The organism is Nocardioides sp. YIM 152588 (genome assembly GCF_040191335.1).
Lineage (GTDB): Bacteria > Actinomycetota > Actinomycetes > Propionibacteriales > Nocardioidaceae > Nocardioides.
Genome location: NZ_JBEGDJ010000024.1, coordinates 1 through 56,659, shown reverse-complemented (window position 1 = coordinate 56,659; position 56,659 = coordinate 1). Strand labels below are relative to the sequence as shown.

General features: G+C 69.8%; 54 protein-coding genes and 1 tRNA gene (1 of these 55 cut by a window edge). 23 read left to right on the top strand and 32 right to left on the bottom strand.

What is annotated here, in order from left to right; all coding sequences use genetic code 11:
* The 3 genes from ABLM29_RS13140 to ABLM29_RS13130 all read right to left on the bottom strand — a co-directional run.
* A protein-coding gene (locus ABLM29_RS13140; RefSeq protein ID WP_349714570.1) for a beta-ketoacyl-ACP synthase III crosses the window boundary here: on the bottom strand, positions 1–132 show its 5' end (the start). The gene continues 840 nt to the left of window position 1, outside the view; 132 of the gene's 972 nt are visible here — the first part of the coding sequence; the start codon lies at positions 130–132; its stop codon lies beyond the left edge, outside the window.
* The gene (locus ABLM29_RS13135) at positions 129–1,124 is read right to left on the bottom strand and encodes an ACP S-malonyltransferase (protein WP_349714569.1); all 996 of its coding nucleotides are present in this window, start codon (positions 1,122–1,124) and stop codon (positions 129–131) included. Before ABLM29_RS13135 ends, ABLM29_RS13140 begins: the two co-directional genes overlap by 4 nt.
* A 79-nt stretch (positions 1,125–1,203) precedes the next feature.
* On the bottom strand, positions 1,204–2,415 hold the full coding sequence (locus tag ABLM29_RS13130; protein WP_349714568.1) for a PucR family transcriptional regulator: 1,212 nt from the start codon (positions 2,413–2,415) through the stop codon (positions 1,204–1,206).
* Between the two features lie 165 nt (positions 2,416–2,580).
* Between ABLM29_RS13130 and ABLM29_RS13125 the strand changes: the two genes are divergently transcribed.
* The gene (locus ABLM29_RS13125) at positions 2,581–3,558 is read left to right on the top strand and encodes an alpha/beta fold hydrolase (RefSeq protein WP_349714567.1); all 978 of its coding nucleotides are present in this window, start codon (positions 2,581–2,583) and stop codon (positions 3,556–3,558) included.
* Positions 3,559–3,661: 103 nt separating this feature from the next.
* Here the strand turns inward: ABLM29_RS13125 and aceE are convergent, their stop codons facing one another.
* Entirely contained in the window at positions 3,662–6,463 is a 2,802-nt protein-coding gene (aceE, locus tag ABLM29_RS13120) for a pyruvate dehydrogenase (acetyl-transferring), homodimeric type (protein WP_502889233.1), read from the bottom strand.
* 219 nt (positions 6,464–6,682) lie between these two features.
* Between aceE and ABLM29_RS13115 the strand changes: the two genes are divergently transcribed.
* The 10 genes from ABLM29_RS13115 (at position 6,683) to ABLM29_RS13070 (ending at position 15,834) form a co-directional block, all read left to right on the top strand.
* Positions 6,683–7,111, top strand: coding sequence for a DUF3052 domain-containing protein (locus ABLM29_RS13115; RefSeq protein ID WP_349714566.1), 429 nt, complete (start codon positions 6,683–6,685; stop codon positions 7,109–7,111).
* Between the two features lie 3 nt (positions 7,112–7,114).
* Positions 7,115–8,740 carry an AMP-binding protein gene (locus ABLM29_RS13110; protein WP_349714565.1) on the top strand — a complete coding sequence of 542 codons (1,626 nt, stop codon included), beginning with the start codon at positions 7,115–7,117 and terminating at the stop codon, positions 8,738–8,740.
* The gene (locus ABLM29_RS13105; protein WP_349714564.1) at positions 8,737–9,237 is read left to right on the top strand and encodes a peroxiredoxin; all 501 of its coding nucleotides are present in this window, start codon (positions 8,737–8,739) and stop codon (positions 9,235–9,237) included. Before ABLM29_RS13110 ends, ABLM29_RS13105 begins: the two co-directional genes overlap by 4 nt.
* 543 nt (positions 9,238–9,780) lie before the next feature.
* Positions 9,781–9,852: transfer RNA gene (locus ABLM29_RS13100), tRNA-Val, on the top strand.
* 124 nt (positions 9,853–9,976) lie between these two features.
* On the top strand, positions 9,977–11,530 hold the full coding sequence (locus ABLM29_RS13095; RefSeq protein ID WP_349714563.1) for an AMP-binding protein: 1,554 nt from the start codon (positions 9,977–9,979) through the stop codon (positions 11,528–11,530).
* Between the two features lie 116 nt (positions 11,531–11,646).
* On the top strand, positions 11,647–12,087 hold the full coding sequence (locus ABLM29_RS13090) for an NUDIX hydrolase (protein WP_349714562.1): 441 nt from the start codon (positions 11,647–11,649) through the stop codon (positions 12,085–12,087).
* 127 nt (positions 12,088–12,214) lie between these two features.
* Positions 12,215–13,336: a Nif3-like dinuclear metal center hexameric protein gene (locus ABLM29_RS13085; RefSeq protein ID WP_349714561.1), complete on the top strand. Its 1,122-nt coding sequence runs from the start codon at positions 12,215–12,217 to the stop codon at positions 13,334–13,336.
* Positions 13,333–14,076 (top strand): zinc ribbon domain-containing protein, encoded by a 744-nt coding sequence (locus tag ABLM29_RS13080; RefSeq protein WP_349714560.1) that lies wholly within the window; start codon positions 13,333–13,335, stop codon positions 14,074–14,076. Before ABLM29_RS13085 ends, ABLM29_RS13080 begins: the two co-directional genes overlap by 4 nt.
* 5 nt (positions 14,077–14,081) lie before the next feature.
* Entirely contained in the window at positions 14,082–14,768 is a 687-nt protein-coding gene (locus ABLM29_RS13075; RefSeq protein ID WP_349714559.1) for a histidine phosphatase family protein, read from the top strand.
* Positions 14,769–14,922: 154 nt separating this feature from the next.
* On the top strand, positions 14,923–15,834 hold the full coding sequence (locus ABLM29_RS13070) for a TolB-like translocation protein (protein ID WP_349714558.1): 912 nt from the start codon (positions 14,923–14,925) through the stop codon (positions 15,832–15,834).
* A 25-nt stretch (positions 15,835–15,859) separates the two neighbouring features.
* Here ABLM29_RS13070 and ABLM29_RS13065 read toward each other — a convergent pair whose 3' ends face one another.
* Positions 15,860–17,176 (bottom strand): D-arabinono-1,4-lactone oxidase, encoded by a 1,317-nt coding sequence (locus tag ABLM29_RS13065; protein WP_349714557.1) that lies wholly within the window; start codon positions 17,174–17,176, stop codon positions 15,860–15,862.
* Positions 17,148–18,377, bottom strand: a complete 1,230-nt coding sequence (locus ABLM29_RS13060; RefSeq protein WP_349714556.1) for an MFS transporter — start codon at positions 18,375–18,377, stop codon at positions 17,148–17,150. Before ABLM29_RS13060 ends, ABLM29_RS13065 begins: the two co-directional genes overlap by 29 nt.
* 94 nt (positions 18,378–18,471) lie before the next feature.
* On the opposite strand from ABLM29_RS13060, the gene ABLM29_RS13055 reads away from it, so the two are divergent.
* The 3 genes from ABLM29_RS13055 (at position 18,472) to ABLM29_RS13045 (ending at position 20,833) form a co-directional block, all read left to right on the top strand.
* Positions 18,472–19,581 (top strand): ferrochelatase, encoded by a 1,110-nt coding sequence (locus tag ABLM29_RS13055; protein ID WP_349714554.1) that lies wholly within the window; start codon positions 18,472–18,474, stop codon positions 19,579–19,581.
* Positions 19,582–19,588: 7 nt separating this feature from the next.
* Positions 19,589–20,404, top strand: coding sequence for an inositol monophosphatase family protein (locus ABLM29_RS13050; RefSeq protein ID WP_349714553.1), 816 nt, complete (start codon positions 19,589–19,591; stop codon positions 20,402–20,404).
* A gap of 138 nt (positions 20,405–20,542) precedes the next feature.
* Entirely contained in the window at positions 20,543–20,833 is a 291-nt protein-coding gene (locus tag ABLM29_RS13045; protein ID WP_349714552.1) for a DUF4193 domain-containing protein, read from the top strand.
* A gap of 125 nt (positions 20,834–20,958) precedes the next feature.
* On the opposite strand, the gene ABLM29_RS13040 is transcribed toward ABLM29_RS13045, so the two are convergent.
* Both ABLM29_RS13040 and ABLM29_RS13035 read right to left on the bottom strand, forming a co-directional pair.
* Entirely contained in the window at positions 20,959–21,258 is a 300-nt protein-coding gene (locus ABLM29_RS13040) for a DUF4235 domain-containing protein (RefSeq protein ID WP_349714551.1), read from the bottom strand.
* 21 nt (positions 21,259–21,279) lie between these two features.
* Positions 21,280–21,759 carry a DUF3093 domain-containing protein gene (locus ABLM29_RS13035; RefSeq protein WP_349714550.1) on the bottom strand — a complete coding sequence of 160 codons (480 nt, stop codon included), beginning with the start codon at positions 21,757–21,759 and terminating at the stop codon, positions 21,280–21,282.
* 105 nt (positions 21,760–21,864) lie between these two features.
* On the opposite strand from ABLM29_RS13035, the gene dut reads away from it, so the two are divergent.
* From dut to ABLM29_RS13015, 4 genes are read left to right on the top strand one after another with little or no spacing between them, the layout of a single operon-like run.
* Entirely contained in the window at positions 21,865–22,305 is a 441-nt protein-coding gene (gene dut / locus ABLM29_RS13030) for a dUTP diphosphatase (protein WP_349714577.1), read from the top strand.
* A gap of 53 nt (positions 22,306–22,358) precedes the next feature.
* The gene (locus ABLM29_RS13025) at positions 22,359–23,048 is read left to right on the top strand and encodes a DUF3710 domain-containing protein (protein WP_349714549.1); all 690 of its coding nucleotides are present in this window, start codon (positions 22,359–22,361) and stop codon (positions 23,046–23,048) included.
* 8 nt (positions 23,049–23,056) lie between these two features.
* Complete coding sequence (locus ABLM29_RS13020; RefSeq protein ID WP_349714548.1) at positions 23,057–23,416, top strand: OB-fold nucleic acid binding domain-containing protein; 360 nt, start codon at positions 23,057–23,059, stop codon at positions 23,414–23,416.
* Complete coding sequence (locus ABLM29_RS13015) at positions 23,413–24,171, top strand: DUF3159 domain-containing protein (RefSeq protein WP_349714547.1); 759 nt, start codon at positions 23,413–23,415, stop codon at positions 24,169–24,171. The genes ABLM29_RS13020 and ABLM29_RS13015 overlap by 4 nt, the downstream gene beginning before the upstream one ends.
* A 118-nt stretch (positions 24,172–24,289) precedes the next feature.
* On the opposite strand, the gene ABLM29_RS13010 is transcribed toward ABLM29_RS13015, so the two are convergent.
* Together ABLM29_RS13010 and ABLM29_RS13005 are read right to left on the bottom strand one after the other, a co-directional pair.
* The gene (locus tag ABLM29_RS13010) at positions 24,290–24,961 is read right to left on the bottom strand and encodes a potassium channel family protein (protein WP_349714546.1); all 672 of its coding nucleotides are present in this window, start codon (positions 24,959–24,961) and stop codon (positions 24,290–24,292) included.
* A 15-nt stretch (positions 24,962–24,976) separates the two neighbouring features.
* Positions 24,977–25,627: a potassium channel family protein gene (locus tag ABLM29_RS13005; protein ID WP_349714576.1), complete on the bottom strand. Its 651-nt coding sequence runs from the start codon at positions 25,625–25,627 to the stop codon at positions 24,977–24,979.
* Between the two features lie 49 nt (positions 25,628–25,676).
* Between ABLM29_RS13005 and ABLM29_RS13000 the strand changes: the two genes are divergently transcribed.
* Entirely contained in the window at positions 25,677–27,734 is a 2,058-nt protein-coding gene (locus tag ABLM29_RS13000) for an APC family permease (RefSeq protein ID WP_349714545.1), read from the top strand.
* Entirely contained in the window at positions 27,731–28,864 is a 1,134-nt protein-coding gene (locus ABLM29_RS12995) for a class I SAM-dependent RNA methyltransferase (protein WP_349714544.1), read from the top strand. Before ABLM29_RS13000 ends, ABLM29_RS12995 begins: the two co-directional genes overlap by 4 nt.
* 311 nt (positions 28,865–29,175) lie before the next feature.
* On the opposite strand, the gene ABLM29_RS12990 is transcribed toward ABLM29_RS12995, so the two are convergent.
* From ABLM29_RS12990 to ABLM29_RS12945, 10 genes are all read right to left on the bottom strand, one after another.
* Positions 29,176–29,931: a PP2C family serine/threonine-protein phosphatase gene (locus ABLM29_RS12990; RefSeq protein ID WP_349714543.1), complete on the bottom strand. Its 756-nt coding sequence runs from the start codon at positions 29,929–29,931 to the stop codon at positions 29,176–29,178.
* The gene (locus tag ABLM29_RS12985) at positions 29,932–30,606 is read right to left on the bottom strand and encodes a vWA domain-containing protein (protein WP_349714542.1); all 675 of its coding nucleotides are present in this window, start codon (positions 30,604–30,606) and stop codon (positions 29,932–29,934) included.
* A 36-nt stretch (positions 30,607–30,642) separates the two neighbouring features.
* Positions 30,643–33,309, bottom strand: coding sequence for a protein kinase domain-containing protein (locus tag ABLM29_RS12980; RefSeq protein ID WP_349714541.1), 2,667 nt, complete (start codon positions 33,307–33,309; stop codon positions 30,643–30,645).
* Positions 33,310–33,406: 97 nt separating this feature from the next.
* Positions 33,407–33,799 carry a helix-turn-helix domain-containing protein gene (locus tag ABLM29_RS12975; protein ID WP_349714540.1) on the bottom strand — a complete coding sequence of 131 codons (393 nt, stop codon included), beginning with the start codon at positions 33,797–33,799 and terminating at the stop codon, positions 33,407–33,409.
* A gap of 484 nt (positions 33,800–34,283) precedes the next feature.
* Positions 34,284–35,525: a tyrosine-type recombinase/integrase gene (locus ABLM29_RS12970; RefSeq protein ID WP_349714539.1), complete on the bottom strand. Its 1,242-nt coding sequence runs from the start codon at positions 35,523–35,525 to the stop codon at positions 34,284–34,286.
* A 15-nt stretch (positions 35,526–35,540) separates the two neighbouring features.
* Entirely contained in the window at positions 35,541–35,888 is a 348-nt protein-coding gene (locus ABLM29_RS12965; RefSeq protein ID WP_349714538.1) for a helix-turn-helix transcriptional regulator, read from the bottom strand.
* 106 nt (positions 35,889–35,994) lie between these two features.
* The gene (locus ABLM29_RS12960) at positions 35,995–37,287 is read right to left on the bottom strand and encodes a hypothetical protein (protein WP_349714537.1); all 1,293 of its coding nucleotides are present in this window, start codon (positions 37,285–37,287) and stop codon (positions 35,995–35,997) included.
* A gap of 19 nt (positions 37,288–37,306) precedes the next feature.
* On the bottom strand, positions 37,307–37,609 hold the full coding sequence (locus tag ABLM29_RS12955) for a hypothetical protein (protein ID WP_349714536.1): 303 nt from the start codon (positions 37,607–37,609) through the stop codon (positions 37,307–37,309).
* Positions 37,610–37,706: 97 nt separating this feature from the next.
* Positions 37,707–38,201, bottom strand: a complete 495-nt coding sequence (locus ABLM29_RS12950; RefSeq protein WP_349714535.1) for a hypothetical protein — start codon at positions 38,199–38,201, stop codon at positions 37,707–37,709.
* Between the two features lie 3 nt (positions 38,202–38,204).
* Positions 38,205–38,630: a single-stranded DNA-binding protein gene (locus ABLM29_RS12945; protein WP_349714534.1), complete on the bottom strand. Its 426-nt coding sequence runs from the start codon at positions 38,628–38,630 to the stop codon at positions 38,205–38,207.
* 603 nt (positions 38,631–39,233) lie between these two features.
* On the opposite strand from ABLM29_RS12945, the gene ABLM29_RS22335 reads away from it, so the two are divergent.
* Positions 39,234–39,731: a matrixin family metalloprotease gene (locus ABLM29_RS22335; RefSeq protein ID WP_502889232.1), complete on the top strand. Its 498-nt coding sequence runs from the start codon at positions 39,234–39,236 to the stop codon at positions 39,729–39,731.
* A 604-nt stretch (positions 39,732–40,335) separates the two neighbouring features.
* Here ABLM29_RS22335 and ABLM29_RS12935 read toward each other — a convergent pair.
* From ABLM29_RS12935 to ABLM29_RS12920, 4 genes are all read right to left on the bottom strand, one after another.
* On the bottom strand, positions 40,336–41,844 hold the full coding sequence (locus ABLM29_RS12935) for an ATP-binding protein (protein ID WP_349714532.1): 1,509 nt from the start codon (positions 41,842–41,844) through the stop codon (positions 40,336–40,338).
* 387 nt (positions 41,845–42,231) lie between these two features.
* Positions 42,232–43,863: a type IV secretory system conjugative DNA transfer family protein gene (locus tag ABLM29_RS12930; RefSeq protein ID WP_349714531.1), complete on the bottom strand. Its 1,632-nt coding sequence runs from the start codon at positions 43,861–43,863 to the stop codon at positions 42,232–42,234.
* An 80-nt stretch (positions 43,864–43,943) separates the two neighbouring features.
* Positions 43,944–44,417 carry a cell wall protein gene (locus ABLM29_RS12925; protein ID WP_349714530.1) on the bottom strand — a complete coding sequence of 158 codons (474 nt, stop codon included), beginning with the start codon at positions 44,415–44,417 and terminating at the stop codon, positions 43,944–43,946.
* A complete protein-coding gene (locus ABLM29_RS12920) occupies positions 44,414–45,466 on the bottom strand; it encodes an ArdC-like ssDNA-binding domain-containing protein (RefSeq protein ID WP_349714529.1) in 1,053 nt (350 codons plus the stop codon). Before ABLM29_RS12920 ends, ABLM29_RS12925 begins: the two co-directional genes overlap by 4 nt.
* A 96-nt stretch (positions 45,467–45,562) precedes the next feature.
* Between ABLM29_RS12920 and ABLM29_RS12915 the strand changes: the two genes are divergently transcribed.
* Entirely contained in the window at positions 45,563–45,961 is a 399-nt protein-coding gene (locus ABLM29_RS12915; protein ID WP_349714528.1) for an SRPBCC family protein, read from the top strand.
* Between the two features lie 18 nt (positions 45,962–45,979).
* Here the strand turns inward: ABLM29_RS12915 and ABLM29_RS12910 are convergent, their stop codons facing one another.
* Positions 45,980–47,425: a putative type IV secretion/conjugal transfer ATPase gene (locus ABLM29_RS12910; RefSeq protein ID WP_502889231.1), complete on the bottom strand. Its 1,446-nt coding sequence runs from the start codon at positions 47,423–47,425 to the stop codon at positions 45,980–45,982.
* 38 nt (positions 47,426–47,463) lie between these two features.
* Positions 47,464–47,871, bottom strand: a complete 408-nt coding sequence (locus ABLM29_RS12905; RefSeq protein WP_349714526.1) for a hypothetical protein — start codon at positions 47,869–47,871, stop codon at positions 47,464–47,466.
* 765 nt (positions 47,872–48,636) lie between these two features.
* Here ABLM29_RS12905 and ABLM29_RS12900 point away from each other — a divergent pair.
* The gene (locus tag ABLM29_RS12900; RefSeq protein ID WP_349714525.1) at positions 48,637–51,180 is read left to right on the top strand and encodes an RNA 2'-phosphotransferase; all 2,544 of its coding nucleotides are present in this window, start codon (positions 48,637–48,639) and stop codon (positions 51,178–51,180) included.
* Positions 51,181–51,604: 424 nt separating this feature from the next.
* Here the strand turns inward: ABLM29_RS12900 and ABLM29_RS12895 are convergent, their stop codons facing one another.
* From ABLM29_RS12895 to ABLM29_RS12870, 6 genes are all read right to left on the bottom strand, one after another.
* The gene (locus tag ABLM29_RS12895) at positions 51,605–52,576 is read right to left on the bottom strand and encodes a hypothetical protein (protein ID WP_349714524.1); all 972 of its coding nucleotides are present in this window, start codon (positions 52,574–52,576) and stop codon (positions 51,605–51,607) included.
* 258 nt (positions 52,577–52,834) lie between these two features.
* On the bottom strand, positions 52,835–54,310 hold the full coding sequence (locus ABLM29_RS12890) for an SCO6880 family protein (RefSeq protein WP_349714523.1): 1,476 nt from the start codon (positions 54,308–54,310) through the stop codon (positions 52,835–52,837).
* A 6-nt stretch (positions 54,311–54,316) separates the two neighbouring features.
* Positions 54,317–55,645: a type IV secretion system protein gene (locus ABLM29_RS12885; protein ID WP_349714522.1), complete on the bottom strand. Its 1,329-nt coding sequence runs from the start codon at positions 55,643–55,645 to the stop codon at positions 54,317–54,319.
* A gap of 40 nt (positions 55,646–55,685) precedes the next feature.
* Positions 55,686–55,991, bottom strand: coding sequence for a DUF6112 family protein (locus ABLM29_RS12880; protein WP_349714521.1), 306 nt, complete (start codon positions 55,989–55,991; stop codon positions 55,686–55,688).
* A 56-nt stretch (positions 55,992–56,047) separates the two neighbouring features.
* The gene (locus tag ABLM29_RS12875; RefSeq protein WP_349714520.1) at positions 56,048–56,341 is read right to left on the bottom strand and encodes a DUF6112 family protein; all 294 of its coding nucleotides are present in this window, start codon (positions 56,339–56,341) and stop codon (positions 56,048–56,050) included.
* 129 nt (positions 56,342–56,470) lie between these two features.
* Positions 56,471–56,659 (bottom strand): hypothetical protein (locus ABLM29_RS12870; RefSeq protein WP_349714519.1); only part of this gene is annotated, 189 nt, incomplete at its 5' end.

Sequence of the window (56,659 nt, the reverse complement as noted above, 5' to 3'; positions counted from 1 at the left end):
CTGGATCCACTCGTCGCTGGAGTCGATCGCGTCGACGATCTCGGAGTTCGGGACCACCCGGGCGGGCCGGTAGGCGCCGACGCCGAGCAGCGCGGAGTACGGGGCCCCGGAGGCCGCGCTCAGGCCCTTCATGCCGCACCGCCCTCGTCGTCGGCCACGGTGTCGCTCGTGGTGTCGGCGTGCTTGGCGCAGAACTCGCGGGCGGCCTCGACCTGGTCGGGTCCGCCGAGCGCGAGCGTCTCCACCGGCTGCGGTCCGCCGCGGAAGTAGCGCTTGGCGATGCCGGTCAGCGTGCCGGCGGGCGGCAGCTCCAGGATGCCGGTGACGCCGAGCCCGGCCATCGTCTCCAGGCACAGGTCCCAGCGGACCGGGCGGGCGATCTGGCCGACGATCTTGGTCAGCACCTCGCGGCCGTCGCGGACGACCGTGCCGTCGGCGTTCGAGATGAACGGCGCGCGGGCGTCGTGCACCGGCACCGCGCCGGACAGGCGGGTGACGTGCTCGACGGCGGGGGTCATGTGCTCGGAGTGGAAGGCGCCGGCCACGGAGAGCGGCCGCAGCTTGGCCTTCGCGGGGGCGTCGTCGGCGAAGGCGGCGAGCTGCTCCAGCGTGCCGGCGGCGACGATCTGGCCCGGGCCGTTGTCGTTGGCGGCGGTGAGCCCGTGCTTCTCGATGTAGGCCAGCACCTCGTCGCGGTCGCCGCCGAGGACGGCGGTCATCCCGGTCGGGGTGACCGCGGAGGCCGCGGCCATCGCGTTGCCGCGCTCGCGGACCAGCACCATCGCCTGCTCGGGGGAGAGCACGCCGGCGAAGGAGGCCGCGCCGATCTCGCCGACGCTGTGGCCGGTGACGGCGCCCACGCCGGCGAGGTCGGCGGGCGTGCCGTCGCCCGACGGCGGGAAGAGCTCGAGCGCGGTGAGGATCGCGGTCGCGACGAGCAGTGGCTGGGCGATCTTGGTGTCGCGGATGGTGTCGTCGTCCGCTTCCGTGCCGTAGTGGGTGAGGTCGAGCCCGGCGACCGCGCCCAGCCACTCCAGGCGGGCGGCGAAGGTCGGGTCGGCGAGCCAGGGGCGGAGGAAGCCGGCGGTCTGGGCGCCTTGGCCGGGGGCGACGATTGCGAGCACACACTCAGCCTGCCCTGTGAGCCTCGACAACGCCGCCTCCGATCCTCACGAACTTGTCGGCCGGTGCTTTGTGAGATCCCTACAACGGACGGTTCGGATACGTCGGATCGGGCGTGGCCGCCCCGCGCTGCCGGCCGAGCATGAGAGCGATCTGCAGCACCAGCGCGTCCCGCGGACGGTTCGGGGTGAACCCGGTGATCTCCGCGATCTGCCCGAGCCGGTACCGGACCGTGTTGGGGTGCACGAACAGCGCCCGCGCGGTCGCCTCGATCGTGGCGCCCTGGGCGAAGTAGGTGGTCAGGGTCTCCACGAGGGAGCCCCGCGCCGAGGCGACCGGGGTGTAGACCGCGTCCACCGCCTCCCGGCGCGCGTCGGCGTCGCCGGCGAGGATCCGCTCCGGCAGCAGGTCGTGGGAGCAGACCGGGCGCGGCGCGTCCGGCCAGCCGGCGACGGCCCGCAGGCCGGCCAGCGCGGACGTGGCGGAGTCGTGCGCGTGGGACAGGTCCGCGGCCACCGGGCCGACCACGACCGGCCCCTCGTCGTACCACTCGACCACGGCGCCCGCCGCCTTCTCCGGGTCGGAGACGCCGCCCAGGATGACCACCAGGAGGTGGCCCTGGACGGCGCAGAGCGCGTCCAGCCCGGCGGCGCGCGCGGCGCGCCGGATCTCGTGGAAGTCGCCCGCCTCGGCCTGCGCGGGTGTCGCCTGGCCGACGACCACGGCCACCTGGCCACGCGCGGCCCAGCCGACGGCGCTGGCCCGGGAGAGCACCGCGTCGTCGGACTCCTCGCGCAGCACCGCGTCGACGACCAGCGCCTCGAGGCGCGCGTCCCAGGCGCCACGCATCTCGGCGGCGCGGGCGTAGACCTCGGCGGTGGCGAACGCGACCTCACGGCCGTAGCGGAGGATGCCGGCGTGCAGGTCCGGGGTGAGCGTGGGGTCGAGGATCTGGTCGATCTGCCTCTCGGCCTCGTCGATCGTCAGCCGGATCAGGTCGACGGTCTGGCGCAGGTCGATCACCCCGGCCAGTGCCTGCGGGACGGTGCCGAAGAGCGAGACGACGAGGTCCTCCTCGCGGGGCAGCGCGAGCTCGCCCTCCGCGCCCAGCCAGTCCAGGAAGCCGCGCACGCCGGACTGCACGACCTGGCCGACCCAGGCGCGCTCCTCGGCCCGCAGGTTGCGGAACCAGGGGCGGTCGCGCTCGATCCTGCTCACCGCGGCGCGGCTCAGGTCGCCCGCCGCGGCGCGGAGCTGCTCCAGCGCGCGGGTGCGGGCGTCGGTGGTGGCCATGGGGCCAGCCTAGGACTCCGGGCGCGGAGCGGAGGTTCGTGCCCCGGCACGGGCATCCGTGGTTGAATCGTGAAGAACCCGGGCAGCGCGGCCCGGCCCGCCCCAGCCACCCCCGACACCGAACCGCGCTCCACCCCGATCGCGGGGCGCGGGCAGGAGATCGCCATGAGCGAGACCGGCCGCGCAGAGCCCCACCAGGTGCACTACGTCACGATCCACGGCAAGCGCCGCGCGTACGTGAAGGAGGGTGAGGGGCCGGTCGTGCTGCTGCTGCACGGCCTGGCGTGCGACCACCGGACCTGGGAGCCGGTGATCGACGCGCTGGCCGAGAAGTACACGGTGATCGCGCCCGACCTGCTCGGCCACGGGCTCTCGGACAAGCCCCGCGCCGACTACACCCTCGGCGGCTACGCCAACGGGATGCGCGACCTGCTCACCGTGCTCGGGTACGACAAGGCGACCGTCGTGGGGCACAGCTTCGGCGGCGGCGTGGCGATGCAGTTCGGCTACCAGTTCCCCGAGCGCACCGAGCGCGTGATGCTCGTCGCCACCGGCGGCCTCGGGCCGCAGGTGACGCCGTTCATCCGGCTGATCCAGGCGCCGGGGTGGGAGACCGCGATGTGCCTGCTCACCCTGCCCGGCCTGCGCCACGTCGAGACGGCCGGGCTGCGCGCGCTCGGCGCGGTCGGCGGCCCGCTGCGGCCGCTCACCCGGGACCTGCCCGAGATCGCCGCCATCATCGACTCCTGGCAGGACCGCGGGACCCGCTACGCGATCCGGCACCTGGTGCGGGCGGTGATCGACTGGCGCGGCCAGGTGGTCACGATGGCCGACCGCGCCTACCTGACCGAGGCGATGCCGATGGCGGTCGTGTGGGGGCGCGAGGACCAGGTGATCCCCGTCTCGCACGCCTCGAACGCGGCGGAGATCGCGCCCGGGGCGCGGGTCGAGGTGATCGACGACGCCGGCCACTTCCCGCACAAGTCCGACCCGGAGCGGTTCGTGCGGCTGCTCGACGACTTCATCTCGACCACCGAGCCCGCACGCTACAACCGGGCGCGGTGGCGGCGGCTGCTGCTCGCCGGGCCCACGTCGTCGGTGACCCCGCTGACGAGCGTGCGCTCGCCGGGCGCCAGCGCCTGAGCCTGGCTCCGGGCCGAGCCCCGCACCACCGGTCCCGCTCCCTCCGGTACGCCGACGGCCCCGTCCCACCCGGGACGGGGCCGTCGTACGTGGTGGGCGCCGCTCAGGCGTCGCCGCCCTCCTGCTTCACGCCCGCGACCGCGGTCGGGTCGTCGATCTGGTAGCGGTCGACGGCCTCCTTGACCCGCGCCGGGTCGATCTGGCCGGCGGCGGCCAGGCCGGCGAGGGCCTGGACGACCACCGACTGGGCGTCGACGTGGAAGTACCGCCGCGCGGCGGGCCGGGTGTCGGCGAAGCCGTAGCCGTCCGTGCCGAGCACGCGGTAGTCCGCGGGGACCCAGCGCGCGATCTGCAGCGGGACGGCGGCCATGTAGTCCGAGACCGCGACGACGGGGCCCTCGGCGCCGTTGAGCTTGTCGGTCACGTACGGGCGGCGCGGCTGCTCGCTGGGGTGCAGCAGGTTCCAGTCCTCCGCGGCGACGGCGTCGCGGGCCAGCTCGTTCCAGGAGGTGACCGACCAGGTGTCGGCCCGGACGCCCCACTCGTCGGCCAGCAGGCGGGCGGCCTCCTCGGCCCACGGGAAGCCGACGCCGGAGGCCAGCAGCTGGACGCGCGGTCCCTCGCCCTCGGCGACCGAGACCCGGTGCATGCCCTTGAGGATCCCCTCGACGTCCACGCCCTCGGGCTCGGCGGGCTGCGGCACCGGCTCGTTGTAGACGGTCAGGTAGAAGACGACGTCCTCGCCCTGCGGGTGCTCCTCGCTCGTGCCGTACATCCGCTCCAGGCCCGAGCGCATGATGTGGCCGACCTCGTACGCGAACGCGGGGTCGTAGTGGACCACGGCCGGGTTGGTCGCCGCGAGCAGCGGGGAGTGGCCGTCGGCGTGCTGGAGGCCCTCGCCGGTCAGCGTGGTGCGGCCCGCGGTCGCGCCGACCAGGAAGCCGCGGGCGAGCTGGTCGGTCATCGCCCAGATCGAGTCGCCGGTCCGCTGGAAGCCGAACATCGAGTAGAAGATGTAGAACGGGATCATCTGCTCGCCGTGGGTCGTGTACGCCGACCCCGCCGCCGTCGCCGACGCCATCGCGCCCGCCTCCGAGATGCCCTCGTGGAGCATCTGGCCCTGCGGCGACATCTTGTAGGACAGCAGCATGTTGCGGTCCACCGACTCGAAGGTCTGGCCGTGCGGGTCGTAGACCTTCGCCGACGGGAACATCGCATCCATGCCGAAGGTCCGGTACTCGTCCGGCGCGATCGGCACGATCCGCTTGCCGATCTCCGGGTCGCGCATCCAGTCCTTGAGCAGCCGGACCACGGCCATCGTGGTGGCGACCTTGTTGTGGCCCGCGCCCTTCTTCAGCTCGGCGTAGGTCTTGTCGCCGGGCAGCGTCAGCGGGGCGGACCGGTTCTTCCGGCTCGGCACGGAGCCGCCGAGCTGGCGGCGCCGCTCCATCATGTACTCGATCTCCGGGGCGTCCATGCCCGGGTGGAAGAACGGCGCGCTGCCGGTCTCCTCGTACGCCGTGTCCAGGTCTCGGTCGCTGATCGGGAGGTAGAGGCGGTCGCGGAAGCGGCGCACGTCCTCCTTGGTCAGCTTCTTCATCTGGTGGGTGGCGTTCTTGCCCTCCAGGGCGTCGATCGTCCAGCCCTTGACCGTCTTGGCCAGGATCACCGTCGGCTGGCCGACGTGCTTGGTGGCGGCGTCGAACGCGGCGTACACCTTGCGGTAGTCGTGACCGCCGCGGGGGAGCTTGCGGATCTGCTGGTCGGTCATGTGCTCGACCATGGCCCGCAGCCGCGGGTCGGAGCCGAAGAAGTGCTCGCGGGTGTAGGCGCCGTCCTCGACGGAGAAGGTCTGGAACGCGCCGTCGGGGGTCGAGTTCATCTGGTTGACCAGGACACCGTCGACGTCGCGGGCCAGCAGGTCGTCCCACTCGCGGCCCCAGACGACCTTGATCACGTTCCAGCCGGCGCCGCGGAAGTTGGACTCCAGCTCCTGGATGATCTTGCCGTTGCCGGTGACCGGGCCGTCGAGCTGCTGCAGGTTGCAGTTGACGACCCAGACCAGGTTGTCGAGCTCCTCGCGGGCGGCGATCCGGATCGCGCCGAGCGACTCCGGCTCGGCCATCTCGCCGTCGCCGAGGAACGCCCAGACACGCTGGTCGCCGGTGTCCTTGATGCCGCGGTTCTGCAGGTAGCGGTTGAACCGCGCCTGGTAGATGGAGTTGATGCCGGTCAGGCCCATGGAGACCGTGGGGAACTCCCAGAACTCCGGCATCAGCCGCGGGTGCGGGTACGACGACAGGCCGGCGCCGGTGCCGTGCTGGACCTCCTGGCGGAAGCGGTAGAGCCGCTCCTCGCTGAGCCGGCCCTCGAGGAAGGCGCGGGCGTAGATGCCGGGGGAGGCGTGGCCCTGGATGAAGACCTGGTCGCCGCCGCCGGGGTGGTCGTGACCGCGGAAGAAGTGGTTGAAGCCGACCTCGTAGAGGCTCGCGCTGGACTGGTAGGTGGCGATGTGGCCGCCGACCTCCAGGCCCTTGCGGTTCGCGCTGGAGACCGTCACCGCGGCGTTCCAGCGGATGAACGCGCGGATCCGGCGCTCGATGTCCTCGTCGCCGGGGAACCACGGCTCGCGCTCCGGCGGGATCGTGTTGATGTAGTCGGTGCTGCGCAGCGCGGGCACGCCGACGCGGGACTCGCGGGCGCGCTCGAGGAGGCGCAGCATCACGTACCTGGCCCGCTCCCGGCCGCGCTCGTCGACCATCGCGTCGAAGGACGCGAGCCAGTCCTGGGTCTCGTCGGGGTCGATGTCCGGAAGCTGGGTCGGCAGGCCCTCGTGGATGACGGAACGGGCCGACCCGCGGGCGGCGGAGGTGGTGCCACCGGTGGGTGTGGAGTCGTGGGTCACCCGACCATCGTTGCACTCATCCTCGGACCGGAAAATCTACCCCGCAGTAGTTCCACCTGCTGAGCAGCCGAAACGCTCCGTCGACCGGCCTCGGGAGCGGGCTGTGACGCGGCGCGCCTCGCCGAAAACGCGAGATGGGTTGCGCTGAGCAGGTCGACTCGGCTGGACTACTCCCGACCCGCGCCCCGTGCGGGCACTGACCTGAGGAGTTGTAGCACCGTGACATCCACCGCCGGTGGCGGTACCGCACCGTCCAGCACCGGGGAGCGGCTGGGCTTCAAGCCCGGCATGATCGTCCAGGAACTCGGCTGGGACACCGACACCGACGACGGCCTGCGGGTCGCGATCGAGGACTCCATCGACGGCGACATGGTGGACGGTGACTACGGCAACGTGGTCGACGCCGTCCTGCTCTGGTACCGCGACGACGACGGCGACCTCGTCGACGGCCTGGTCGACGCCCTCACCGACCTGGTCGGCGGCGGCGTGATCTGGCTGCTGACGCCGAAGATCGGGCGCCCCAACGCCGTCGACGCGGCGGACATTGCGGAGGCGGCCCCGATCGCGGGCCTCTCCCAGACCACCTCGGCCACCGTCAGCAAGGACTGGGCGGCGACCCGACTGGTCGCGCCGAAGTCCCACGGCTGATCGGTGGGCTCGCTCACCGCACGGGTTCGCGACGGCGCCACCAGCCTGCGGCTGCTGACCGCCGCCGGGGTGGTCCGGCCGTACCGGCCGACGGTGCTGGCCGGCCTGGCGGCGACCCTGCAGCGCTGGGGCTCGCACCCGGCGGGCGGCTTCCGCACGGTCGCGCTGCGGATGCCCGACCACCTCGCCATCATCGACGAGCGCGGCTCCCTCACCTACGCCCAGCTGCACCGGCGCACCAACGCGCTGGCCCACGCGCTGGCCGGGCGCGGCGTGGGCCCCGGTGACGGCGTCGCCGTGCTGTGCCGCAACCACCGCGGGTTCATCGAGGCCTCGATCGCGGTCAGCAAGCTCGGCGCCGACGTCCTCTACCTCAACACCGCCTTCGCGGGGCCCCAGCTGGCCGACGTGCTGGAGCGCGAGCGGCCCCGGGTGGTCGTCCACGACGAGGAGTTCACCGACCTCCTCGCCGGCGCGCCCGTCGCGGACCGCGTGCTCGCCTGGACCGAGCCCTCGCCGGGTTCGGAGCGCCCCGACCCGGACTCGCTGGACGGCATGATCCTCGCCGGCGACGAGGCGGACCTGACGCCGCCGGAGCGGGGCGGGCGCACCATCATCCTTACCTCCGGCACCACGGGCACCCCCAAGGGCGCGCCGCGACCGCAGGGCGGCGTCCCCGCCGCCGTCTCGCTGCTCTCCCGGATGCCGCTCAAGGCCGGCTGGCGCTGCCACGTCGCGGCCCCGCTGTTCCACACCTGGGGGTTCGCGCACTACCAGCTCGCGATGCTGCTGGGCACCACGCTGGTGCTCAGCCGCCGGTTCGACCCGGAGGAGGCGCTCGAGCTGCTCGACCGCCACCAGTGCGACTCCTTCGCCGCCATCCCGGTGATGCTCCAGCGCATCCTCGCGCTGCCCGACGAGGTGCTCGACGCGCACCCGCTGCCCGACCTGAAGGTCGTGGCCTCGTCGGGCTCCGCGCTGCCCGGCGACCTCCCCGAGCGGTGGATGGACCGGTTCGGCGACCACCTGTACTCGATCTACGGCTCCACCGAGATCGCCTGGGCGTCGATCGCCACCCCCGCCGACCTGCGCGCCGCCCCCGGCACCGCCGGGCGGATCCCGCACGCCACGGTCGTCCGGATCCTCGACCACGACGGGCACGAGGTCCCGCCGGGGGAGCCCGGGCGGATCTTCGTCGGCAACGGTCTGCAGATCGAGGGCTACACCGGCGGCGGCGCCAAGGAGGTCGTCGACGGCCTGATGGCCTCGGGCGACGTCGGCCGGTTCGGCGGCGACGGGCTGCTCTACGTCGAGGGCCGCGACGACGAGATGATCGTCTCCGGCGGCGAGAACGTCTTCCCCCGCGAGGTCGAGGACTGCCTCGCCAGCCACCCCGGGATCCACGAGGCGGCCGCGGTCGGCGTCGAGGACGACGACTTCGGGCAGCGGCTGCGCGCCTTCGTCGTGCGGGAGGAGGGTCACGACGAGCTCTCCGTGGACGACCTCAAGGAGCACGTGAGGGCCCACCTGGCACGCTACAAGGTGCCGCGCGACATCGAGTTCGTCGCCGAGCTGCCGCGCAACGCGACCGGCAAGGTGCTCAAGAGGGAGCTGGTGAACCGTACGTGACCCCCAGGACCGAGCCGTTGGGCGTCGGCGATGCCGCCCCGGACTTCACCCTGCGCGACCAGTTCGGCCAGGAGGTCTCGCTGGCGTCGTACCGGGGGAGCAAGGCGGTCGCGGTGGTCTTCTACCCCTTCGCCTTCTCCGGCGTCTGCACCGGCGAGATGTCGGTGATCCGGCAGCGCCTCGACGAGTTCCTCACCTTCGACACCGAGATCCTGGCGATCTCCTGCGACCCCGTCTACGCGCTGCGGGTCTTCGCCGACACCGACGGCCTCAACTTCCCGCTGCTCAGCGACTTCTGGCCGCACGGCGAGGTGGCCCGGGCCTTCGGCGTCCTCGACGAGACCAACGGCGGCCCCCGGCGCTCCTCGTTCATCGTCGACCGCGCCGGCACCATCACCTGGACCGTGCACAGCGCCCCCCAGGACGCCCGCGACCTCGACCAGCACCTCGTCGAGCTGCGCCGGGCGGTCGACGCCGGCGCGACCCCACGCCCCTGATCCTCAATTCGGATACCGGTGCGGTAGTCAGTTGGTACTAGGCGCCTGGGTCCAAGGGCTCGATTCCGTCCGAATTCGTTGACGGGGGGGTGTGTGCCGGTAACGTTCTACCTGTTGAACCGCTGGTGACCCGAGACGCCAGCGGTTCAACTCATTTTTGGACTGGCCGAGCGTGTCTTCGCTTCGCTCGACACGCTGCCGGCCTCGCGGTCGGGCATTTCTCGGTGCGAGGTCCGCTGGCGGCCCGCGGCGGCTGCACGCGGAGAAGCTTCGCTCGTGCCGTCCGGTCGCTTCGCTCCCTCCCGGCCCTCGCTGCGCGTTCTCCGCGATGGCAGCCGTCAGTTCTGTGGTCGGGGCGACCGCCGGTGGCGGGTGTCGGTGGTTGAGGTGCGAGCGCAGCGAGCGGTGCCGGTGGTTGAGGTGCGAGCGAAGCGAGCCGGGCCGGTGGTTGAGGTGCGAGCGAAGCGAGCCTCGAAACCACCGCCCGCCGGTGTTGCTTCGCCCGCCGGCGCAGGCGTCCAGTAGGGTGAGCGCCGCTCGCACGGACGCATAGCTCAGCGGTAGAGCTCCTCGCTTACAACGAGGCGGTCACAGGTTCGATCCCTGTTGCGTCCACCGGAACCCCTCGACCGCTGGTCGCTCGCTTCGCGCCGCTCGTCGCGCGGTCCCCCATCGGGGGTGGGCGTGACCTGTGTCACCTTGCCTATCGTGGCGGTGATCACACCACTGCGGAGGTTCCATGTTCGTCCCGTTCAGCGTCAACGACTTCCTCGACCGCGCCGAGACCGTCTACGGCGACCGCGTCGGCATCGTCGACGAGCCGTCCCAGCCCGCCGCCAGCCTCGGCGAGCTGACCTATGCCCAGATGGGGGACCTGGCCCGCCGCCAGGCCGCCAAGCTGGACGAGCTCGGCATCGGCGTCGGCGAGCGGGTGGCCGTGGTCAGCCAGAACAGCGCGCGGCTGCTGACCTCGTTCTACGGCGTCGCCGGCTGGGGACGGGTGCTGGTCCCGGTCAACTTCCGCCTCCGCCCCGACGAGGTCTCCTACATCGTCGAGCACTCCGGGGCCCGGGTCCTGTACGTCGACCCCGAGCTCGAGGAGTCGCTCAAGGGCGTCGACTGCGAGCACAAGTTCGTGCTCGGCACCGACTCCGACCTGTACGCCGAGCCCGGCGCCGTACCCGAGCCGTGGGAGCACGACGAGGGCGCCACCGCGACGATCAACTACACCTCGGGCACGACGGCCCGCCCCAAGGGCGTCCAGATCACCCACCGCAACATCTGGACCAACGCCGTCACCTTCGGCCTGCACTCCCAGATCGGCGACCGCGACGTCTACCTGCACACGCTGCCCCAGTTCCACGCCAACGGCTGGGGGATGCCGTTCGCGATGACCGGCGTCGGCGCCCGGCACGTCATCCTGCGCAAGGTCGACGGCGCCGAGATCCTGCGCCGGGTCGCGGAGCACGGCGTGACCGTCATGTGCGCGGCCCCGGCGGTCGCGGCCGCCGTGCTGGAGGCGGCGCAGGACTGGGACGGCCCGATCCCCGGCCGCGACCGGGTCCGGATCATCATGGCCGGCGCCCCGCCGCCGACGAAGACCGTGATCCGGGTCCAGGAGGAGCTGGGCTGGGAGTTCATCCAGATCTACGGCCTCACCGAGACCTCGCCGGTGCTCACCTTCAACCGCACCCGCGAGGAGTGGGACGACCTGCCGGCCGAGGAGCGTGCCACCCTGCTGACGCGTGCCGGCGCACCGGCCCTCGGGGTGACCCTGAAGATCGACGACAACCCGGACAGCGCCGGCGAGGTGCTGGCCCGGTCCAACGTGGTCCTGGAGGGCTACTGGGACAACCCGGCGGAGAGCGACCGCTGCCTCGCCGGCGGCTGGTTCCACACCGGCGACGGCGGCGTCATCGGCGACGACGGCTACCTGACGATCTCCGACCGCAAGAAGGACGTCATCATCACCGGCGGCGAGAACGTCTCGTCGATCGAGGTCGAGGACGCGCTCTTCTCCCACCCCGCGGTCGCGGAGGTCGCCGTGATCGGGGTGCCGAGCGAGAAGTGGGGCGAGACGATCAAGGCGCTGGTCGTGCTCATCGACGGCTCCGAGCCCGGCGAGGCGATGCAGGCGGAGCTGATCGCCTGGTGCAAGGAGCGGCTGGCCGGCTACAAGTCGCCGACGTCGGTGGAGTTCCGCGACGAGCTCGCCCGCACCGCCACCGGCAAGCTGCAGAAGTTCAAGCTGCGCAAGGAGTACTGGGCCGACCGCGACCGCCAGGTCAACTGAGCCCGACCGGGCCCGCCAGGGCCTCCCCGGACCCCTGCGCCATCGCGTGGACCCCCGTGCGACGCGGTGGCGCAGGGCACGCCCCGGGACGTACGGCGGACCGCTAGCGTCGTGGCGTGCCCGAACCGACCACCCCGCCCGTGTCCAGCCCCGAGCCGCCCATCCGGGTGGTCGCCGTCGCGGTCCGGGACGCCGACGGGCGGTTCCTGACCGTCCGCAAGCGCGGCACCACCGCGTTCATGCAGCCCGGCGGCAAGCCCGAGCCCGGCGAGACGCCCGAGCAGACCGGCGTCCGCGAGATCCGGGAGGAGCTCGGTGCGGAGGTCGCGGACGTGGCCCGGCTGGGGGAGTGGACCGCGCCGGCGGCCAACGAGCACGGGCGGACGATCGAGGCCGTGGTGCTCACCGCCCGCCTCGTCTCGCTCACCGGCCCGCAGGCGGAGATCGAGGAGCTGATGTGGTGGGACCCGGCCGACGCGTCGGTCCCGGCCGACCGGATCGCGCCGCTGCTCCGCGACGTCGTGGCGCCCACCCTCGCCGACGTTCCCCCGTCCTGAGCGCGAGTCGGCCGAAACTTTCTGCCGACTCACGCCACCTGACGCCGAGGCGGCGGAGAGTTTCTGCCGACTCGGCGGCGTCGAGGGGTCGCCCACGGCGTCGGGGGACGCCGCTACCCTGACCGGCATGCCGGCCCTCAAGGAAGTCCTGGACCTGATCCACACCTGGTACCCACCGGCCACCGCCGAGTCGTGGGACGCCGTCGGCCTCGTGTACGGCGATCCCGAGCGCGAGGTGCGGCGCGTGATGTTCGCCGTCGACCCGACCGAGGCCGTCGCCGCGGAGGCCGCCGAGTGGAAGGCCGACCTGCTCGTGGTCCACCACCCGCTCTTCCTCAAGCCGGTGCACGGGTTCCCCGCGACGACGCCGAAGGGCCGCACGCTGGCCGCGCTCGCGGGCGCAGGCTGTGCCCTGCTCACCGCCCACACCAACGCCGACCAGGCGGTCGACGGGGTCTCCGACGCGCTGGCGCGCGCGCTCGGCCTCACCGACGTTGCCCCGATCCTGCGGGCGCCGCGCGAGCCGATGGACAAGCTGACCGCCTACGTGCCCGCCGACGCCGCGGCGCCGGTGCGCGCGGCGATCGCCGAGGCCGGCGCCGGCCGGCTCGGCGACTACGAGTTCGCCTCGTTCACCAGCGCCCCGGGCGAGACGCGGTTCCGTCCCCTGGAGGGCGCCAACCCGATGATCGGCACGGTCGGCGAGATCGAGACGGTCGAGGAGGTCCGCGTCGAGGCGGTGCTGCTGCGCTCGCGGCGCGCAGCGGTGGTGAGCGCGATGCTCGCCGCCCACCCCTACGAGGAGCCCGCGTACGACGTCAGCGAGGTCGCCGACCCCGGGCTGACCGAGACCGGCACGGGCCGGGTCGGCAGCCTGCCGCCGGTGACGCTGCGCGAGTTCGCCGAGACCGTCTCCAAGGCGCTGCCGCACACCGAGCACGGCGTGCGGGTCGCCGGCGACCCCGACCGTCTCGTCTCGCGGGTCGCTCTCTGCGGTGGCGCCGGGGACTTCCTCCTCGACCGGGTCGCGGGCAGCGGGGTGGACGTCTACCTGACCAGCGACCTGCGGCACCACCCGGCCGCCGAGTTCGTCGAGAAGGGCGGCCCCGCCCTGGTCGACGTGGCCCACTGGGCGGCCGAGTGGACGTGGCTCCCGGTGGTCGAGGCACGCCTGCAGGGTGCGCTGGGTGAGACGGTGGAGACCCGGGTGAGCACAATCGTCACCGATCCCTGGACAATGAGGGTATGAAGGCCGACCCCTCCGCCCAGCTGAAGCTGCTCGAGCTCCAGGCGATCGACTCCCAGATCGACCAGCTCCGCCATCAGCGGGCGAACCCGCCGCAGGCGGCGGAGATCGCGACGCTGACGTCGCGTCGTACCGAGACCACCGGTTGGGTGCGCGACCAGCAGATCGTCGTCGACGACCTCGCGGTCGTGCAGGCCCAGGCCGACGCCGACGTGGAGCAGGTCAAGGCGCGCCGCAAGCGCGACCAGGACCGGATCGACGCCGGCCTGGTCAGCAACCCGAAGGACCTGGAGCGGATGCAGCACGAGCTGCAGAGCCTCGAGCGCCGCATCGGGACCCTGGAGGACGAGGAGCTCGAGGTCATGGAGCGCCTGGAGGAGGCCCAGACCGGGCTCACGGCGCTCACCTCCGACCTCGCCGAGATCGAGCAGCAGCTCGCCGCGCTCACCCAGGCGCGGGCCGAGGAGGCGGCGGCCCTCGACGAGCGGATCGCGGACGCCTCCGCCCGCCGCACGCCGGTGGCCGAGGGCATCGCCGCGGACCTGCTGGCGCTCTACGAGAAGCTGCGGGCCGCCAAGGGCGGCGTCGGCGCGGCGCTGCTGCGGGCCCGCCAGTGCGGCGGCTGCATGCTGACGCTGGACAACCTCGAGATCGCCCAGATCCGCACGCGCGCCGCCGACGAGGTCGTGCGGTGCGAGGAGTGCTCGCGGATCCTGGTCCGCACCGACGAGAGCGGCCTGTAGCACCGATGGTGGGTCCCGGCGGCCCGCCGACCACGCTGGTCCTGGTCCGGCACGGCGTCACCGCCCACACGTCCGGCCGCCGCTTCTCCGGCGGGCTGACGGGCGAGGACCCGCCGCTCTCGCCGGAGGGGCGCGAGCAGGCGCTCCTGGCGGCCCGCTGGCTGACCGAGCTGGGGGACCGGGTGGACGCGGTGATCGCCTCCCCGGTGCGGCGCACCCGCGAGACCGCGGACGCGATCGCCGGCGAGCTCGGGCTCGTCGTCGAGGAGGACGCGGACTTCGCGGAGATGGACTTCGGGTCGTGGGAGGGCCGCACCTTCGGGGAGGTCGCGGCCGCGGACCGGGCCGGGATGGACACGTGGCTCGGCGACCTCGCCGCGGCGCCCCACGGCGGGGAGTCGTTCGAGGAGGTGCGCGCCCGGGTGCTCGCCGGTCTGGACCGGGTCCTCGACGCGCACGCGGGCCGGACGGTCGTCCTCGCCTCCCACGTCACACCCATCAAGACCCTCGTCGCGCACGCGGTCGGCGCCCCGCTGAGCGCGCTGTTCGCGCTGGAGCTGGCGCCCGCCTCCGTCTCGGTGGTCGCGTTCTACCCCGACGGCACCGCGGGCGGTGGCCGGCGCGGCTCGCTGCGGACCTTCAACGGGCTGCCTCCGGGGCGTCGCACGCTGCTGGACACCGGCCACTGGTGATCAGGTGATCTAGAGCGGTCGCCGCCTTTCCGGCGTTCGGACGCCCGGGCCACGGCCGGCCTGGGAACCTGTGCGCATGAGCCAGGGGCGCCGACGTCGGGCTCGTACGACCGGGCGCGTCCCGAGGCCGGCCCGGCCGCTGATGCTCCTCCTGGTGGGGATCGCGCTGACCCTGGTGGTCGCGATGGTCGTCGTCGTGACCCGCGGCGGTGCGTCGGCCGACGGCGCCCGGGACGGTGCCGGCGGCGGTGGTGGCGCGGAAACGGGCGCCGCGGCGCCCGGCAGCCCCGTGGCGGCGCCGACCGACGACGGCGCCACCTACGTCCGCGCCGCGCGCCAGGAGGCCGGCTGGCTGGTGGAGCGCAGCGACGGCTCCTCCTTCACCATCGACCCGGTGGAGGACCGCTCCGCCGTGGCGCTGGGGCTCAGCCCCGACGGCCGCTGGCTCTCCTACCTCCAGGCCCGGCGGCCCGGCGGGCCGAACGACCTCTACCTGCTCCGCTCCGACCGCACGGAGCCCGAGCGGGTCGAAGGGGTGGCGGCCGCCCCGGGGTTCGCCCACCGGTGGTCCACCGACAGCCGCCTGGTGCTCGTGCCGGCGGTGGACGGCGGCGTCGCGTTCGTGGACACCGACGCCACCCGGGTCAGCGGGCCCACGCCGCCCGGCGTCACGGGCGGCTTCGTCGACACCGACTCGATCGGCTGGGTGCGGGCCCTCGGGGAGGGTGGCACGGACGGCCTGGCCTGGGTGGTCACGGGTCCGGGGCTCGAGCCCGGGTACGACGTGCCACTCGCCGTCGGCGCCGCCGAGCTGGCTCCCGCGGGCTGGTCCGGGCTGGCGGTGCGCCAGGCATCGCTGGCGCCCGACGGCTCGCGGCTGGCGGTGCTGCTCGCCGACGACGGCGGCAGGGCCCGCACGCTGCTCTTCTCGGCGTACGACGGCTCGCTGGTCGGCAGCGGCGACGGCTCCGAGGCGAGCCTCGACCTGTCCTGCCCGCCGCGGTGGGTCGACGGGCGCCTGGAGGTGCTCCGGCAGGGCGAGCCCTGCGTGATCCCCGTCGGCTGACCGGGTGGTCCGGGGCGGCCCGGCGTCAGTCGCCCAGGACCCGCCGCAGGTAGTCGTTGGCGAAGACCCGGTGCGGGTCGAGACGGTCCCGCAGCGCCAGGAACTCCCCGAACCGCGGGTAGAGGCCGGCCAGCGCCGCCGCGTCCAGCGTGTGCACCTTGCCCCAGTGCGGGCGCCCGCCGTGGGTGGTCATCACCGACTCCATCAGGGCGAAGTAGTCGCGGTGCTCGGCGTCGCGGTGGGTGTGGAAGGCCAGGTAGAACGAGTCGCGCGCCGAGGCCGTGGAGAGCGGGATGTCGTCGGCGGGCGCCACCCGGATCTCGACCGGGAACGAGATCCGCAGGTCCGAGGCGTCCAGCACCCGCCGGCACTCGGCCAGCGCGGCGAGCCCGGCCTCGCGCGGGACGGCGTACTCCATCTCCCGGAAGACGACGTCGCGCGGGCTGGTGAAGACCTTGTGGGCGATGTCGGAGTAGGTGCGGGGCCCGAGCATCCGCGCCGCCAGCCGGTTCGCGCGCGGGATCGCCCCGGGGACCCGGTTGAGCAGCGCGGTCTGGGCGCCGAAGACGGTGTTCGAGAGGAACTCGTCGTCGAGCCACCCGCGCCAGCGCGCGACCGGCTCGGCGGCGGTCAGGTCGGTGCCGAGCCGGGTGTTGCGCTTGGTCAGCATCCGGTCGGTGTGCGGGAACCAGTACATGTCGACGTGGTCGGCGCCTGCCGTCATCTCGTCGAAGGAGCCGAGCGCCTCGTCCCACGACATCGGCTGCTCCTGCGCGCGCAGCAGGAAGAGCGGCTCGACCGCGAAGGTGATCGTGGTCAGCACGCCGAGCGCACCCAGGCCGACGCGGGCGCTCTCCAGCACCTCGGGGTTCTCCTCGGCGGTGGCCCGCAGCACCTCGCCGGTGCCGGTGACCAGCTCCAGGCCGACCACCTGCGCGCCCAGCCCGGCCGCCCGGCCGCCGGTGCCGTGGGTGCCGGTCGAGATCGCGCCGGCCAGCGTCTGCTCGGCGATGTCGCCCATGTTGTGCAGGCTGAGGCCGAGGCGCTCCAGCGCGGCGTTGAGCACCTTCAGCTGGGTGCCGGCGAGCGCGGTGACCGTCATGGCCTCGCGGTCCACGCCCACGATGCCGGCCATCCCACCGGGCAGCAGGTGGACCTGCTCGGGACGTGCGATGGCGGTGAAGCTGTGGCCGGTGCCGGCCGCCTTCACCGTGCGGCCGGCCTCCGCCGCGGCCCGGACCACCGCGGCCACCTCGGCCGCGCCGCTCGGCGTGACGACCTCCAGGTCGGCGGCCTGCTCCAGGCCCGACCAGTTACGCCACGTGCCCGGCTTCGGATCCATCAACGCGCTCGTCATGGGACCGCACCGTAGCGCCCACCCGGAGCAGGAGTGCGGCAAGCAACGCCGCGGTGCCGCCGCCGACGCAGATCAGGTACGCCGGCGAGGCCCCCGCGCCGTCGATCACGATGCCCGCGAGCGCGGCGCCCGGCGCGACGCCCGCGGCCAGGCCGGTCTGCAGGAACGCCATGCCCTCGGTCATCCGCGAGGTCGGCAGCACCTGCTCGGCCAGCGACATCGTGGCGATCAGGGTCGGCGAGACCGCGAGTCCGCTGATCATCAGCAGGACGGCCATGGTGCCGAGGTTGGGCGCGACGACGAGCGGCGCCATCGAGCAGGCCAGCGCCAGCGCGCCGAACCGGAGCCGGGTCAGGGTGGAGCTGCGCCAGCTGATGGCGCCGGAGGCGAGCCCGGACAGCAGGCTGCCGAGCGCCCAGAGCGCCAGCAGGACGCCCGCCAGCCCCTGCCGCCCCTGCTCGTCGGCGAAGGCGACGGTGGTGACCTCGGCCGCCCCGAACACCACCCCCAGCGCGATCGAGGCCAGCGTCAGCGGCGCGATCGCGCGCCACGGCATGGGCGGTCGGCGGGCGTCGCCCGCCCGCCTCGGGTGGGGAGGGGGCTCGGTGCCGCGCTGGGCGGAGAAGGCGTAGGTGCCCAGTGTCCCGGCCACCAGCGCGGCCACCAGGCCGGCGGCCGGGTGCACGGAGGTGGCGAGCAGCGTGACGGCGATGGGGCCGACGAGGAACGTCGTCTCGTCGGCGACGGCCTCGAAGGAGAAGGCCGTGTGCAGCCGCGACGGCTGGTCGGCCAGCGTGTGCGACCAGCGGGCGCGCACGCAGGTGCCGACCGAGGGCAGCGAGGCGCCGGCGACCGCGGCGATCAGGTAGGTGACCGGGTGCGGCCAGCCGGCCTGCAGCGACCACATCGTGGCGGCCAGCGCGACGCCCCAGAGCGTGATCACCAGCGACAGCACGCGCCCCTGGCCGAACCGGTCGATCAGGCGCCCCTGCGGGATGGCGAGCGCGGCGTTGGCGATCAGCGCGACCGCCGACACCGAACCGGCGAAGGCGTAGGAGCCGGAGACGTCCTCGGCCAGCAGCACGATCCCCAGGCCGACCATCGAGATCGGCAGGCGCGCCACCAGGCCGGTGAGGCTGAAGGCGGCGGAGGCGCGGGTGAAGATCGCGCGATAGGTGTCGAGCATGGCGACCGCATCCTCCACCCGCGCGGGGCCGGCCGCCAATCGCGGCCGCGGGCGCGAAGTCGGAGCGTTGCGGTGCGCTCCCTAGGATGGCGGCGTGGCGACCTCGGAAACCTCGACGACGACCGTGACCGACCCCTACGACGCCCTGCTCCTGGTCTCCTTCGGCGGACCGGAGAAGCCGGAGGACGTGGTGCCGTTCCTGGAGAACGTGACCCGTGGCCGCGGCATCCCGCGGGAGCGCCTGGAGCAGGTGGGGGAGCACTACTTCCTGTTCGGCGGGAAGTCGCCGATCAACGACCAGAACCGTGCCCTGAAGGCCGCGATCGAGGCCGACCTGGCCGCGGCCGGCATCGACCTCCCGGTCTACTGGGGCAACCGCAACTGGGGGCCGTACCTGAACGACGTGGTCGAGCAGATGGCCCGCGACGGGGTACGCCGCGCGGCCTGCGTCGCCACGTCGGCGTACTCCTCCTGGTCCAGCTGCCGCCAGTACCTGACCAACCTCGACGACGCCGTCGCCGCGGTGCCCGAGGGCCTGCAGGCGCCCGTGCTGGACAAGCTCCGCGCCTACTACGACCACCCGGGCTTCGTGGAGCCGGCGGTCGACGCGACCGTCGCCTCGCTCGGCGAGCTGCCCGGCGGGCTCTCCGGCGAGATCGCGCGGGCGGCCCGGCTGGTCTTCGTCACCCATTCGATCCCCACCGCGATGAACGACGAGAGCGGCCCGGTGGAGTCCGGCGGCGGCGCCTACCTCGCCCAGCACCTCGAGATCGCGGCCGTGGTCGCCGAGGCGGTCGCGGCCCGCACCGGTGCCGCCCGCGAGCACGAGCTGGTCTTCTGCTCGCGGTCCGGCTCGCCGCACACCCCGTGGCTCGAGCCCGACGTGAACGACCGGCTCGAGGAGCTGGCCGCCGAGGGCTGCCCGGGCGTGGTGATGATCCCGATCGGTTTCGTCTCCGACCACATGGAGGTCGTCTACGACCTCGACACCGAGGCGATGGCGACCGCCGAGAGGCTCGGCCTCCCGGCCCGCCGGGCGGCCACCGCCGGCACCGACCCGCGGTTCGTGGCCGCGATCCGGGACCTGCTGGTGGAGCGGGCCGCGGCGGAGCGCGGCGAGGAGCCGGAGCGGGCCTCGCTGGGCTCCCGGGCCCCCGTCTGCGACCGCTGCCCCGCGGGCTGCTGCCTGCCCCGGAACGGATGACCGGCCGGTGAGCACCACGTCGCCCGACCCGCGCACCCTCGCGGACCTCGCCGCCGCCGTCGCGGCCGAGGCCGCCGCGCTCGTCCGCAGCCACGCCGGCGTCGGCGTCGCCGACACCAAGTCCAGCGAGGTCGACGTCGTCACCGTGGCCGACCGGGCCGCCGAGGAGCTGATCCGGGCCCGCCTGCTGGCCGCCCGGCCCGACGACGCCATCCTCGGCGAGGAGGGCGACGACGTCGCCGGCACCAGCGGCGTGCGGTGGATCGTCGACCCGATCGACGGCACGGTGAACTTCCTCTACGGGCGCCCCGAGCACGCGGTCTCCATCGCCGCTGAGGTCGACGGCGAGGTCGTGGCGGGGGTCGTCCACGGCGTCGGCCACGACGTCGTCTACCGCGCCCACCTCGACCCGGAGCAGCCCGGCGGCGGCGTCACGACCCGGGACGGCGAGCCGCTCACCGTGCGGGGGCCCGCACCGCTGGGGCAGCGGCTCCTGGGGACCGGCTTCAGCTACAGCGCCGAGATGCGGGCGCTCCAGGCCGCCGCGGTGGCCCGGATCCTCCCGCGGGTCCGAGACATCCGCCGCGGCGGCTCCTGTGCCCTCGACCTGTGCCAGGTCGCCGAGGGGAGCCTGGACGGCTACGTCGAGGAGGGCGTCAACCTCTGGGACCACGCGGCCGGCGGCCTGGTCGCCCGGCTGGCGGGGGCGCGGGTCGAGCGACTGCCCGGCGCGGGCGGCCGGGAGCTCGTGCTGGCTGGTCCAGAGCATGGTTTCCGGGACCTGCACGAGGCCGTACGATCGGCCGGGTTCCTCGGGGAATAGGGAGGACCTCGGCGCTGTTCCGTGACTCGCAACGGCACCGGTGTCGCGATCCGGCGCCCCATGGTGCACAATCTGCGGCGCCGATCAGGCCGTAGACCCCCACATCGCAGTACCCCCGACCGGGGAGAGGAGAACGTCATGGCGACCGACTACGACGCACCGCGCAAGAACGAGGACGAGCAGTCCGAGGAGAGCATCGAGGAGCTCAAGGCGCGTCGCCACGACAAGAACTCCGGCAAGGTCGACGAGGACGAGACCGAGGCCGCCGAGTCCTTCGAGCTCCCGGGCGCCGACCTCTCGCACGAGGAGCTCGCGGTCGAGGTGAAGCCCAAGCAGGAGGACGAGTTCACCTGCATGAGCTGCTTCCTGGTGCACCACCACAGCCAGCTGGCCGACGCCGACCGGATGATCTGCCGCGACTGCGTCTGAGAGACCGGCCGGAGCCTCGCTCCGGACGACGACGCCGGGCCCCCTCGAGGAGTGGGACCCGGCGTTCTGCGTCTCCTGGGCCGGTCACCGGCCCGGCGACGGCGTCTCCTCGGGGACGTCGCGGCTCAGGCGGTGGCCGGCTCGTCCTTGCGCAGCGGCGGCGGCAGCTCGCCGGTCGACTTGAGGTAGTAGGTCGCGGCGCGGCGCGTCGCGGCCATCTTGGCCAGCGCGATCAGCGTGCCGCTGGCGGCGGCCCAGGCCACCGCCTCCCACAGGTCCACGTCGGGGTCGGCGGGGTTCGACGGCGGCTCCTTGCCGGTCGCCGCCTTCCAGCCGCCGCGGAGCGCCTTGCGCGCCACCGCGGCCGCGCCGAGCCCCGCGAAGAGCGAGAGCGCGGACCAGACCTTGGAGCTGTCATCTGCCATGGTCCGACCCTAGCGCCCCGGTCAGCCGGCGTGTCCGGAGCGGGCCGCTTTCAACGCACCGGCGAGCGCCTCCGGGTGGCGCGAGCTCACCAGCCAGTACGGCGTGGGGTCGGCCCGGTCGCTGATCTGCACCCGCACCGCGCGGCGCAGGTAGGGCCGCATCAGCAGGAAGGCGCGGACGTCCGCGTCGGGGCCGGCCACGCGCCAGGTCTCCTTGGCGTCGAGCGCGGCGACGTCGCCGAGGTGCCGCACCTCGATCCGGGCACGGCCCGCGCGGAACCAGCCGTCGCGCACCTCGACCCGGGCGTCGCCGTACCAGTAGAGGCAGGCGGCGAGGAGGGCGAGCGCCAGGCCGGTCAGCACCCACGGCAGCGGCTGGTCCGGGATCGCCACGATCATGGCGATCCACAGGCTCGCCACCAGCATCGTGCCCTGGGCCCACCAGCGAAGCGGGACGCCCAGACGCTCGTGGTAGTCCACCCGCGCACCGCCGTCGTTCACACCCCGATGATCCCATCCGGCCTCCGGGGCCCGTTGCGTAGGGTCGCCCTCGTGACCGAAGCCAGCACCCCGAGCACCACCGTCGCGCCCGAGCGGGCCGGCCGGCTGACCGTCCAGGTCGCCCGGCTGGACCCGGACGTGCCCCTGCCCGCCTACGCCCATCCCGGCGACGCCGGCGCCGACCTGACCACCACCGTCGACGTCAGCCTCGCGCCGGGGGAGCGGGCGATGGTGCCGACCGGCATCGCGATCGCGCTGCCCGACGGCTTCGTCGCGCTGATCCACCCGCGCTCGGGCCTGGCGGCGCGGCACGGGCTCTCGATCGTCAACACGCCCGGCACGGTCGACGCCGGCTACCGCGGCGAGGTGAAGGTGATGCTGATCAACCACGACCCGACCGAGGCGATCGAGCTGCGGCGCGGCGACCGGATCGCGCAGCTGGTGATCCAGCGGTTCGAGCGGGCCGAGTTCGTGCCGGTTGCGGACCTTCCCACCAGCGTCCGTGGCGACGGGGGCTACGGTTCTACTGGTGTCGGATCTTCCTGAGCGGTCCGACCGGAGACGCCCACGGTCCGCGAGGACCGACGAGGAGGACTGACGTGAGGCTGCGGCGCAAGGCGGGCCGTGAGGAGTCGGCGGTCGAGGAGACCGGGACCACCGGCGCCGCGGATCCGGCGACGAGCGAGGACGGCGCGGGCGACGCGACCGGCGACGCCACCCCCGAGGGTGGCCCCTTCGACATCGACGACGTCGACCCCGCCGACCCCCGCGCACTCGTCGACCTCGGCTCGCTGCTGGTCAGCCCGGCGCAGCTGCAGGGCCGCAACCTCCGCGTGCAGGTCGAGGACAAGACCGGCACCGTCAAGGCGGTGCTGCTCACCGACGACTCCGGCGCGGTCGAGCTGCGCGCGTTCGCGGCACCCCGCAACGGCGACCTCTGGGCCGAGGTGCGCCCGCAGATCGCGGCGGAGACCTACCGCCGAGGCGGCACCGCGACCGAGCGGGAGGGCCGCTACGGCACGGAGCTGCTGTGCGAGGTGAAGGTCGCCATGCCCGACGGCAACCAGGGCGTCCAGCACTCCCGCGTGGTCGGCGTCAACGGCGCCCGGTGGCTGCTGCGGGCGACGTTCCTCGGCGACCCCGCGCGCAGCGCGGAGGCCGCCTCGCTCTGGGACGAGCTGCTGGCCGGTGTCGTGGTGCGCCGTGGCGCCCACGCGATGCCCGTGGGCGAGCAGCTCCCGCTGACCCTGCCGGAGGGGCTCCAGCCCGTCGACAAGCCGACCACCTGACCCGCGCCATGCCCGAGAAGAACCGTCTGCGGCGCACCATCAGTCGATGGGCCAACAGCTCCGAGGCGGAGGCGCGCGACCTGCGCCGTGAGTTCCAGGCGTCCGGCGTGCTCTGCATCGGTGATGCCCCGAACCGTGAGCCGGTGCACCTGCGCGGCACGCTGCGCACCGTGACCCTGCGCCCGCGCGGCGGCGTCCCGGCCCTCGAGGCCGAGCTGTACGACGGCACCGGCACCGTGGACGTGATCTGGCTCGGCCGGCGGCGGATCGCCGGGATCGAGGCGGGTCGCGCGATCGAGGTCAGCGGCCGGATCGGCGAGCAGGACGGTGCTCGCGTTCTCTACAACCCGAGGTACGAACTCCTGTGAGCGGCCCCGCGAACAACCCCGTCCACGACTCGGTCCCGCTCGGCATCGACACCGTCGAGGCGCTGGTCCGCCACCAGCTGGCCCGCGCGCTCGGCGGCCGCCGCGGCATGGCCGAGGCCGGGGTGCCCGGCATCTTCTTCACCGTCACGTGGCTGATCACGAAGGACCTGCAGGCCGCCCTCGTGGCCAGCCTCGTGGTCGCCGGCCTGGCGCTGGGGCTGCGGCTGCTCCAGCGCTCGACGCTGCAGTACGTCCTCAACGCCCTCTTCGGCATCGCCATCGGGTGGGTCTTCGTCCGGATCGCGGCGAGCTCCGGCGGCTCGGAGACCGACCAGGCGCTGGCCTTCTTCCTGCCCGGCATCCTGATCAGCCTCGGCTACACGATCGTGATGGGCTTCTCCTGCCTGATCCGGTGGCCGGTGCTCGGCTTCATGCTGGGCAGCGTCACCGGCGACCCGACCGCGTGGCACGACGACCCGCTGGTGGTGCGGCTGTGCAGCCGCCTCACCTGGGTGATGCTGGCGCCGGGCGCGATCGGCGTGCTGGTCCAGGGGCCGATCTGGCTGCTCGGCCACTACGGCGCGATCGAGGCCGAGCTGGCGGTGCTGCTGATCACGATCCTGCGCACCGGCCTCGGCTGGGTGCTCCGGATCGGGTCGTGGTCGCTGATGATCTGGCTGCTGGCGCGCAACGCCACCCCGCTGTCGGCGGGGCGCACCGAGCCGCTCGCCGACCCCGAGGTCGCCGAGGACTGACCCGCCCTCCGGTGGTTGAGGCGCGAGGCGCGCTAGCGCCGAGCCTCGAAACCACCGGACCGGCGGGGTGGTTTCGAGGCTCGCTTCGCTCGCACCTCAACCACCGGCGCGAGTCGGCTCAGCCGGGGTGCGACGACGGCGCCAGCAGGCGCTCCAGCTCGTCCTCGGCCTCGGCCGGCACCACCAGCAGCAGCTCGTCCCCGGCCTCGACCGGCTGCTCCCGCTCGGGCACGTAGACCTGGCCGTCGCGCAGGATCGTGACCAGCGCGCAGTTCTCCGGGAGCGGGATCAGGCCGCAGGGCTTGCCGACGTAGGGCGAGTCCGTGGGCAGCGTCATCTCGACCAGGTTCGCGTTGCCCTGGCGGAACGTGAACAGCCGGACCAGGTCGCCGACGGTGACGGCCTCCTCCACCAGCGCGGACATGATCCGCGGGGTGGAGACGTTGACGTCCACGCCCCAGGCCTCGGTGAAGAGCCACTCGTTGTTGGGGTGGTTGACCCGGCCGACCGTGCGCGGCACGCCGAACTCGGTCTTGGCGAGCAGCGAGGTGACCAGGTTGGCCTTGTCGTCGCCGGTCGCGGCGATCACCACGTCGCAGCGGTCCAGGCGTGCCTCCTCCAGGGAGGACATCTCGCAGCTGTCGGCCAGCAGCCACTCCGCGTCCGGCACCCGCTCGGGCCGGATCGAGGAGGCGGCCTTGTCGATCAGCAGCACCTCGTGCCCGTTCTGGATCAGCTCCCGGGCGATGGAACGCCCGACGGCGCCGGCGCCGGCGATGGCGACCCTCATCTCACTCCCTCCGGCTCAGTAGCCGTGCTCGGGCCCGCGGGCCAGGACGTCGTACGCGAGGGCGGCGTGCTCCTCGCGGATGGCCAGGTGCAGCTCGTCGCGCTCCTGGATCACCGAGTCGGCGGTCGGCAGCATGCCCTCGCCGAGGCGGTCGATCCACGCGATCCGGGCGCGCGCCTGCTCCTGCAGCTCGCTGACGCGGGAGCCGACCCACACGTCCGGGACCATCATGTGGTCGAGCCGGATGGTGCCCGACGGGTCCCGGAAGTCCGGCTCGGCGCCGGCGGGCAGCAGCCGGCGGAGGACCTGGTCGGCGGTCCACTTCACGGTCGCCACGGTCGTGATCCCGAGCCGCTGGTAGACCTCGGCGCGGCCGGGGTCGTAGATCCGGGCCACCACCTGCTGGATGCCGAACGTCTCGCGGGCGACACGCGCGGCGATGATGTTGGAGTTGTCGCCGCTGGAGACCGCGGCGAACGCGTCCGCGCGCCGGATGCCGGCCTTCTCCAGCACCTGCTGGTCGAACCCGATCCCGGCGACCTTGTCCCCGTTGAAGCCGGGGCCGAGGCGCCGGAAGGCGTCCGGCTCGCTGTCGATGACGGCGACAGTGTGGTTGCGGTCCTCGAGGCTCCGCGCCAAGGTGGAGCCCACCCGGCCGCATCCCATGATCACGACGTGCACGGCATCACCGTAGCGTGCCGTAGGCTCACCGCCCGTGGGTGTTGGTGACGTCTCCAAGCGCATCCTTCTTGGGCGCAAGCTGCGCAGCGCCCAGCTGGGGGAGACCCTGCTGCCGAAGCGGATCGCGCTGCCGGTCTTCGCGAGCGACGCGCTCTCGTCGGTGGCGTACGCGCCGGACGAGATCTTCATCATGCTGTCGCTGGCCGGCGCGTCGGCGTACGTGTGGTCCTGGAAGGTCGGCATCGCGGTCGCGATCGTGATGACCGCGGTGATCGCCTCCTACCGGCAGACCGTGCACGCCTACCCGTCCGGCGGCGGCGACTACGAGGTCGCCACCGTCAACCTCGGCGCGACGGCGGGCACGACGGTGGCGAGCGCGCTGCTGGTCGACTACGTGCTCACCGTGGCGGTGTCGATCTCCTCGGGGTCGCAGTACGCCGCGGCGGCCATCCCCGCGATCAGCGGCCACGAGGTACTGGTCGCCGTCGGCATGGTGCTGCTGCTGATGGCGATCAACCTGCGGGGGATCCGCGAGTCCGGGTCGTTCTTCGCCTTCCCGACGTACGCGTTCATGGTCGCGATCCTCGGGATGTGCGCCTACGGGTTCTTCGAGCTGGCGATGGGCGACCTGCCGCTCGCGGAGAGCGCCCAGCTCGACATCACGCCCGACCCCGACTTCGAGCAGCCGCTGACCACGATCGGCCTGCTGATCCTGCTGATGCGGGCGTTCTCGTCCGGCTGCGCGGCGCTGACGGGCGTGGAGGCGATCTCCAACGGCGTGCCCGCCTTCCGGAAGCCGAAGAGCAAGAACGCCGCCACCACGCTGCTGCTGCTGGCGATGATCGCGATCACGATGATGATGAGCGTCATCATGCTGGCCAAGCAGATGGGCCTGCGCTTCGTCGACCCGCACGAGCTGGACCGGCTCACGATGAACGGCCAGCCGATCCCGGACAGCTACGACCAGCACGCCGTGATCGCCCAGATCGCCAAGGGCGTCTTCCACGACTTCAGCCCCGGCTTCTACCTGGTGATCACGGTGACCGGCGTGATCCTCGTGCTCGCCGCGAACACGGCGTTCAACGGCTTCCCCGTGCTCGGCTCGATCCTGGCCAAGGACGGCTACGCGCCGCGGGCTCTGGGCTCGCGCGGCGACCGCCTCGCCTACAGCAACGGCATCGTCTTCCTGGCCGTGATGGCCTGCGCGCTGATCGTGGCCTTCGACGCCGAGCCGACCCGGCTGATCCAGCTCTACATCGTCGGCGTCTTCGTCTCGTTCAACCTCAGCCAGCTCGGCATGATCAAGCACTGGACGCGGGTGCTGGCCAGCGAGCCCGACGCCGCCGAGCGCCGGCGGATGCAGCGCTCGCGGCTGATCAACGCGATCGGCCTCAGCTTCACCTCCGTGGTGCTGGTGATCGTGGTCATTACCAAGTTCCTCGCCGGCGCCTGGATCACCATCCTCGCGATGGCGTTCTTCTTCGTCCTGATGCGCGCCATCAAGGGCCACTACGCCAAGGTCGCCGACGAGCTGGCCGCCGGCGACGAGGACAAGGTGATGCCGACCCGGGTGCACGCCGTCGTCCTGGTCAGCAAGCTACACAAGCCGACGCTGCGGGCGCTCGCGTTCGCCAAGGCGACGCGGCCCAACGCCCTCGAGGGCGTCTACGTCTCCGTCGACCAGGCCGAGACCGCGCAGCTGCTGGAGGAGTGGGACCGCCGCAACATCGGCATCCCGCTGAAGGTGCTGCACTCGCCCTACCGCGAGGTCGTCCGCCCGATCGTCGAGTACGCCTCCGCGATCCGGCGCTCCAACCCGCGCGGCGTGGTCGCCGTCTACATCCCCGAGTACGTCGTCGGCCGCTGGTGGGAGCAGCTGCTGCACAACCAGACGGCGCTGCGGCTCAAGGGCCGGCTGCTGTTCTCGCCGGGCGTCATGGTCATCTCGGTGCCCTACCAGCTGCGGTCCTCCGAGATCGCCCGCGAGCGCGGCGAGCGCGAGGAGTGGCGCGTGCACCCCGGCGACCTGCGCCGCGGCCGGGTCCGGCAGCGCACCAACCCCCGCGACCGCGACCGGCAGATCCAGCGATGAGCCGGCCCGCGCCGCGCAGGGGCCGACCCGCCGCCCCCCGGCGGGCCAAGAAGCCGCGCGGCGCCTCGGTCGTCGGTCGCCGCTTCGAGGCCGAGGTCGGCCCCGTGGCCCACGGCGGCCACTGCGTCGCCCGCGTCCCCGTCGAGGACGGCACCCGGGTGGTCTTCGTCCGCCACGCCCTGCCCGGCGAGACGGTCGTCATCGAGCTGACCGAGGGCACCGAGGGCGACCGGTTCTGGCGCGGTGACGCCGTGTCGGTGATCGAGGCGTCGCCGGACCGGGTGGAGGCGCCCTGCCCCGTCGCGGGCCCGGGCCTGTGCGGCGGCTGCGACTTCCAGCACGTCGCGCTCCCGGCCCAGCGCGCGCTCAAGGCGGCGGTCGTGCGCGAGCAGCTCGCGCGTCTGGCGCGGCTGGACGTGCCCGTCGAGGTGGAGGCCGTCCCCGGCGACGTGGACGGGCTGCGCTGGCGCACCCGCCAGCGGTACGTCGACCTGCCCGACGGGCGGCGGGGGATGCGCAAGCACCGCTCGCACGACGTCGTACCGGTGGAGGACTGCCTGCTCGAGGCACCGGCCGGGCCGTCGTACCGGGTCGGGGAGCACACCTTCGAGGTCGCCGACGGCGGCTTCTGGCAGGTCCACCCCGGTGCGCCGGCGGCGCTGGTCTCCGCGGTGATGTCGGTGCTCGACGTGCGGCCGGGGGAGTCCGCCCTGGACCTGTACGCCGGCGTCGGCCTCTTCAGCCGCTTCCTCCTCGACGCCGTCGGTGAGTCGGGGCGCGTCGTCGCGGTCGAGGGGGACCCGAGGGCCAGCGAGCTCTCGCTCGCCAACTGCCCCGGCATCTCCGCCTCCGCCGGCGACGTGGGGGAGGTGCTGGCTCGGGAGTACGCCGGCCACTTCGACGTCGTCGTCCTCGACCCGCCACGGGTCGGGGCGAAGCGGGCCGTGGTGGAGGCCGTCGTGGCGAGGGGGCCGCGGGCGGTGGCATACGTCGCCTGCGACCCCGCGGCGCTCGCGCGCGACCTCGCGATCTTCGCCGAGCACGGGTATGTGATGCGGTCGCTGCGAGCCTTCGACCTCTTTCCGATGACGCATCACGTCGAATGCGTCGCGCTGCTGGAGAAAAGTTGATCTGACCTGCGGCGGAGCGTTTCGTGCCGGAGGGGCTCAAGGGCCGAAAGTGGGCAAAGGGCGCGCTTTGGGCGCACTTTGAGCGGAGCGCGACTCGGACTCTAGGCCCCTGTCCCCACGCCACGAGACGCAAGGTGTGGGCCTCGAAGAACCGCCCGACGGACGCGATCGGCCCCGTGCGGTCGTGACCACGTGGTCAGTGTCGGTGCCAGATGCCTACGACTGCGTGGGCTCGATTGCTGGCACTCGCTGCCGAACTCCCGCAGTCGACCACCACCCGCCCGCTCGACGCGTCGCCGTGTCCATTGACGTCATGACCCGCCCGCGCGGCCGAGGATGCCGATTGAGCAGTCGTCCTTGGTCGCATTGCGGATGTTCACTTCCATGACGCGGTTCAGCCGCTTCTTGTAGACCGACCTCTTGCTCTGCTGCGCCGGCGCGGTGCCGACGGCTGTGATGAGCTTTGAGCACGCGCCGGCCAGCTCCCCGGTCCGTGAGTCGAAGAGACTCTCGCTCGTTCCGTCGCTCATCAGGATGAAACCGGCAACCCCGTCTAGCGACCCACGGAAGAGACGCATCGAATCGGCTGCGCGACCAGACGTGACGAAGGTGGTCTGGTTCGCGAACTCGCCGTTGTCGGGCGCAGAGATGACCTTCATCTCTCCGTTCTTGAGGTAGCCGACGACCCCGTCGCCGACATGAGCACCGAGGAAACGATCGCCAGCGACAGCCACGCAGAGGAACGTTGATGCCAGGTCCCGCAGTTCAAAGCCCTTCCGGTCTGCCAGGCCTGCGACCTTGGCTACCAGTCGTTCGAGGAGTTCGACCTTGACCAGAGCACCATCGTCGCTTGCGTCGAATTCCGAGAACCGCTCGACAAGTGCCGCGCATCCCTCGTCCACGACTGCTTGAGCCCCCACGTCGGAGTGCGCAGCAGAGCCCGCCCCGTCGGCTAGGCAGAGGACTTGAACGCCGCCGCGCGAGAGGAACTTCGTCCGGTCCTGGCCGGGCGTTCCCTCGCGCAGATGCCCGCGACCCCTGACGTGGAGGTGGTACTCCTTGAACACTTACAGCTCCGCCCAGCCCGCGAGTCCTTCGAGGTCAAGCCTGACGGTGTCGCCCGGGGTCGACCGCGACACGCGCGCGACGGACTTGGAGAGCCACTCGAAGAACTCCTTGAACTTGAGCCCGTCCAGCCGGAGTGGCGGGCGGTGGGGGCTGAATCGGGCCAGCTGCGCCATGTCTGCGTGGCTGCCGATGCCGATCGGAAAGACGGTGAGCTTCTTGGCGCCGACGAGGTCGACGACGCGCTTCACGGCGTGGTCGATGTTGTCCGTGGGCGCGCCGTCTGTCATGAGCACCAACCAGGGCTGGTAGTACAGGACGCCGCTGCCGGAGTACGTCGCTTTCCGCTTCTCTAGCGTGTCTAGGGCCAGGTTCACGCCGGGCCCCATTGCCGTCATGCCATCTGCGGTCAACGAGGAGATGCGCTGAAGTCGCTCGATGCTGGCGAAGTCGTGGACCAGGCCCGCCGCAGAGTTGAACTCCACGATGTTGATCTCGGCCGAGTCGTGGGCGTCGTCGTCCTCATCGATGGCGTCATAGAAGAGGTTGACGCCGCGGACGAGTTCCTCGATCGGCGATCCGCTCATCGAGGTACTGGTGTCTAGACAGAGTGACACAGGCACGCGCGGCGTGGGGTTCTCGACGAGGTCGTCGGCCCCGAGGTTGAATCTTGCCACTTGGTTTTCCTTTCAACGTGGAGTGCTGGGGGCTTCTCAGCCACCGAACAGGCGGGCCCAGAGGCCCTTCTTCTTCTTCTTCTTCGCGGTCTTGTTGATGGTTGACGTGGATGTCTTGCCGGTTGTTCCACGAGCCGGATTGGAGGGTGGCACGCACCCAGCGGGATAGGTGCCGCCGTAGCCGGCCTTGTGGGTGGTCGGCACTGGCTTTCCTTCCCTCTGATGCCACTCCACGTTTCCGTAGGTAATGAATGGCTGCTGGCAGCGCGTGCACTTGCGCGAGGGATCGATGGTCTTCGACCTTGCTTGGCGTTCGTCGTCCTTCTTGGCGCAGGCTGGACAGCGTCCGTACTTCGCTCGGTCCTTGGCGATACTGGTGCTGCAGTCTTTGCACTGGACGATGACGGCTCGCGCTGGCGCAGTCCTCACAGGTGCTATGTCCCGGCACTTGTTGCAGCGGGACGGCACGTAGTAATCCTGGGTGTCGTCGTGCCAGATTCCTGCGATGGCGTGGTTGCGCCCGCACTGGGGGCAGTCGACGATCGGGGTGTCGGGCCTGAACGCCTTGCTGCGGATCGGACGGATCTCGTTCGACATCGGGTCGAAGTTGACCTTGGCGTTGCTGAGGTATGCCTTGTACGCCTTGAACGCCTGTAGCCAGTCGGTCGCGGTGGGCCGCTTCTGGTAGTGGCGTCCCTCGTTGTGGAACGTGTCCCAGAAGAGATCCTTGAGTGGCTTGTGGATGTGGCTCCACATGTACTTCCAGTCCCCGTCTGGCTGATTCCGGTCGTTGTACTCCTTGCCGCGAATGGAGATCTGGAAGGCGAATTTTCCTTCCTTGATGAGTTGCACCATGTCGCCGTCGGTTCCAGTCCTGATGTAAGGGAACTGTCCCGTCATGACGATCATGAATAGCATGGTGGCTATAGCGAAGAGGTCGTCCTCGATCGTCCGCAGGTCCTCTGCGTAGCTCTTTCCGAGCATGGACGGCGAGGTGAACATCGGCGTGCCGACCGGGCAGGGATAGCCCTCCACCTGCCAGGAATCAGCATCGATGATGAAGACGTTCTTCTTCTGGTCGACCATCAGGTTCTTCGGATTGATGTCACCGAGGATGACGTTCATTGAGTGCAGGTACTGCACCTTCTCGAGAAACGAGATGCAGACATCAACGAGGTCCGACTTCTTCCAGTTGGGGAACTCCTTCTCGAACTTGCGCTTGTTGAAGATCGCGCGTTGGAACTCGTGGCCCCTCGCTTTAGGCATGACGTATCCCACGAACTCGCCGGCATTGTTCCGCACGACAGCGGACGGGATGCACATTCCCTCCACGACAAGGCCGCGTCCAACGAGCAGCTCGATCTTTTCCTTGCGGTGTTGAGTGATGTGGTCCTTGTCGAAGATCTTGACGACCGTATTGCGGCCTCCCTCGTAGACGGAGCCTTCGCCTCCCTCGCCAAGGAGAGCCCCCAATCTGAAGGAGCCGCTCTTCGTCGCTGACGTCCAACTCACTTCGTCACCCCGTGCGGGCACCGACGTGAACGGCAGCGCAGAGTCGCGAGGTTTGATCCGAGGCGTCGCGGAAAACGGCTTGCTCGCTGCGGCAGGACTGGTCTTGCGTCTTGATGTCGAAGTCTTCGCGACCCGTCGTTGAACTGCGAGGTTCGGCTGAGCCAAGCCGAATGCCTTCTGGAAGTCGTCGAGCAGCGGTTTGAGAGTTGCTACCTCCGACTCGTCCTTGAAGTTCCCGCTCCCGTCCGCGACGTGGGCGGCATGCCGGACGTACTTGCGATGGCCGCGCTCGAAGAGCGCTGCATCGGAGTCAACCTCCAGGTCGCCGTCCTTGGTCAGTACGCCCACCACGAGGCGCTTGGAGAGTCGGTGGGCAAGTAGGCGGATTCTGAGTTTGAGCGTGATGTCATGGGTGAGCAGGCACATCTCGTAGGTACTGGCGAAACGCTCGAACAGCCGAAGGAAGAGGTCGTCCGCATAGGGGTTGGTGTCGTCACCCAAATCCTTTCGCACGAGGTCCACGCGCGCGGCGCTATCAAGGAACGTCAGCGCGGCAGCGGCCTTCTTGATCGCAGCGCCTCGCTCGGGACTCTCTGCGGCGGGATCCAGTTTGCTCTGCTTCTCGAGCTCCCTGACGACCTTCGTAGGCACCACGATCGGGTTACGGTTCGCCACGATGGCGTCCTGGCCACGTTCGAACAGGCGCTTTAGGCCACCAGCGCGTCGGGTGTCGGTGTCCATGAAGATGTTCGTGTCGATGAACAGTCGGCGGTCGGGCTGGAGGAAGTCGACGGGGTCGAGTAGTTGATGGTTTGTCGCGTTGGACACTCTTGCCTCTCCCTGTGTGTTCTGATCCGCAGATCCGATGTCGAACCGCCTCAATTGGCGGGGTTCGAGCCCGGTGCCTGGACCCTGGATTCCCGGCTGAAGGCCGGGAGAGCAAGAGGTCTCCTGCTCACCGATTTTGGGAGCAGCGTCGACCGACGTCGGGTCCTCCTCCCAGGCGAGCCGCTCCTCGAGCATCGTTACGGAAAGGACAGGAGGACGCCCATGCCGTGAGTCGAGAACGACGCCTTCAAGCTCGTCGCCAACCGACGGAATCGCTCCGTCGGGAAGTTCGCCGCGCGGGATGCGTGCCAGCAAGTTCGAATTGAGCTCAACGACGACCCCGTCGACGCCGACCTCGAGCACGACACCCTTTACGACGTGGCCCTCATCGGGAGCTTGTGCAGGGGCCTCAGCTGCCTCGTCGTCGCCGTCCCCCAGTCATCGACCTCGGCGTTTGACCTCATCGATCACCGTCGAACGAGATGTTGCTCTGGAACTGGTCGGCGGCAGCCAGGGACGCTTCGTGATCCGCCTGACGTTGACGTTGGTACTTGACGATCGCGCGCATGGGGATTCGCCGGTGCGAGCCAACGCGGACGTACTCGACGTCGCCAGCGTCGACAAGCTTCATGAGGGTTGGGCGCGACATGCCGAGCATCGTGGCTGCCTCAGTACTGGTGAACAGGTCTTTCACCGGAACGACGACCGCCCCGGTCGAGTGTTCTGCCTCCAGCAGGTCGAGAACCTTCTCGGCAGTCTTGCGGGTCAGGTTGAGTGTGACCGTCACCTCGCCAGGCGATGCTTCAAGAGCGTCACGCAGTGCCTGTATGTCATCCGGCAGGATGTTCGACATGCGCGCTCCTAACTGATGCAGATGATGTCAACTGAAATAACTGTAACCATCTGCAATGAGTGCTGTCCGGTGATTCAAAGTAAAATGTGTGTTCGCGGATCGCATCCACTCCGAGCGGCCTTGCTCCTCGCCCCGCCTCGGGCTGGACGCCGTGGACACGCTAGATCGCCGTTTGGTGCTGGCTGTCTGGTCACTGAAGTCCGTCAACCCGGTAGCTGCCAAGGGGCGTGTAGGCGGCTGAACAGCGCACCCCGCAGGCAGCGACCCTCGCAGTCTGCGGATGCCGAACGGTCAGTCGGGTGACCCGCCGGCCGACGTCGACTCCCTTCTCGGAACCGGCGTTCGAAGGAGGGTTGCGGCGACCGACGGTCGCCGGTGCGCTGGGCGACTCCGGCCGTCTCCAGCGGCGATCCGATTCGTCGTGACTCCATGAGGAAGTCGTTCGCCGACCCTTCGCTGCTTCTCCGCCTCCGCGTCGTCGTGCCTACTCGGGTGGCGGCCCGCTGTCCGATCTGGCCCCCGGTGCGAGGCGCGCGGTGGCCGCCCGGTAATCCGGCACGACCAGCTTCCGGTTGATGTAGTGGCGCTCAGTCACCGCCGACGAGGTGTGGCCGAGCTGGTTCTTGGCCGCCTCGGCGTCGTACACCTCGTCGATCTCGGTCGCCACGGTCCGCCGGAACGAGTGCGGCGTGACGTCCTGGAGGACCTTGAGGTCGGCGTAGTCCTCGACCACCCGGAGGCGCCGCAGGCGGCCCTGGACATTGGTGGGGAAGTGCCAGGTGCCGTTGCGGGTGATGAAGACCGCGTCGAGGTCGTTCGGCGGCTGGGCGACCTTGCGCCGGAGAAGGAGAACCACGGCCCAGTCCGGGAGCGCGATGGGTCGGATCGCCGCGTCGGTCTTGCCGTAGCCGACCCGTTTGCCCTTGGACGTGACCTGGCCGGTGACCATCAGCCACGGCATCCAGCTTTCGTCGTCCCGCCGCTCGGGCGGCCGGGTCAGCTCGATGTCGGACCACCGCAGCGCCAGCAGTTCGCCGATCCGCATGCCGGTGGCGACGAGCATCTCGACGATGTCGGGCAGGTCGACACTCCTCGGGCCGTTGCGCTTCTCGGCGTACGCCCACTCGCGGACGGCCGCGCGTACGGCGTCCAACTCCTCTGCGGGCACCGGCTTCTTCTTCACCCGCGGCACTGGAATCGACGGCACCGCTGAGGCCGGGTTGCCGTTGATGGCCTCGTGGAAGATCGCCAGGTCGAACGCACGGATGAGGATGCTGCGGATCTTCTTGCGCATGTCCAGCGAGATGGCCGCGCTGTCCAGCGAGGCCTGGATGGCCGCCGGCCGGACGTGACGGACCTGGTAGGCGCCGAGGGGGTGCTGGGTCCTGGTGCTGTCCAGGACCCACCGGACATGGGATTGGTAGTGCTTCAAGGTCTGCCTGTTGGGGCTGCCCCCGGCCTGCTCCATCTTCTCGAACCAGAGCTCCAGCAGGTACAGCACCGTGTCCTCGCCGGTGAGGATCTCGTCGCCGAACGTGCCGGTGTGCTCGGCGAAGAACCTCTTGAGGTTGTCCTTCGCCTTGTTCTTGCTCGCACCGGCCTTGCGGTACTCGCGCACCACACCGTCGACGTCGCAGTACCGGGCCCGGGCCTGCCACGACCCGTTCGCCCGCTGCGAGCAACTGATGTCGCCGAAGGTGCCGACGAGAAGCTTCTGCCTGCCCATGTCGCCCTCCTCGGGCTACTCCTCCTCGAAGAACCTATTCGTCACCCGGTTGGCGCGGCTACGGGTGCGAACGGCCCGGTGCCCCGGCCCGAATCGGTTGACCTCGATCGCCTGGGCGGCCTCGACCTCCTCCTCGGTGAAGGTCTCCTCGTGCGACTCCAGCCACCGGTCGAGCTCGGAGCGGCGGTACTTGAGCCGCCCGCCGACCTTGATCGCACGCGGTCCGTAGCCGGGACGGCGTACGCGCCAGGTCAGCAGCGTCGCCTTCGGTACGCCGAGGTGCGCGCAAGCCTCGTCGGTGTTCAGGAGCGGGTCGGGAACCGTCGGCTCGCCCGGGTACTCGGGGTAGTACTCCACGCTCATCTTCACTCCTTTGGTCGGGATCTATCACCTAGGTGCGCAGGCGACGCCGCCGCGAGACGACGGGTGGAACCTGCGTACAGCCGCAGGTCACGCGCCGCGCCTGTGACTACAGCGAGCGCTCAGGTCCACCGGTTCGCGGCCGGTGGTTCATCGCGGCGCGGAGCGTGTCTCGGCTGTTCGCGGCCCCGGGCGGCACGGGCCGTGCCTCTGGCGGGGGCCGTAGGTCGTCGCGGACCATGCGGAGGAGCTCGGTCTCGACCTCGGCCGTGATCGGCCAGTACCGCGGGCGGGCCCGATGCGTCATCCGGCCGTCGACCTCGACGATCCGGGACAGGGGTGTGCCGACGAAGTAGAGCTTCTCGCGGGCGCCCTGTTCGAGGATGTCCGCTACCCGGCGGTCGACGGCCGCGAACAGTCGGACGAGGTCGCGCTGCGCGGATGCCGTGATCGGGGCACCCGGCGGCAGCTGTCGTACGCGCGACAGTGCGGTGGCAGCCTCGCCGACCGCGTGACCGCCGCCGCCCACGAGTCCGCCCAAGTGACGGGACTCCCTGTGGAGCGCGTCGTACGTTCGTGCGCGACCATTCCACGCGCGGGCGACATCTTCCGACTCGGGACCCAGACGGTCGGCCAGGAGGCGCGACAGGTCACGCTGGGAGTCCAGGACCAGCCGGAGGTGGAGAGCATCGGGGAACCGGCCGAGGTGAATGAACATGTTGCGCTCGGACTGGATCACCCCGGCGATGCCTGGGAGTGGACGGTGATCGACGGCCGGGGCCGGGCGCCAACCGCGCCAATCGACCCGGTAGTCCTCGGCGGTCAGGAACGCGCACGTCTCGGCGGCGTTCGCGAGCCGGACGGGGCCGCGCAGCGGATCCCATCCGGGGGTCTCGACGTACCGGACGTCCAGCACCAGCAGGGCCCGGATGACCTCGGCGACGTCCTTGACCACGGTCAGGCGCTCGTCGATGTCGAGGCGACCGTCGGCCATGTCACCGGCGAAGTCGTGCTCGCCGAGCACGCTCGCCTTCGCCATCCGCCGCCACGCCTCGACCAGCGGGAAGGGTTGGGGAGTCACCAACTCGTCCAGGCTCGGCAGCCCGCAGCGGGCACGATCGATCGTGACGCGCAACCGCCGCGCCAGCTCGACCTCGGGGTAGACGCGTCCGCCAGGTCCTGCGGTGTGCCCGGGGTCGGCGGCGGCGAGGGCGTGGCGGCACCAGATGAGCAGGGCGAACCGGTACCGCTGGATCAGCAGGCTGGCCGCCTCACGTTCCTGAACGGTGGTGGTGGCCCGGTGCCCGATGATGCCCATGCCGCCGATCCGGAACTGGATCCGATGCTGGCGCAGCAGGCTGCCGAGCTCGTCACGGATCGCGCCGGCGTTCTCGCCGTACATGCCGCTGGCCGGTACGGCGTCAGGCTGGAGCGTCGAGGGAGCGCGCGTCCTCGAGCATGGCGAGCACGAGCTCGACCTGGAGCGGGTGGACGCCGTGGGTGGCGAGGTCCTCGATGGCCGAGACGGCCAGCCCGTAGGTGGTGTCGAGGTCGACGACTGGCGAGCCGATGGTCGGCCCGGGGATCTCGCCGGCGTGCAGCGAGTCCAGGTAGTGCAGCGCGTGGTCATAGGCGCGGGAGCCCTCCTGCGTGGTGGCCAGATCGGCCAGCGCGGCGAGGAACGTGCGGGCCTCGGCGAGCGCGAGGGCGTGGGCGAGCAGCATGAGCGTGGTCCTTCGGGGAGAGTTCTGTGCGCCGTCCGCTCTTCCGGGGTACGGCGCGCGACTGGTGGGCTGTGCTGTGGCTCGGATCCGATGCGGGTCAGCGCTGGAGGCGCTCGCGCTCCGCGGAGTCCTGGTCGACGAACAGCCGAAAGTCCTCGGCCCGGTCGACCACCGGGACCTCATCGGCGGTCGCGAAGGGGCGCTCGCCGGGCCAGGTGGTGATCCGCGTCGGCCGGTCGCGATCCAGCCGCGAGCCGTTGACCGCGACCCAGTCCCGCAGCCGCTCCCGGGCCAGCGCGAAGTCCTGGTGCCACTGCAACGGCGCGGAGGGGGAGGCGCTGGCGTCGTAGCAGTTCAGCCAGTGCTGATGGAGCGCGGACAGCTCCCAGATCAGCTCGTCGTGACGGTGCCACAGCGGCGGAAGGATCGTGGGCGGCAGGCCGTAGGCGGTCCGGAGGAAGTTCACCCACCGGTCCAGCGACTCGAACTGGAACCGCGCCTCACTGGCCTCGAGGATCAGCCAGTTGATGGGGGAGTCCGGTACGTCATACCCGACTGCGGGCGCCTCGGGCGGCGCGTCGATGGTGGTCATCGGTCACCTCCCGATCGCAGGCGGCGCGGCGGCCGGCGCCTGGGCGGGGGACGGCGACGCCGGTGCGGCGGCACCTCGGCGGTGGACGTCGTACCGGGTGCGCTGCGTGTCGTGCCCGATCCGACGGGCGACGAACTCGTCGCGTACGACGGTGGTGCCGTCGGCCTCGACCTCGTACTCGTGGACGTACCCGCTGGCCACGATCGAGTCGCCCCTGCGGAACCGCTCGTACGCCATCAGCGCGGTGTCGTTGAAGACCACCAGGTCGTGGAAGGTCGGGGCGAGCTTGGTGAAAGTCCCGTCCGCCTTCTTGCGGAAGTGCTCGCACCCGACGCGGGCGTGGAACCGCGGGGCGCCGGCCTTGGAGAAGTGGAGGTCGGGGGCGGTGGCGATGAAGCCGTTCAGGCTGAGCTGGGTGGGGATCGACATCGGAGGCTCCCGGTGACGCGCGGACCGCTGCTGGTGCCGCTGGTGGGAGTCAGGTGTGCAGGTGCCCCCGCCCAAGCCCAGTCGGGCCCGAAGTCCTGACATCGGCTCGCGCGCGGCGTTGGTCTCGGCCAACATGTCGGCCGTGCTCTATCGGATCGCCGCGCGCAGTCGGCGCCGCCGTGCCGCCCGCAACATGGCGCGGAGAATGGCGGTACTGGATCGCCTCGACCGCAGATACGGCCTCGGAACCATGCCTTCGGCTACGACTCGGCGCCCGCGGGGCGCGGCGATCCGACGGACGGGTGCTCCCTGCGCTGCTAGTGACCGTGGCCCTGATCTTCGGGATCGTGGCGTTGTCCCCGGACGCCAACACGCGGGCGGTCCGCCGCCTCCTCGGCTTCGGCGACGACCGCCCGGGCGTCGTACCCGACGTCCCAGGAGGCGTGGGCAACTACGCGTTCCTGCAGACTCAACCGGGCAGCGACGAACCCGTCGCCTGCGACCCATGCCGACCGACCGAGGTCATGGTCAACCCCGAGAGCGCGCCCGCAACACGACCAACTCGTCGACACCGGCCTCGTCCACACCGCCGCCGCTACCGGGTTGGTCTTCGAGCGGGTCGGCCTGACCGACGACCGCGACGTCGAGCCCGCCGGCGGCATCGTCCGCCGCCCCGTCTCATCGCCTCGGCCACCCCCGACGAGGTGCCCGACTGGCCGGCAGCGTGGCCACCCAATCAGGCGGCAAGATCCGGCGCGTCACCGAGCAAGTGATGCTCGGCCGGGATCTCTACGCGTCTTCGGCCCTGACGATCTCGCGTCCGCCCAAGCCATCGTCGATCACGAACTCGGCCACGTCGTCGGGCTCGAACACGTCGACGATCCCAACGGGTTGATGAACCCGCACGGGAGTCAGCGCACCACCAACGGCCCCGGTGACCGGGAGGGCCTCACGCGCCTCGGAAGCGTGCATTGCAATTCTGAGTCAACTGTCGGGCAGGATGAACTGCAGTCGTTCAATGTGAAGGTATTCTTGGCTGGACTGGGACCGGCACGTCACCTGATACAATCTGCTTTTGCAGATGCAGCCGAATCCGGTTGAACAGGTATGTCGCCGAACTAGATAGCGATCCCGTTCATCCGGTCTCGCAATCCCTGGACCGCGTTGAGATATGCGCCATGCGACCTGTCTTGAGGTTGGGCACTAGCAAGAGGTGCACAGAAGTGGCGCTCTGAAATCAAGTTGGCCATTCGGTTGGGAAGTAACCTAAAGGCTCGCGTTAGATCGGCCATAGCGTCCGCCTCGGAAGTCTGCTTTCCAAATCGATCGTGATAGTCCGATGGGTCTTCCAGTGACCGGCCCCCTGGGTCTGCAAGATTCCAGAAGCGGGCGACCTCGCGGGCTGATTGCGCCCTTCGAATCTGTTCAATATCGCCACGAAGTACGAGCAGCCATACAACTTCCGGTGTGGAGTAGTAGTAGTGATCCTCCGCCTCGAATACTCTATTGCGCTGCTCTATTGCGCATCGTCGTATAACAGTTTCGCACAGGCGATCGAACTGGTGCTGGTCGAGTTCCTCCGCGCCGGCATTGGCGAAGGTGAGCGAAACCGATGCCTCAACGGCAAGAATTTCAGGGTCGCACGGCGGCGAGCTTGCTGCGACCTTGCGCGCGAGCTCGCCAATGCGAGAACGGAGTGGCCGCTTCAACGTGGATCGATGATCACGCGCGAGTCGAACGTGTCTGGCAGCACCGCCTGCCCTCGCTGGTAGACCCACGGTGTCGAGGCTGCGCTCCATGCATTCTCTAGGTCGATTCTGGCCATGGCGTCGATATAGGTGCCGTAGTCAACCGCATATCCGTCGAAGAGTTGTCCAGGATGCTTGTTTGATCGTAAGCCCTGCCGGAGGAGATGAATCAGGCGTGCGTCGTAAAGATCTAGCACGCTCTCGGGTGGACCGGAAGCAACTCGGCGCACCAAGAAAGTCCTTGAACGCTGCGAGAGAACGATCTCGCTTTGAAGCTTCCCCCAAAGCCTTTCTGCCTTGGGGTTTCCGGCGAGCGACGCTTCCTTGTCGCGGAGATAAAATTGCCGCGCTGCAAGTTGTACATCTTCGAGGCTGATTCGCCTGTCTCCCGCGCGACTTGCGGCTAAGCCGAGAATGTTGATTGCGTCGCGAGGAACGCCTCCGGCCGACCGTACCCATTCTTTCAGGGCTCCATGGGAGAACATCTCTGCAATCAGATCGTTTGTTGTGCCCGGGAGGTGTTTGTCCATTGATCGTAGGAGATCCTGGATATGCTTAAATATGAGTTCCGAGAAGAACATCTGAGCGTGATCGCCATCTTCCTGCATTAGCAGGTGCTCGTCGAGGTCTAGTGCGGCTGCTGTGTCCGAGCCGAGTTCTAGTCCGACGTAGCCGGCCGCGGCGTTCGTGCGGCGCTCAACGAAGCGCGACCGCCGTTCAGTAGCACCAATCTTCACGGTGAGGCCCTGGATGGTGAAGAAAGTGCGCCTAAGCAAGTCTGCTAGGAGTGGCTGAAGGTCCAATGGGACGCTGCTCCACTCATCGAGAAGAATCCATAGTCGGGATGGTTCGATACTTGTAGTTGCGTCCGAGATCGCACGTCCAAGGATCCCAAAATGGACGAAATGTTCCTCGACTCCCTGGTAAGAGGACTTCTGTGTTCGGCGCGCGCGCTGCGCAGAACGCTTTTCGCGTTTAGAAGACATGGCTGCTGTCGGGCGCGGAGAGAGTGCAATGGAAGCGTCTGACTGAGACAGCCTGCTATCTTCATCCTCAATCTCGTGCTCGTCTGTCGCGGAAACGGTTCCTTGGACGCGTACTGCGGCTGCCGCGTCGGCGAGTGGATCGAGGAATTCAAGCAATGCCCCGAAGCGGTCGTCCTCGATGGCGCGCAGAAGTAGTTCCGAGTGAACTGCCTCAAGAACGTCGATAAGGAGGCGCGTGCCACGCGACCGCACACCCTGACTGGGGTCGCCGTAGATCCCATTGGCTGATCCGATGCGTCGAAGGTCAAGGTATATCGGCAAATCCCCCTGACCCTCGAGTTCGTGAGCGAGGTGCTGGAGTGTGTGTGTCTTTCCGGTTCCGCGCCGCCCGTAGACCACTTGATGATCGACCGTTGCCAGTCCGTTGGTGACCGGCGCGATATCGACATAGGTGCGAGCAAGATTCTCTGTTGCGCTCATGTCTGCCCGCCGAGCTATTCGCGCGACCAGCGTGTTGATGGCCTGGTTCCTCGACAACAGATCCCCCAAGGTGATCGAGGCGGAAGTCGTGACTACCAGTCCCAGTCGGCGGTGGAGCCCGCCTAGTACATCCGTACCTTCGGAGGCTGGCGATATGGAAGTCGATCAGACGCTTTCACGTCAGCGGCTGGAACTCTTGCGCGAGCGGGGTCACATCCCGAATGTGCGGTATGGGACGAGGATTTCGGCAAATTGGAGCCAAACGTGCGGTCGGTCAGGGGGACTGCTGCTTGTCGATACCCGGAGCACGTTGTTGGCTGCGTGATGCGACGAAGTCCCGTCTGCCCGTGCCCGACCAGCCCTGCCACGCCCAGGGGCCGCGGACTCTTACGACAGTGGCCGTCTCCCGGTCCATGGGCGGAGTGCCGTTGCCAGCGGTGGTGCGCTGCGAAGGAGCACCAGCCCGGTGCCGAACGGCAGTGTGCGGATCGTCTCGGGTGGCATCACTGACACGCGGCGTACCGATCGCTGGACCGAACGCGCACCGTAGTCGCCGATCGAGACGCTGTCGGTCTGCTCATCGCGTTCACCGATCAAAGCTGACAGGTCCTGGAGGTCCCTCGTCGACGACGTACCGCCGAGGACGACCTTGACGATCGAGGCGTCCCAGATGGCGTGAGCGGCGTGGTCACCCCAGCGATCCCTCGCCTGCGAGAGCGACTGGAGGACCGGCATCGTCGTGATGCCGGTGCCGCCGCCCTCGGCCATCAGCACGGGCAACGACGGGAGCGGCGCTAGGTTGCCGATCTCGTCGAGCGCCAGCAGCAGGGGCGGGTCGAGACGGGCGCCGGGTGAGGGCGCGGCGAGGTGGCGGGCGGTCTCGACGAGATCCTCGATGAACGCGGCGACCAAAGCCCAGGATGCGCCGGCTCCGGCACCGGTGGCGAGGAGGTAGAGCGTGCCGTTGTTGGTGAGGAACTCGACTGGGTCGAACTCCTCGCCGGGACTCGGGCTGACCGCCTGCAGCACGCGGGGGTCGGCCAGGCACGAGAGCGCCAGGGAGACGCCGACCCAGATCGAGTCGCGGGTGCGGGGGTCGGCGTGGACCATCGACTCGAGCGCCTCGCCCCACCCAGCCGCGGCGTTGGGGTGGCTGGCAAGGATCGCGACGGCGTCGACGGCGGAGGCGGGCGCGATCGTCCACTGGTACAGCTCGCGCGGCGTACGGCGGTCCAGCGCGGCGGCGTGCAGCAGTCCCTGAAGGGCGGTGCGGGTCTTGCCTTCCCAGAAGCCACCCGACTCGACCCCACCCTTCGAGAGACCCGTCGCGGAAGCGAGACCCGCCGCCCGAATCATCGCCGTCAGCGGATCCTCACAGCCGCGGATGGGGGACCAACGCAACTCGCCCGGCAGCCCCGGGGCGAGCTGCTGCGGATCGAAGACGGCGACCGGGCCCAGCGTTGAGCGTGCCCTCAGGGTGACCTGGATGTTGTCCGGCCGGGTGGAGGTCGTCACGACCGGGCCGGGGGCGTCGAGGATCGCGTTGATGACGAGGTGCAGGCCCTTGCCGGATCGGGGCGGGCCGAGGATCAGGGTGGAGTCCTCGACCGAGCTCCACACCTCTACCCCGCAGGAGCGGCCGAGGCGGTAGCCGAGGTCGCTTGCGTGGGGGTGGGCGAGGCTGGGGCGAAGCGTCGTGGCGCGGGCCAGGAGCGCCTTCTTCGACGCCGAGGCGAGTACGTCGCGCTTCGAGGCGACCCCGAGGATGCGGTGCGGGTCCCGCTTCTGGCGGTGCCGGACCTCGGCGGCCAGGCGCCAGCCGAGCACCACGACGCCGACCAGCAGGGTCGCGATGACCGTGACGACCAACCAATACGCGCCGGGGGAGAGCCCGCTGGCGCCGAACGCGGCATCGGGGTGCCCGGGGTCGGCCAGCAAGCGAAGGCTGCTGGTGATGCCGGTGGAGGGCGGTGCCGTGCCCGTGACCCACGTGGTGGCTGCGGCCGCGAACCACAGCATCCCGGCCAGCCCGGCGAGTACCGCGATCAGCGCCAGCGCGAGGTTGACGAGCTGGTCGTCGACGGCGCGGCCGTGGGGATTCATGCGAGCTCGCAGACGGCGTACCGGCCCGAGGTGCGGCCGAGAAGTACGAGGGTCCCGGAGGTGGCTCGCAGTAGCGCGGGCGGCAGCCGCAGATCGGCGCGTCCGTCTGGAGCGGCCGAACGGCGGGTGACGATGACGGCGATGTCGACGTCCTCGCCAGGGGCGAATCCGTTGCCGCCGAGGCCGACCGGGTCGGGCGGCCGCGCCAGCTGCTCCGCGTCCGACGGACCATCGGCTCCGGGAGGAATGACGATGTCGGTGAAGGTGGTGCCGTCGGCCTCGGTCACCTGAACCCGGACTGGCCCGAGAGCGCCGGCGATGTCGAGGAGTAAGGCTTCGACGGCGCCGCGGTCGATGGGCTCGGATGCGCCGTAGGGCTCGCGGTCGACGGTCACTGCGGCGGCGCCGTACGAATCGATGGCGATCTCGACCAGCGGCAGGACCACCGGTACCCGGACGTGGGCGGTCACAACCGCACCGCCTCGAAGCTTGGCGGGCGCCGCTGCGGCGCCGGACGAGGTTGTTCGGGGATGCTGTGGGTCGGTTGCGCGGCCTCGAGCCCGGGCGGCGTACCTGTTCCGGCCTGGAGCGTGGCGAGGCGGTCCAGGATCCCGAGTGCCGTGGTCCGGACGCGGTCGGCGGTGGCCTGGACGACCTCGACCGGCGTCTTGCCGGGCACGCTGCCGGCCCACGAAGAGACGTAGGGGACGGTGTAGTCGCTGGTGTCCATGCCGTGGGCCGCGCCGATCATCAACGCGACGCTTTCGGCCTCGACCTCCGCGACGCCCCGGTGATCGGTCGCCTCGACGTTGTCGGGGCCGTGCAGCAGTACGTGTCCCAGCTCGTGCGCCAGGGTCTTGGTACGCGCGGCCGGCTCCATGTCGGCGCGGACCGAGACGACGTAGGTGGCGTAGTTCGTGGTGCCGTTCGCGCCGCCGAGCGCGCTCGCGTCCGGCACCATCCGAAGCGCGAACCCGCGGTCCTCGACCTGAGTTGCGAGCCCGTCCCACAGTCCTTCCGGGGCCGCTCCCTGGAGGAGCGACGGGGTCGGCCGCGCGGGGATCGGGTCGCCGTCGGTCTGCGAGACATCCCAGACGTACGCCGGTCGCAGCCCGATCATCCGCGACCTGACCACCTCGCCCGGTCCGGGGCGTTCGCTGCGGTTCAGGCGGTGCCATGAGGTGTCGACCTCGGGGGTGCGGGACGCGAACCGGGCGGTGACCGGGGCCAGGATCTGATAGCCCGACTGACCCTTCACCACATGCCGTCCGAGCGAGAGCCACTGCTTGAACCCGGCGACGTACGTCGGGGTCGGCGCCGGTACCCGGCCCTCCTCGTACGCCGAGTGGTGCTGGACGTAGATCAGCAGGGTGTTGTTGAACGACCGGGCTCGGAACCGAGCGGCGAACTCCAGTGCGCGCCGCCAGTCCTCGCCGGTCACCAGTTCGCCGACCGCGCTGACGAGCTTCGCCTGGACGGCTTCGAGCTTGGCCTGTCGATCGCTGGCATCGACGTGCATGACGACCTCCCAATGGATGGGTTTCGGTAGTCAGGTGCTCGGAGGTCGCCTCGACCCGAGACTCCGACGACCTCGTCGTCGTGCCAGCATTCCTCCATGAGGAGTCGCCATCTCAGCGTCGTGGTCGCAGCTGATCCCGCTGCCGTCTACGCCTTCGCCTCCGACGTCGCGAACCTGCCGAAGTGGGCGGCCGGCCTCGCCCAGGCTGAGGTGGTGCCTGTCGGCGACCTGCTGAAGGTCGACTCGCCGATGGGACCCGTCACCGTGCGGTTCGTGCCGCGCAACGAGTTCGGCGTACTCGACCACGACGTCACGCTGCCGTCCGGCGAAACGGTGACCAATCCGATCAGGGTGCTCGCCCATCCCGAGGGAGCCGAGGTCGTCTTCACCATCCGGCAGCTGAACCTCAGCGACGATGAGTTCGAGCGTGACGCTGACATGGTGGCTCAGGATCTGGAACGGCTCCGGGCGTTGTGCGAGGAGCAGTGTTCCTGACGGCCCACGGCGATCCTTCTACGCGCCGGTCATTCGGCCAGAAGTCTCAAACAATGCGAGCTCGGCCGGATGCAGCTGATGCTGCACGACGAACGACCTGTGCTTGATCCGCCACAACCCCTGCCCGGTCCCCAGTGTCGGGAGCAGCGACTGCTCAGTGCCCGTCAGCCCAAGCGCCGCCGCGGTCGAACCGAGCTGGTCGGACTCCTGCCGGTAGACGACCCGGGTCTCAGCATTCGCCAATAGCGAAGACGCCAGGGCGCGCATCGCGGAGCCCTGATCGCCGACGTTGTCGAGGTCGGAGAGCTTGTGGAAGATCAGCATGTTCGCGATGCCGTAGTGCCGCGCCAGCCGCCAATGGGCGTCCATGCGTCGCAGGAGCGCGGGGTGGGACATGAGCCGCCACGCCTCGTCGTACACGACCCAGCGTTGTCCACCGGCGGGGTCGAGGAGCGCGGACTCCATCCACGCCGAGGCGCAAGTCATCAGCACCGAGATCAGGGTTGCGTTCTCGGTGACCCGCGAGAGGTCGAGGGAGATCATCGGCAGGGTCGGGTCGAACTGGACCGTGCTGGGGCCGTCGAAGAGTCCGGCGAGGTCGCCGGCGACGAGGCGGCGTAGGGCGTGGCCGACGAGCCGACCGTCCTCGGTCAGCCGGCCATCGATGTCGTCGACCGGGTCGGGCTCGAGGAGTCGGGAGACGATCATCGGCAGGATCGGCGTCGCGTAGCTGCGGACGGTACCGGTTAGGGCGACGTCGACTGCAGTGTGTTCCAGCGGTGTGAGTCTGCGATCGAGCACGGTCTCGGCGAGTGCTCCGATCAGGTCCCGACGTCGGGAGGTGACCTGCCCGGCCCACTGGGCGTCGTCCAGGCCGACCGGGCGTGGGCCCTCGTCGAGCGGGTTGAGCCGGTTGGCCATCCCGTGCCCGAGGGCGATGGCGCGGCCGCCGACCGCTTCGGCGACCGCCGTGTGCTCGCCCTTGGGGTCGCCGGGGACGTAGACGCGGCGGCCGAACGGGATCGAGCGGGTGTACAGGCTCTTGGCGAGCGCGGACTTCCCGGCGCCGACGATCCCGGCGAGCACCAGGTTCGGGGCGGTGATCATGCCGCGGGCGTAGAGCACCCAGGGGTCGTAGACGAAGGAGGTGCCCGAGTACAGGTCCTGCCCGACGAACACCCCTTCGGCGCCCAGGCCACCCTCGGCGAGGAAGGGGTAGGCGCCGGCCCAGGTGGCGGAGGTGTCCTGGTGCCGAGGGAGTCGCAGGCGACCGGTTGTGCGCAGGGCAGCGGGGCCGGGTTCCCCGGAGCGGGGGAGTACGACGGTCGCGCGACCCTCGGCCGCCAGTTCCTCGGCCTGTGCTCGGGCAGCCTCACGGCGGAGTGAGCGGTCCTCGGTGAGCAGAGCGCGGGCAGCGGCCTTGCGGCGACGGCGGCTGCGACGGCCCTCGTCGCCGGGCGCCACCAGAGAGGACGCGCGCAGCCCGGTGCGGTGGTCCGCTGTCATAGCGACATCCCCGGACCTGGGCGGGCGGCCCCTACCGCGGGTGCAGGGCGTGGCGGCGGTGCGGGGTAGGCGATCGTCGCTTCGATCTCGTGTGCGTGGTCGACCGCGGCGCCGACCTCGCGCACCATCTCTGCCGCGCGGTGCAGCTCCCACGCCACCTGGTGGACGGCAGCTCGTCCGGCGCCGCCGTCGCCGTCCACCCGTACGCCGTGGGCTGCGGCGGAGTCGTGCCGGTTCGCCAACTGATGCAGCGACTGCTCCAACGCCACCAGGCCCGCGGAGACCGCGCCGAGGACGGGGTAGATCTGCTCGGGGTCGTCGATCGAGCGGGTCGCGTGCGCGAGTCCAAGAAGTGCTTCTAAGGCGGCGTCGGTCTCGGTGACGAGCTCCCGGTTGATCGGCATCGGACCCTCCATATGGCAGTGGGCATGGCTACCTTGCAGGTGCGCCGGCACGGCCGAAGGCGTGCGGCAGGAGGTCGGCCTCGGTCAGATCGAACCAGCTGTCACACTCCGCCCAGGTTGCAGTACGCGAGCCCCCCCTCTTGCCTCAAGGAATCGACTGGCCGAGAAGTTAGACCGCCCGCGACTTCACTCGCGACACGCTTACGGCCGGAAGCCGCTCACGGCGCACAACCGCTGGCATAGCCTCGGGCTGTGAGTATCCCGCCGCCCTACGAGGCACGAGCGTCCGATCTCCGGCACCTCTGCCCACAAGCGACTCACTTGCTCGGTCTCCTGGGTGAGCCCGTCGACGCAGCCTATATCGAGGCATTCATCGGTCGTTACGGTGACGCACACTTTGAGGCTCTTACAGATGGAAGGGTGGCCACGAGTCGCTTCAACGCCCTCTTGGACGGGGCGAGCCGCCGCGACTATTGGGAGCTCCTCGAACTGCTGCTGCTCGAGCACTGGATCTGCGCCCGCCCTCGCGCAGTCGCTCGCACCCTTGGGCGGGATGAGGACTTCGGCAGCCAACTGATACGCGTACGCGGAATCATCGCACTGGCCCTTTACAGTCGCGCAAAGAGCGTCAACTGGCGAGAGCCGTTGACGTTCGTACGGGGCCTTAGGGCATCTGAGGTCTACATGCGCAGTGTTCTTGAGAACAAGCACCTTGTCCGCGAGAGCCAACGATCCCGATACCAAGGTAGACTCGGCGTTTGTCTCGTGCTCCAGTCGCGTCACGGTGACTTTTCAAGCGAGCAGGCTGCCGAAATGGCCGACCGTATCAAGGACTCAATTGCTCACGGAAACAACAACGCAGATTCCCTAAGCTATCTTGCCGAGGCACTCTTGCGCCTGAATGACAAGTCAGGCGAATATGAGCCCTTGAAAGAAATCGTCGATCTGGCGAAGCGCCTTCGTGGCGCAGAGACAGAGGCATTGGCATCGCACATCGCGGAGGCATGGCTGCGCCTTTCGCAGGCGGCAGAGACCGAAGAAGGACGGGCGCGATTTCGCGATCGCGCGGACGCTCAGCGCAAATCAATTTCGAACACCAAGGACCCCGTAGTCGCAGCTCGTTCAGCGATAGTCGGCGCATACTTGCGGCTTCCGCAGGATCGCGTACCGGAGATTCAAGGACTGCGAACTCCTTTCGGAATCGCGTCCCAGGCCCGAGAATGGCGGCTAAGCGATCGCGGGATTGCGCGAGAAATTCTCAGAGAGATTGACCAGGAGTTCGCGAGACTGCCCGCCGAGATTCTAGCAAGTCCGCTACTGCGCAGCATCGCTGCCTCCACCAAGAGCGAGCTCGCGAGCCTGTATCCCGCGCGCGCCGTCGGCCAGAAGGCCGAACTACTCAAGTCTGCCGTTTCTCTCCGAAGTTGGAGCAAGGGTCAGCAAGCACTAAGGGACCCTGACAGTCGACTACAGAATGCAATTGATCGATTCGAGCTTTACAAGGTTACCGGCCACAGGGCTTATCTACTGGAGGCAATTGGGGATGCTCTTTCCCTCACAAGTTTCGATCAGGCGTGGGCAACGCCACTGCTGGTCCTGGCTCGCGAACTGGAGGCGCTTCCGGATGGTGTCCCGCACCAAGTCGCCTATGAACTTCAGAAGGAAAGTCACAATGGCTCCCGCGACATTCTGCGAGACGTCCTTTCCAGGAACCTCGCCGGACTCTACTCTACTGCGGCGAAGCGCGCCTTGGAAAGCCGCGAAATCGACCGGAAGAGACTCGGTGGCCGCAGTGGCGTATACCTGGCCGAGGATCCTTCCGGCGTCATTTCTGAGACGTTCGTATTCAAGCCGACATTGAACGCGCTGGCCGACAGGGAACTTGAGAGGGTGACCAATCTGGAAAAGCACCTCAAGCAGATGGGTCTCAGCAGGAGGTACTCTGTTCCAGCTACTCTCGCAAAGAGCCCACTACCCCCTGATGACGTTTTAAGAACCAATGGCTGTGAGGTGTTGGTTGCGCGTCGCTTCCACACCGGCGAGATCCTCCCTGATGCGCTTCGAGCCAAGAATCTTGCTGCGCGGTCGAACACTCTAGAAACTGTCGTAAAGTACCTGGCAGTCATCCATGCCACCGAGCACCTTGCATGCACCATTGCGCCAACATCGGTTCGTCGCGATCTCCTACGGAAGGACTTCGGTCGATGGCTGAAGAACGGACTTCAGCTAAAAGACGCCGCCGACGTGTTCGATCGCTGGTGGAATCTCTTCGGCAGCGAGCCGGTATTTCTTCCGCGCCGAGACGCCCACCCTCTCAACTGGCTAATCGGAGCGGATCGCGCGGTCGTCGCGGTTGACTTCGAGGCGTGCGGGTGGCGCCCAGCGGGATTGGAGTTGGCACAACTGCTGGACGACCGTCCCCTCCTCCCAGTCGACTCCGGTGGTTGGGATGCTCGACTGCACCTGCTCAGGCAATACAGGCGCGAATTATCTCGCCGAGGCGTAGCCATATCGCACGTTCACCTGCTGGTTTCGTGGGAGGCCGCAACCGTGTCACGTGCGGTGGGATTGCTCACTTCACCGGACGGCAATGCGGAACTACGGCAGCATGGCGAGGCCCTGCTCCTATGGCTTGGCGACAAGGCCAGCAGTCTTGAAGTGCGCAAGATTTCAACGCATCTGCTGCACGCCTGGTCAGTTCGCCGTGGGGTTGCGGTCGACGAGAAGAACCAACTAAAAGGCATTAGCGACGCGCGGCGTCGCCACCTGTCTCGGGCGATGGCATATGAACTTCGGCACGGCGATACCGTATTTCTCGACCGCGGCGGGTGGGCATACATCGCTGCAGTGTCGGACGCCCTTTACCGAAATGGCTTGGGAACGGATAGTGTGGAAGTGCGAACGGTGGCAGCTGCAATCGACGAGCCCCGTTTCGAGTTGAGGGGAAAGAAGATTCGTGCGCGATACGGTCACACCCGTCCCGTTGACATTGAATACGCCGAAGCAGTCGCGCGTCCGACACTCTTCCACGGAACGGCGTCGGACAACCTGCGGAGCATACTCTCCGATGGCGCGGGGCTTACCAGCATGGGCCGCCAATGGGTTCACCTATCAAGTGACCCGCATCTCGCACTCAGAACGGCGCGGCGCCACGGTCCAGGAGTCCTTCTCGCCATAGACGCCCAGTCCGAGTGCGGGCCTGTATTCCATGCGGGCGGCGCCGTGTATCTCGCTTCCGCGGTGCCAGCGTCGTCCCTGCGGATCGTGTCTCCGACTGAGATGTTTCTTCGCGATGGCACGGTTCGTTGAATGCATCTGACCTCACGTCCATGGAAGCGCAGCCCTCACTTCCGCCGCGAGCAAGGCGCGGGGCAGACCCATGCTGGCCACTGGAGCCTTCACCCCGTCGTCGGTATCGCGGGCACCCTGCTGGGCTCTTGGTTCGGCGCTCAAACCAGCAAGGATGCCTCTACCTCACGGCGGCCAGACGTTCTGTCCCAACGACGCCCCGCCGAGCCACCGTGGTTGGCCCGATGCACGCGTCGGTGACACTTTGCTGGACCACTTCCACCACGAAGTGCGCGGGTGTGTACATCGGCAGAACTTGCACACGGCGAGGGCGCTCGTCGTAAGACTGCACGACGGACAGGGTTCGACCGGCCTCTAGGGCCCCTCCTTCATATGGCGCTCAGGATGCCATTCCGCGAGGCGTGGGACAGGAATAACCCACGGACTAAGTCTTCGTGTTACCCCACCATCGACGCGGAAGCACTAGGTCTCTTGCAGCTTCAGGAAGCGCCGATCTTCCTTGGATGAACCCGGAGTAGACATACAAGTACCGCAGCATCACGGCGATACCAGCCGCGAATAGAAGTGCCACTGCCGAAGCCGGCCATCTGTCGCCCCAATCCGTCGGCCTGAATAGGAGTAGGGCAACCGGCGGTGCGATCACAAGGGAAGCGATCAGCGCAAGAACGCGCAAGCCGAGGCGGAAGCCCTCGCCGGCCTCGAGGATATCAAGCTCGTTACGCAACTCCGCCTGCTGGCGACGAACGGTGCCGAGTTCGTCTTCGTAGGAGGACTCCCTCTCAAGCGCTCTCTCGATCTCTGACTGAAGTAGGCGATGTCGAGCAGCATCGCGTTTGGCGACTTCGTCGGAGAGGTTAAGGAATTTCCTGGTGTGGTCTGTTGACGCCTCACACTGCTGCCTCGCGCGCTCCAGAACTACATGCGCATAGACGCTTCCGCTGAACGAGTTCGCTACCGGTGCCCCCTCCTGCCGAAGGGTGCCGATGCTAAGAGGGCGGGGCCCCCAGCGCTCCACCAGTTCGTTGCACGTCGGCAGGAAGTCGTCAATGCGCTCGACGCTTTGTCGGAAGAACTCGCGTATACGCGGATCCATCGACTCGACCTTACGTTCGATCAACTGCGGGTCTTGGCTCAGAACGTAGTCGCTGAGGAACTGAGCACTACAGGCGCGTCGCTCAGCCCTCCGTCGTCGCGCCAGACCAGCTGCGCGCTCCGACTTGGCTTGCAGCGACTGCTCGTCCAACCGGAGACGTTCGCTACGGTCTCGTCGACCCTGAACATCGCCGTGAGCAGCAACAAACCGCGCCCCGATGATGCCCGCCACGATCGCCACCAGCGTTGCTCCACCCTGGAAGAAGGCGGTGAGGAAGGTATCCGAGTCTGGCTCCGCAAACATGAGACGAGCATCACAGCATCCCTACCCAGTGGTCGACTCGACAGCGCGGCCCGGCCAAAGTGTCTTCCCGGCCGACCGTGCTCGATTCGCTCGAATCCACTGCCTTGGGTCCACGCTGACCAGCGATCTGCCCGGGGAGTGAGCCCCGAAAACCCAGTCCGCGAGGCAATCTAGCAGTGCCTCCGCTCCGCGTCTTCCGCCGCCATCCACCCATGGCCCGCGGTTGCATTGGCGCCAGGTGGAGATGCCAGGTGCACGTCACAGCGGGCGGGAAAGTGGTAGCGCCGCGGCGGCGAACGCTTGTCCCTGCTGCCCCCACAGTCGCCGGGTCTCGCACGACGCCTGAATCGCGGCTTGCTCCAGCGCGGCTACCGCCTGCTCGAGCTCACCGATGTCATCGGCCGTGACCGATACTAGCCCGGTCGTGCGGAGGATCCCGTGTCCGGCTGTGAGGTCGGCTTCCTGCTGCAGCACGTCCTGGTACTCCGCGGACTGCTGGGCGTCCTCGATCTGCCCGATCCGGCTGCGCTGCGCCGCGTCGGAGACGTACTCGGTCTTCTTGCGGCGGATGTCGCGGGCAGCGTGGTCGGCGCGGAGCGGGGTGTACAGGAGCGAGAAGGTCCGCCTGATCCCTGAGGAGAGCAGCACCGGCGCGAGGAAGCCGGGGAACACCATCGAGCGGGGCCACTCGCTGACCCAAAGCACACAGTGGTGGGCCGAGTCGCTCCGCGAGCTGCCCCAGGACTCCGCGACCGCGACCGGACCGGCGGCGGCGAGGTCCCGGCCAAGTCCGCCGTGTCGCTCGAGCGCACCCGCAACCGCAGGGTCGTACGCAGCCCGCAGGATCAACGCGAGGTCGCCGGGTGCGAGCCAGTCTGATGGCGCCAGGTCGGCGGCCCGAAGCGCCGCAGCCAGCGTGGCCATCTCCTGCCGCAACACCGCCGCCGCACCGCGGTTGCCGCCACCCGCGGCGCGGATCGCCCGACCACTGGACTTGAGATCGAGGCTCAGCGACAACGTGCTGGCATGACGCTCGCCCGCGGGGCCGGCGCGTTCGATCAGTTCGCCGTACGTCGTCGAGGCCCACGATCCGTCGTGGCTTCCGTGCCGTGACCACCATTCGGCCAGGCCCTTGCCGGAGTCCGGAAGCGTCCGCTCCAGTACCTGGAGGGACGCGATCCGCCCCGAACGGCAGGCGGTCGCCAGCACCCGACCCCACGCTGTCACGCGGCGCTCCTGTTCGGCCGGGTCGAGCAGTACGAACGCAGGATGGGTCAGCCCGATGATCGCGGTCAGCGTCGCGGCGTGGGGGTCGTGGATCATCACCGCGCCGGTGTCGGTGTCGACCCGCTGCCGCAGCGCGGCGGCGTCTCCGGGGAGCGCGAGGGTGCCCGCGGGGCGAGGCCGGGTGATGCGGCGCCTGTAGACCAGTTGCCCGGTCGCGGTGCGCCACAACCAGCGGGCGCCGATGGGGAGCCAGGCGATCAGCTTCCGCCCTCCGACCGCGCCCCAGCCGAGTACCCCGCACAGCACGACGATCGGGACGGTGGCGAGGAACAGGGTGGCGCCGCCGGCGTACAGGCTGAAAACGACAGTCGCCGCGGCGATCCCCGCGACTAGGAGCTGCGCACCGCTCATGCCGAGCAGCACGCCGCGTTGCGCGAGTCGGGAGAACTTCACCGGCCGCAGCTCGTGCCCGTCCCGCGTGGTGGTCGGCGTCAGAGGCGCGGTCATGCCAGGTCACGCCTTCCCGTTTCGGGGGTGGCCGTTGAGCATCGGGTCGGCCGCGTGCGGCACCGGCGCCGAGCGGGCCGCCACCGAGTCGTCCGCATCTGAGGAGTGCTGCGAGGCCACGCCGCCGACGTACCCACCGATCTTCGGCCCGGCGCCGGCAGCCTCCTTCGCGATCACCGCTCCAGCAGCAACACCGCCAGCAGCAGCACCCGCGGCACCAGCGCCTGCGGAGGCGCCCGCGCCACCCGAGGCCCCACCGGCCGAAGCCCCGCCGCCGGACGCAGCCCCCGACGACCCGCCAGCGACCGGCGTCGGCGCCCCTCCGCTGGGAGCGCCGCCAGACGGATTACCCCCACCGTTCCTGGCCTCGAGCACCTTCGGCGGCGTACTCCCTCCTCGCCCGGACATCGGGACCGGCAGCGGGCGGTTGAGGGCGTGCTTGACCTCCTGCTCCGACGACGTGGCGTGGTAGGTGTCGAAGCCCATGAAGCTGATCGCCTTGTAGGTCAGGTACGGCGCGAAGCCGGCCACGAGCATGAGCACGATGCCGGCCACCGGCTCGCTCAGCGACTGCAGGTCGCCGTCGATTGGCGCGGAGACCTGGGCGGTGGCGAGCAGGAAGATCACCACGACCACGACCTTGGACAGGATCAACGCGAGCACCGCGCCTGCCCAACGAGACACCCATCCGCGGGTGTGGTCCCACGACGCACCGGACAGCGCGATCGGTGCGAAGACCACCGCGATCAGCAGCAGCGCCTTGCGCACCAGGAGGCTGATCCACACCAGTACGGCGGCGGCGATGGCCAGGCAGGCCAGGAAGATCGTCACGATCGCCCCGGCGCCCGGGGCAGCGAAGTTGAGCGTCGTAAGGCCCGCCACCAGCAGCGACACCCGCTCGCCCATCTGATCCATGTTGGTACCGGCGGCGTGCACGATCCCGATGCAGAGCTGGTCGGTGATCTCGAGCGCGGCCGCGAGCAGCGTGAGGGCGACGAACGAGCCAAGGATCGACTTGGCCAGGCCGAGCGCGGCGCGGGTCAGCGCTGCGGGTTCGCGGCGGACCATGCCGCCGATGACCTGGAGCATGAAGAAGCCGAGCATGACGAAGACCGCGACGCCGAACAGGATGTTGTAGACGCCGGTGACCTCGCTGCTGGTGACGTCGACCAGCGTGGTCGAGTCGAACGCCTTCCAGACCGCGTCGAACATGATCGTTGCCGCACCGTCCGTGCCCTGGGCGAGCCAGTCGAACGGCGCGGTGACCAGGCTCGCGGCCGCCTCGCCGGCGGAGTCGCACACGCCGGAGATGACCGGTACGTCGCACACATCCATCGCTTCACCTTCCTTGCTCGCGGTGCTTCGCGGCGACGGGTCAGACGGCCTGGCCGACGTTCCAGAAGAAGTTCACCAACGTCACTGAGGCGCCGCAGATCACCGCGGCCCCAAGCCCGACGAGAACGCCGAACTTCCCGCGACCCGCGAGGTGGGGGTTGGAGGAGTTCGCGCCGAGCGCCCAGACGATCGCGGACACGATCAGGGCGAGTACGGCGAGGATCAGCCCGATCGTCATCGACGCGCCCACGATCGTGCGGAGCTCGCCGATGCCGGGCAGGCCGTCAGAGTTCGGGTTGATCTCGATGTCCATCGGGATCAGCAGGGCGAGGCGGTGGATCCACATGGGCTGCTCCTCATGGCGTGGTCGGACGGGGATCAGGTGCGCCTGGCTGTCCGCACTCAGAGGGAGGCGCCGACGTCGAGCAGCCAGTTCGCCCACGCGAGCGCGCTGCCGAGGAGAGCCGCGCCGAGGAGGGCGACGATGAGTCCGGTCTTCGCCTTCGCTGCGGTGTGCCAGCTGCCGTGGGCTGATGCGAGCGCCCAGGTGGCGCCGCATGCAACGAGCATCAGGACGGCGATCAGTAGGCCGTAGGTCAGCAGTGCGCCGACGATCTGGCGGAGGTCGCTCGAGGAGACTACCGGGTGGAAGTTGGGACCGACATCGCCAAACATGATCGGGGCAAAGGCGCTCATGCACCCAGGTGCTCACCTGTCACCGAGTGTGATGAGCGCCGATCCGTGGGAGGACGGTAGAAACCTGCGCCGCGGATCGACAACGAGTAGCCACCGCCATGCCCTCTTGGGAGTCGTGCCTGCCTCGATTCACCGTGGCGAGGCGACAGAGATGCTGCCGTCAGCAAGTTTGTTCCAGCCGCCGTTCATTTTGTGCTTGCCCCAGACGACGCGGTCGGTCCCGCGGGCGATCACGTAGAGGCCGTTGACGGGGTCGGATGTGGCGGAGACTTGAGCGACGTTGTGCTTGAGCTTGTTCCAGCCGCCGTTCATTTTGTG

Excerpts from the sequence above, each read along its gene's own strand:
- ABLM29_RS12895 (WP_349714524.1), bottom strand. The coding sequence starts at position 52,576 with ATGTTTGCGGAGCCAGACTCGGATACCTTCCTCACCGCCTTCTTCCAG.
- ABLM29_RS12970 (WP_349714539.1), bottom strand. The coding sequence starts at position 35,525 with ATGGGCAGGCAGAAGCTTCTCGTCGGCACCTTCGGCGACATCAGTTGC.
- ABLM29_RS12975 (WP_349714540.1), bottom strand. The coding sequence starts at position 33,799 with ATGTCGAACATCCTGCCGGATGACATACAGGCACTGCGTGACGCTCTT.
- ABLM29_RS13080 (WP_349714560.1), top strand. The coding sequence starts at position 13,333 with ATGAAGGCCGACCCCTCCGCCCAGCTGAAGCTGCTCGAGCTCCAGGCG.
- ABLM29_RS13045 (WP_349714552.1), top strand. The coding sequence starts at position 20,543 with ATGGCGACCGACTACGACGCACCGCGCAAGAACGAGGACGAGCAGTCC.
- ABLM29_RS13040 (WP_349714551.1), bottom strand. The coding sequence starts at position 21,258 with ATGGCAGATGACAGCTCCAAGGTCTGGTCCGCGCTCTCGCTCTTCGCG.
- ABLM29_RS13085 (WP_349714561.1), top strand. The coding sequence starts at position 12,215 with ATGCCGGCCCTCAAGGAAGTCCTGGACCTGATCCACACCTGGTACCCA.
- ABLM29_RS13095 (WP_349714563.1), top strand. The coding sequence starts at position 9,977 with ATGTTCGTCCCGTTCAGCGTCAACGACTTCCTCGACCGCGCCGAGACC.
- ABLM29_RS13005 (WP_349714576.1), bottom strand. The coding sequence starts at position 25,627 with ATGGGATGCGGCCGGGTGGGCTCCACCTTGGCGCGGAGCCTCGAGGAC.
- ABLM29_RS13075 (WP_349714559.1), top strand. The coding sequence starts at position 14,082 with ATGGTGGGTCCCGGCGGCCCGCCGACCACGCTGGTCCTGGTCCGGCAC.
- ABLM29_RS12915 (WP_349714528.1), top strand. The coding sequence starts at position 45,563 with ATGAGGAGTCGCCATCTCAGCGTCGTGGTCGCAGCTGATCCCGCTGCC.
- ABLM29_RS12930 (WP_349714531.1), bottom strand. The coding sequence starts at position 43,863 with ATGCTGTGGTTCGCGGCCGCAGCCACCACGTGGGTCACGGGCACGGCA.
- ABLM29_RS12885 (WP_349714522.1), bottom strand. The coding sequence starts at position 55,645 with ATGGATGTGTGCGACGTACCGGTCATCTCCGGCGTGTGCGACTCCGCC.
- ABLM29_RS12945 (WP_349714534.1), bottom strand. The coding sequence starts at position 38,630 with ATGTCGATCCCCACCCAGCTCAGCCTGAACGGCTTCATCGCCACCGCC.
- ABLM29_RS12955 (WP_349714536.1), bottom strand. The coding sequence starts at position 37,609 with ATGCTGCTCGCCCACGCCCTCGCGCTCGCCGAGGCCCGCACGTTCCTC.
- ABLM29_RS12905 (WP_349714526.1), bottom strand. The coding sequence starts at position 47,871 with ATGCCGATCAACCGGGAGCTCGTCACCGAGACCGACGCCGCCTTAGAA.
- ABLM29_RS12995 (WP_349714544.1), top strand. The coding sequence starts at position 27,731 with ATGAGCCGGCCCGCGCCGCGCAGGGGCCGACCCGCCGCCCCCCGGCGG.
- ABLM29_RS12950 (WP_349714535.1), bottom strand. The coding sequence starts at position 38,201 with ATGACCACCATCGACGCGCCGCCCGAGGCGCCCGCAGTCGGGTATGAC.
- ABLM29_RS12960 (WP_349714537.1), bottom strand. The coding sequence starts at position 37,287 with ATGTACGGCGAGAACGCCGGCGCGATCCGTGACGAGCTCGGCAGCCTG.
- ABLM29_RS12965 (WP_349714538.1), bottom strand. The coding sequence starts at position 35,888 with ATGAGCGTGGAGTACTACCCCGAGTACCCGGGCGAGCCGACGGTTCCC.
- ABLM29_RS12935 (WP_349714532.1), bottom strand. The coding sequence starts at position 41,844 with ATGAGCGCAACAGAGAATCTTGCTCGCACCTATGTCGATATCGCGCCG.
- ABLM29_RS12890 (WP_349714523.1), bottom strand. The coding sequence starts at position 54,310 with ATGACCGCGCCTCTGACGCCGACCACCACGCGGGACGGGCACGAGCTG.
- ABLM29_RS12920 (WP_349714529.1), bottom strand. The coding sequence starts at position 45,466 with ATGCACGTCGATGCCAGCGATCGACAGGCCAAGCTCGAAGCCGTCCAG.
- ABLM29_RS12880 (WP_349714521.1), bottom strand. The coding sequence starts at position 55,991 with ATGTGGATCCACCGCCTCGCCCTGCTGATCCCGATGGACATCGAGATC.
- ABLM29_RS13010 (WP_349714546.1), bottom strand. The coding sequence starts at position 24,961 with ATGAGGGTCGCCATCGCCGGCGCCGGCGCCGTCGGGCGTTCCATCGCC.
- ABLM29_RS13125 (WP_349714567.1), top strand. The coding sequence starts at position 2,581 with ATGAGCGAGACCGGCCGCGCAGAGCCCCACCAGGTGCACTACGTCACG.
- ABLM29_RS13065 (WP_349714557.1), bottom strand. The coding sequence starts at position 17,176 with ATGGATCCGAAGCCGGGCACGTGGCGTAACTGGTCGGGCCTGGAGCAG.
- ABLM29_RS13020 (WP_349714548.1), top strand. The coding sequence starts at position 23,057 with ATGCCCGAGAAGAACCGTCTGCGGCGCACCATCAGTCGATGGGCCAAC.
- ABLM29_RS13060 (WP_349714556.1), bottom strand. The coding sequence starts at position 18,377 with ATGCTCGACACCTATCGCGCGATCTTCACCCGCGCCTCCGCCGCCTTC.
- ABLM29_RS12875 (WP_349714520.1), bottom strand. The coding sequence starts at position 56,341 with ATGAGCGCCTTTGCCCCGATCATGTTTGGCGATGTCGGTCCCAACTTC.
- ABLM29_RS13130 (WP_349714568.1), bottom strand. The coding sequence starts at position 2,415 with ATGGCCACCACCGACGCCCGCACCCGCGCGCTGGAGCAGCTCCGCGCC.